Origin of the sequence: Pantoea sp. UYEF8, from assembly GCF_040546285.1 — a bacterium.
Taxonomy (GTDB): Bacteria; Pseudomonadota; Gammaproteobacteria; order Enterobacterales; family Enterobacteriaceae; genus Pantoea; species Pantoea brenneri.
Genome location: NZ_JBEPNM010000016.1, coordinates 1 through 56,097, shown reverse-complemented (window position 1 = coordinate 56,097; position 56,097 = coordinate 1). Strand labels below are relative to the sequence as shown.

Genomic DNA, 56,097 nt, shown 5'->3' with positions numbered 1-56,097 from the left:
CCCGCCCAACTCAGCCAGGTATTAGGCAATGAGGCATTTAGAAATATTGGTGACAGGCTTGCCCGCCGGATTGAAAGTTCACTAAAGCTTCCTACGGGATGGCTGGATAGCATTCATCCTGACAACATCCCAGAAGATGAGATTGAGATTGCAGGCGCACCTGCCAGCGGCTTTGTACGAGTGGTGGGAGAAGCTTTACTGGGCACAGATGGCTCGGTGGATATGATGGAGCTTCATGCCGGATGGTTATGTATATGTAGCAAGGACCAGGAAGCTTTTGGGCTGAAAGTGAAAGGCGATAGCATGTGGCCAAGGATTCAATCAGGTGAGTTCGTCGTAATAGAACCCAATACGCCTGTTCAGGTCGGAGATGAAGTTTTCGTAAGGACCAAGGACGGGCGTAACATGATAAAAATTTTTAATAAAACTCGAGACGGATCTTATCTTTTTACAAGTGTAAATAGCCAGCATCATCCAATCACCTTGGCTCCAGACGAGGTTGAAAAAATCCAATATGTTGCAGCAATACTAAAGCATACGCGTTTCCTGGAACACCTTAGTAAAGCCAGTTAACCGCCTTCGCTCCCCCCCTTCACAAACATCCTTTTCTCGAAACCTTCTCAATGCAGGTTTCGAGATAAATCAAAACCCTATAAATCAAATAGATATATCAAAGATCAGGTTATTTATCATTTTGATATTGACTTAAATTTATCATGTAGATAAAGTCAGTTTTGAGCAGGGAAATCCTATCAACCTGCATGACATCAAGCTCTTTAACAACGAGCGGGAAGCTCTACGAAGGGTGCCGAGAACGCACCGAACCTCAGGTTACTGAGTGCATTGTTGCGACAGTGCAGCCAGTAACTTAACGGAGGGATGTATGGCGAAAATCAGCTATGGCAGATCTGTTAAACCTGTGGTGAAAGACAACGCCCGGGCACGCCGGCATATGCGTCGCATGCTTAATGCAATTGAGTGCCGCAAAATTGAAGAGAAACAGGCTGATCGGTTTGGATATGAGCAGCCTGAGAAGTCCACCAAGTTGAAACAAGTCAGAACAGATTCTCGCTTATCACGAGTAGAAAAGGCCCTTTCCATAAGGTCATCCAAGACCTATGACAGTTTAGATAATTGCTGTTTGCCAAGGGTCGCGATATTCTCAGTTAAGAGAATAAAGAGAAATACCTAAAAAGTTAGAGTAAAAAGACCTGATCAGCGCAGCTAAAAGTAACACTTCATATCTACTTTCTTCCTAACTTACTGAAAAATATTATTAATTTCACAAGGACTCAATTGACCATGCACATCCGCGAATTCATATCAGGCTATAAAAACCATCCAGTGCTATTCATAGGTACTGGTTTTAGCCTAAGATATTTGAAAACATCTTTTGGATGGGAATCCTTATTATCGCACATCAGCTATCAACTGACAGATAATGAAGAGTTTTTTCTTGACCTGAAAGCCGACTGCAATTTCGGTGGTGATTACCGATATGATATACTAGCATCAAAACTCGAAGATCAATTCAATGACAGACTATCTAAAGACAGAAGCGGAAAATTCAAAGAAACAAACAATGTTTTTTATGAAAAGATGAAGGAAGGTATTAAACTCAGTCGATTTAAAATTTATATTACATCGCTTTTGAAAACACTAGATACCAAAGATGAAAAAAAAGAAGAGCTCAGCGCTCTCATTAAAGCAAGAAAAAATATAGGTTCCATAATAACCACTAATTACGATCAATTGATAGAGAATATTTTTCAGTTTAATCCACTAGTCGGGAACAACATTTTACTGAGCAACCCCTACGGTTCTGTATATAAAATACATGGTTGTGTAAGCAACCCTGCCAATATAATAATGACCGAACAAGACTATCAGGATTTCGATAATAAATATGAGTTAATTCGTGCTCAGTTGCTTTCTTTATTCATCCACAACCCAATAATATTCATTGGATATAGCATTAGCGACACGAACATCAAGAGCATTTTAAGAACTGTTTTTTCATATGTTGATCCTAAAAGTGATTTAGCTAAAAAGATTAGAGATAATTTTCTTTTAATAGAACATGAGCAAGCCAGTAACTCAGTTGAGATTGTAGAGCATGACATTGATCTTGAAGGAATGGCAACCATACGTATCAATAAAATAAAAACAGATAATTATATGGAGCTTTATGATTCTTTAGCTGATCTAAAACTCCCCGTATCCGCTATGGATATCAGAAAAGTTCAAGATGTTTGGACAACTATTAAAAGTGGTGGAGAGATTAAGGTAAAAATCACAGAGAATTTATCAGAATTATCAAATGATCAGCTAGTAATTGCAGTTGGTTCGGAAAAGACGGTTAGATATGAATACCAAACTAAAGCTGAATTCATTAGCAACTACTTCCAAATAATTGAAGAAGCAAACAGTCAATTAATTGAAACACTGAATAAACAAACGATTTCCACAACTGAGCACTTCCCAGTTTATGCTTTTAGCTCGTTGTGTGGGAATATTGACGGCATTGAAAAGTACAAGCAGCGTCAACTAGATAAAATCTTATCTCAAATGTTAAGGGTAAAGGCTGTATCTAAATGCGGTTATGATAACATTAACGACATTTTAACTTTTGAAACATCAATTGATAAGATAACGAACATAATAATATATCTTTGCTGGGATGACATCATCCCGCTTTCTGATTTGAAAGAATATCTTGTCCAAGTAAGCGAAAAAAACACAACAAATTATCGCAGACTATTATGCCTTTATGATTATCTTTCTTACTAAACTTAAAATCAGACTAAAATCCGACTTGATTAAAAAACCGCCTCAGTGGGCGGTTTTTTTCCGCCCTAATCCGGAGGAATTCATGCACAAAAACAAACCTTCGCGTGTGCTGAGCCAGAAAGAAATGCGCAGCCTCGCTCTTGTTCACGTGCAGGCGTATGTCAATGCCTGTCACTGCCAGTCCCGCCGTGATGTGCTGCTTGCGCTGGCTCACTGGCAGGATGTGGGCGTGAACATGAGTGATTTCATCAGAAATACGCGCCTCATCGTCATTGATGAAAATGGCAAACACGAGCTTTAAGGAGCCGTTCCGCCAGCCCTTAACCGACAGCATATTCACCTGACCCGGAGGTCACCATGCAACATCGTGAGACTGCAGAAAAAGCCACAGAAGCGCTGCTGAATGTGGCTTATCAGCTGTGTTCATTAATAAATATGTTCGAAGCGAGTGAGAAGGAGGGAAAAATCAGTAAAGAAGAAGGAGAAACATACCGGCGCGCCGTAATGGGCTCAATGGATGAATTACTGACTTCCATCCTCACGCCCATTGTCGACATTCACCCTGATTTACGGCCTTCAGGCTGCTGTTGCTGTGCAGATCCAGAGGCCGAAGAAGATAACCAATCATAACGGTGTCTCTCATAACGTAACCATAACCGCCCGCTGTGGCGGTTTTTTTATACCTCAACGGAGACGAGACATGAATATCCCTGCCCGTAATAGCATGTTCATCGGCATACCCGGTTCGCTGAACCGAATGGTGCCTATTGTTCAGAAACTCGCGGCAGCCTGTGCTGCTGAGATGAGGTTGCGCTCATGCCGAAACCTCGTGCTCCGGTAAGGATCAAACAGCGCGCCGAACGGATTATCCATTCATGGCGTGCCGGACAAATCCGGGCGAGGCGAACCTGTCGTGACAGATACCTCACGCTTCGTGTCACCCCGCAATGGCGACTCCTCTCCAGAGATAACGGACAGCATTGGGAGTTGCTCAGTCACGCAGATTATGACAAACAGATTTAAGGCCAGCGCTTCGCTTAAGCGTCCCGCTGGCTTAGGCAGTCAATCATCCATATTTAATCACTGGCCTTCTGCTGAGGACGGGCCAGCGCGATTAAGGAGTAGCCGTGAAAATTGATTACATCACCAATGGTGTGCGTTCGATACTCACCATCAAGAGCTTCATTTTATGCCTTTCTGAGCATATCCGTGTTGTTGAAGCTGCACTGGAAGCCGCCCCTGAAGCTGATGTCACAACTACCGGCATTATTATTCTCCGGACACTGATATCAGGTGATCCGGTGAGTATCTTTGCCGCGCTGAACGCCGCAAGACAAGAGGAGGAGTATTGAACTACCTCCCTTTAACGGGTTGTGGTCTTGTCCGGTAGATTTCCATTTTACCTTCTGGCCACACCTCTTTCTGACAGCCAGCCCGGCTTTTCACTAAGCGTATTCGTTTAACCCAACTGTTCAAAGGACCATTTCCCATGATGCAACCAGCCATCAGGGGCGATGCCGCTTTTGCTCGCCCTTTTCACGCCATCCGCGATATCGAGTTTGCACCGGATAACATTCTGACCGGAGCCAGTTTCGCGTCCTCGCCTCCGCCAGCCCTGCCGCCTCAGCCACCGCTGCTGCAGAAAGGGCTGGACCGCGTAGTTGAAATTCTTCTGCAGGAGGGTAAGCCATGATGCCGTATATCCAGCTGGAGCGCCGCCGGGATGAGCTCAGCGCGGAAGAGCTGGCCATCATAAAACAAGAGCAGTGGATTGATGACGAAACCGCACGGCTGATTCAGCGCTTTCCGCCACAGCTTGCCGGCTTTCGTCACTGGCGGCAGGATCGGGAAGTGAAAGCATGCTGTGAACAGGCCGGTGCCGATGATGTTTATCAGGATTTCATCTGGAAACTGGCTTTCCTGCAGGCGCAGCGCAATTACACACGGTGCCACGCTGATGAACCCGTCCACCAGCCAGAGCGTCTGGCCGGGCGTAACGCCGTATCCTCCTGTCAGGGCACGGTCTGTATGAATCGGGGGATGCCGCAATGAAAAAAGCCGTTTCCCTGCAGAAGCCCATGCCCTATATGCGGCTGGCCAGGATTGCTGCTGAGGCTGAAAATGCCGGTGCTTACGGATTTGCCGCAGCAGCATGGAAAGCAGCGGCCGGGCTGGCCCTGCGTGAGAGCAACAGGCAATGGGCGGAAGAACGCTGCGCGCTCTGTGATAACGCACTCAGGCGCGAATGGGGCGTGATCAAACCTGAGAAGGAGAAATGACATGAATGCCTCTGAGATACCTTATGCACAACTTTGCAGTACAGACTGCAGTCTGTTAGCCATCACGCTGCTGGTATTGCTGACTGTACTCGGGATCCTGATCCAGCTGGCTGTGGTCTTTTCCATCATTCATCTGGTACTGCACGACAGCACCGGCTCTCCTTCACCCGGCCGGGAAAAACATCCGCGTGCCGCAGGTTATTCATGAGGAAAACATCTTATGCAGGTCTGCTCAAATCCGTTCGCCGGTTCGGCTGCATCTTCATGGTTTCCGTAACGATCGGGGCCGGGCTGATGACGGGGCTGCTCTGCGTCGCGGCATCCTTATCTCATGCTGCTCGCGCTTTCCAGCCACTGATGCCGATGCCCGGTCTGTGCCGGGTATCGTTTTGGTAAATCACCACTGCCACGGCAGTTTCACTCTGAGAGGTAAATATGCTGAATCTACAGTGCGTTCCTATTTCTCTTTACTGCAGGGAAACCGGAGAAACCCCGGACGCTATCACCAAACGCGTGCAGCGGGGTTTCTGGCGGGAGGGTATTCAGGTACTGAAAGTCAGCGGCGCTAAGGAACGCTGGATCGATTTGAATGAGGTCAGTAAATGGGCACGACAGACGTCAGACTACCGCGGGGAGTAACCATCCGCCGGCACCGGAATGAAACGACAATAAACATTACCTTTACCTATAAAGGTGTGAAGTGCAGGGAGCCGCTGTCACACCTGACGGTAAATGCCAGGAACATCAGATATGCGGAGAGGTTGCTGGGAGAGATCTACAACCACATCGGAAGAGGAACGTTCAGTTATGCCGATTACTTTCCAAAATCGTCCAAGCTCAGGCTGTTTAGTAAAACCGGTAACGCCTGCCAGGTTAAACACTACCTGAGTGAGTATCTGGCCATCTGTCAGACCCGCAACCTGTCCCCCTCGACAATCCGTGGCTATAAAAAATGCATGGATGCGCTGCGGGATCTGCATGAGGTGCGCGCGGCTGAGCTGACGCCGGCGTTACTGAAAAACTGGATCAAGGCGCAGACCACCGTGCTAAAGACCATCAGGAATCAGCTGTCATTCCTGCGCTCAGCCCTGGATGAAGCGGTAATCGATGGTGTCATTCCGGTAAATCCGGTCACGCTGGTCAAGGCGTCCCGCTACCGGAGCCAGCGTCCGGAGGAGAGCCGGTATGTCGTCGATCCCCTGTCACCCGACGAAGTCAGCGCCCTGCTTCATGCTGCCGGTAATCAGCAATGGGAAAATCTTTTCCGGTTTGCTATCAACACGGGGCTGCGGAGTTCAGAGCTGTGTGCGCTGTCGTGGAAAGATATCGATGCAGAGAAGCGCCAGGCCAGCGTCCGGAACGCCAGCGTGGTTGGCATAATCAAGACCACCAAGACCCGGGCCGGCAGGCGAAAAGTGGATCTGAACGGTGATGCTCTCGCGGCACTCGCCAGTCAGAAAATGTTCACCTTTGAAAAGGGAGAGTTTGTTTTTGAAGATCCGAAAACCGGGCAGCCCTGGGCGAGTGCGGATGCCATACGCAAAAAGGCCTGGGTCCCTACGATTAAGAAGGCAGGCATCCGGTACCGCAATCCCTACCAGACCCGGCACACGTTCGCCACCCGACATATCAGTCAGGGCGCAAACCTTTTCTGGCTGGCTTCGCAGATGGGACATAAAGGACCGGAAATGCTGTTCCGCCACTATGGAGCCTACCTGGAAGAGTATGACGGTCACACGGTTAAAAGAGTGCTGCGCCTCGCAGATAACCCCTCAAAAGGAGCCGCATGAACAGTCGCGTACCCTTTTCAAAAAATACTGCTTTTATTTCATTTAATTACGGAGGGTTCAGCCGTGTTCAACTCCCGCCAGCCCACCAAAATTCTTTCGCGGCGATAACAGAATTGTCCGCTGAAGTCCTGAAAGCCCGCACGGTGCAAGCCTTGCGGGCTTTTTTGTGCCCTCAATTTGTCCCGCGAAGTCCGAAGAGAACTAATTAAATCCGAACCTTTTAGGCCCATTGATAGGCCCAACGAAAAGCTCTATTGTTTTCGTTGGGCCTAAACGCATGGAGACTCCCCATGGCAAGAAAAACCAAGCCGTTAACCGATACGGAAATCAAAGCCGCCAAACCTAAAGATGTCGATTACCAGCTATATGATGGTGACGGGTGTAGTGGTCAACAAAAACTTGCCACGGCTTTAGAGTTTTTCCAGAACAATCTTTCTGATTCATTCGGCGTCAAACCACCATTATATTGATGGGGTCTGAGCTGGCTGTAATATCCTGTGATGTCATTCGTTATTGCCGTGCTGGCCTGGCTAAAATTCGCGTAGCCATTATCCGGTACCCACTCTGTTTTCAGGCTTCTGAAGAACCGTTCCATTGGGCTGTTATCCCAGCAATTTCCCCGGCGACTCAGGCTTTGCTTTATCTGATATCTCCACAGTAATTGTCTGAAATTCCTGCTGGTATAGTGGCTGCCTTGATCCGGGTGATACAGTAAATTAGCCGGCTTTCCTCGCGCTTCCCAGGCCATGGACAGCGCTTTAGCTGTCAGTGCAGAATCCGGGAAAAATGACATAGCCCAGCCAACCGGTTTACGGGAAAAAAGATCAAGCACTACGGCCAGATAAGCCCAGCGTTTACCCGTCCAGATATAAGTCACATCACCGCACCAGACCTGATTAGGCTCGGTTACAGCAAACTGGCGTTCCGGATAATTGGGGATCTCAATGTGTTCCTTAGACGCCTTCTTATACCTTTGGCCAGGCTGCTGACAACTGATGAGACGAAGTGAAGTGGCTTACTCCGATGCCCAGGAGAGCCAAAGGCTGAGTTTAAACGGTCAAATCCACACAAACGGTCATAAACAGTCACGTCACAGCAACGATGCCTATATAGTCTGTTAACCCTGTTTGTAATCGCCACCAGCCTGGAGAAGCAAAATACGTGAGGAACATCACTTTTACATGCAATTTATTGCACTACTTTGCATAAAATATTTCGACTATATCACTTAATAAAAGCCAGCCCTATTTACCCACGTGGACTCCTGCCCAGTCCACATTTTCCCGTGTTCGCTTCCAGTAATTTATAGTCATCGGAGGATAAGTATGTTGCCGATTGAAAGACAGCAAAGAATTATTAATGAACTTAATACAAATGGTCGTGTAATTGCTTCAGAGCTGGTCACATTATGTCAGGTTTCGCAGGAAACTATTCGCCGTGATTTAAACCATCTGGAAAAACGCGGATTATTGCAACGCAGCCACGGCGGCGCCGTTCTGATAAAAAAACAGAGCGCCAGCATTCAGGGAAATAGCAGAACGGCTAATGAAGACCATAACGAATTATCTTTTCGTCAGCGTATTAATGAGCATGTTGATGCCAAGATGATGATTGCCAAACGCGCGCTCGACTTTATCAGTCCCGGTGACTGTATTTTGCTGGATAGCAGTACTTCCTGCTGGTATCTGGCGCGACAGCTGCCCGACATTGAATTAACGGTATTAACCAATTCTCTGCGCATCGTGCAGACGCTGGCGGCACGCGGCAGTATTCGCACTATCTGTCTGGGCGGTGAATATTCCGATCGGGATGAAGATTTTCACGGCGTGGTGGCTGAGCAGCCGCTGCGCGAATTTCAGATTAATAAAATATTTTTTTCCTGTAGCAGTCTGGGTAACGACGGATATTTGCGCGAAGGTAATGAAAATAATGCACACCTGAAACAGCAGATGCTGCTGGCCGCTGAAAGAAAACATCTTTTAATGGATGGCAGTAAATTTCTGCGGCCCTCTTTTGCCCGTATATGCCACTACCGCGACGTCGATTTTCTTATTACTGACCAATTAAAAGATAAAGAACTGGAACAGGAACTGGCGTGGAACGGCGTTAACGTTATCGTCTGTTCTCAGCGTTTTCAGTCCATGCAGCTAATTAAAAACTAATCAGGAGTCTGTATGAAAAAGCATCTTATCGCCTGCTCTCTGCTTGCCCTCTTTGCCGCCACCGGTGCGCAAGCCGCTGACAAATTGCGTATGGGTATTGTGGTCAAAATTGGCGGTATTCCCTGGTTTAATGCCATGGAAGCAGGAATTAAAAGTGAAGCAGCGAAGCGCGGAATTGATGCGTGGATGGTAGGGCCCACCGCGGCTGATCCGGCACTACAGGTACGCGCCATCGAAGATTTGATTGCGCAGAAAGTCGATATCATCGGCGTCGTACCGAACGATCCAAAAGTGCTGGAGCCGGTATTGAAACGGGCGCGCAATGCCGGTATCGAAGTCATCACCCATGAGTCACCCGGCCAGCAGGGCGCCAACTGGGATTTCGAACTGGTCGATGCGGCTACGCATGGCATTAACCATATGAAAGCGCTGGCGAAGTGCATGAACGAAGAAGGCAAATACGCCATGTATGTTGGCAGCCTGACGGTGCCACTGCATCAACAGTGGACCGACGCTGCACTCAATTATCAGAAAGAGCACTACCCCAAAATGCAGCTGGTCATTGACAAATTTGGCGTCGGCGAATCGCTGGATGATTCCATTCGCACCACCAATGAGCTGATGTCCAAATATCCCGATCTGAAAGGGATCATGGCGTTTGGTTCACAGGGACCGATTGGCGCCGGGCGTGCGGTCATGAACCGTAAAAAAATCGACCAGGTGTGCGTGATTGGCTCATTCAGTCCGGGACAAGGTGCCTCCCTGGTGCAGCGTAACGCCATTAAAGGCGGCTACATCTGGAATCCGCAGACTGCGGGCGAAGTCTTTGTGCGTATCGCAGACATGATGCATAAGAAAGAGCCCATTACTGACGGCATAACGATTGAAGGGCTGGGCAAAGTAAAAGTGGATGAAGCCACGCACACCATTCTCGGTAACAACACAGAGAGCCTGGATAAAGAAAATCTGCCAAAACTGGTAAAAATGGGGCTCTGATATGCAAGAGGTCACTCCACAGACACTGATTGTGCTCGAGAATCTGTCGAAAACATTTGGTGGCAACCGCGCACTGAGCGATATCTCACTGACCTTACTGGCAGGCGAAGTGCACTGTCTCGCTGGTACCAACGGCTGCGGCAAGAGCACGCTGATCAAGGTTATCTCAGGGGTACACGCCCCGGACAGTGGCAGTTGCATCACACTGGGCGACGGCCTGCCGCAGCCACGCCTCACTACCCGACAGGCGCGTGGCTTCGGTATCCAGGTGATTTATCAGGACCTGTCGCTGTTTCCCAATCTCAGTGTGGCAGAGAATATCGCCTTCGAGCATAACCTCAATGGCCTGCTGCGATGGCACCACAGCGCACGCCTGCGTGAAAGCGCGCACAGCATTGTTACCGAACTGAAGTTTGATCTCGATCTGGATGAGAAGGTCGCGGCGCTCTCTATTGCTCAGCGTCAGCAGGTGGCGATCTGCCGTGCGCTGGTCGCCGATGCACGACTGGTGATCATGGATGAGCCGACCGCCTCCCTGACCCGCACCGAGGTGAATCAACTGCTGCGAACCGTGCGCTACCTTAAAGATAAAAATATCTGCGTGGTATTTGTCAGCCACCGGTTGGATGAGGTGCTGGAGATCTCTGACCGCGTTACGGTGATTCGCGACGGACACAAAATGGGCTGCTGGCCCGCGCGCGAGATGACACCGCACCACCTGACAGAGCTGATGACCGGCCTGAAACTCGACTACCAGCTGAAAGCGCCGACGCGCAACGGCAATCGCGCCATTCTGGAGATAGAAAATTTAACCCGCGCCGGCCAGTATCACGACGTCAATTTTAAACTGTATGAAGGCGAGGTGCTCGGGCTGTGCGGCCTGCTCGGTTCCGGACGCACTGAACTGGCGCTGTCGCTGTTTGGCATGACACGTCCCGACAGCGGTAAAATCTGGCTCGACAGTAAGCCGGTGCGCTTTCGTGGTCATGAAGATGCGATCAAAGCGGGTATCGGCTACGTGTCGGAAGATCGTCTGACGCTGGGCCTGGTGCAGCAGCAGTCGGTGGCAGACAACATGGTGCTGCCCATCCTCGACAAGCTGCAAAACCGGTTTCACCTGATTGATGAATACCGTAAAAACAAGCTGATCCTGCAGTGGATTCAGCAGCTTGGCGTCCGCGTCGCCGATCCAAACCTCGCTATCTCCACGCTTTCCGGCGGTAATCAGCAGAAAATTGTGCTGGCGAAATGGGTGCTGACGCAGCCGCGCATTCTGATCCTCGACTCACCCACCGTCGGCGTAGATGTAGGTGCAAAAGCCAGTATTTACCAGTTGATCCACGAGCTGGCGAAAGAGGGGCTATCGATCATTCTGATTTCCGATGAGGTGCCAGAGGTCTGGTACAACTGCGACCGCATTCTGCATTTCCGTAATGGCACGATCCATGCCGAGTATCAACCCGATAGCGTCGAGCAGCAGCAGCTGGCGGAGGTGATCAATGCCTGACTTTTCCCGTTTTCGTCCGCACTCCAGTCAGGGTTGGCTCGCCTGGGTGCTGCTGGCGTTCATTCTGTTTTTCTCGGTTGCCAGCGAGCAGTTTCTTACCATGCAGAATCTGCTGGATCTGGCGGAGAGCTACGCGGTCACCGGCATCTTTGCGCTAGGTCTGTTTGTCGTGCTGGTTACCGGCGGTATCGATATCTCCTTCGCGGCAGTCGCCTCAGTGGTGCAGTACCTGCTCGCATCACTGTTTGTACAGTACCAGTTCGATAATGCACTGCTCAGCATTTTGCTGGCAGTGGTGTGCGGCACGCTGTTCGGGGTGATAAACGCGTTACTGATCACCACGCTGCGGGTGGTCTCCATCATCATCACCATTAGCATGCAGTCGCTGCTGTTCGGGCTACTGATGTGGATCACCGGTGGTCGTAGCCTCTACTCACTGCCGGAGTGGTGGATCACGCTGCGCAATGTACTGCCGTTCAGCTGGCAGGGGGAGAGCTTTCAGGTCGGCCTGCCGCTGGCCACTATGCTGCTGATTGCCGCCATTACTGCCTTACTGCTGAACAAAACCAACCTCGGACGCCAGCTCTATGCCGTGGGGGGGGATGCGGAGTCTGCACGCCGTATTGGTATCCGCGTCGGCCTGATCCACGTTTTCGCCTACGGCTGGCTGGGCGCAATGGCGGCGATTGGCGGGCTGGTGCAAGTCTATCGTATGGGAGAAGTCGTTCCCAATGCGCTGGTTGGCGGCGAACTTGATGTGCTGGCGGCTACGGTGCTGGGCGGAGCCAGTCTGATGGGTGGCAAAGGCACAGTCAGCGGCACGCTGATGGGCGTTTTCCTGATCGCCATTCTGAAAAACGGCCTCAACCTGGTGGGAATATCGAACTACTTCATGAATATCGTGGTAGGCGGCACCATCATGATTGCGATCGCCGTGACGCACTACAAAAAACGCAAAGAAACTGATGTCAGTTTCGTGTGACAGAGGGCACTGATGATGAAATCACTGACTGCACTGCGCCCAGACGGTACCAACATCGGCCTGATGCTGCTTATCGCGCTGGCGCTTGCCACCTTTACGCTGATGTTGCCGGGTCGCTTCCTGACCGACTCAACCTTTATGAGTATGGCGTTTCAGCTGCCGGAACTGGGTTTACTCACGCTGGCGATGTTTATCGCCATTCTCAGCGGCGGCCTGAACCTTGCCATTATCGCTACCGCTAACCTCACGGCACTGTTTGTCGCCTGGACGCTGATGAGCGCGCTGCCCGCCAATGCCGGCATGGCGTTGCAGCTGCTCTGGCTGTTTATCGCCATCATTGGCGCCATGCTGATCGCCGCCGCGATCGGTGTGGTGACGGGTCTGATGGTGACGCGAATCGGCGCACACCCGATTCTGGTAACGCTGGCAACGATGATGACGCTAAACGGCGTCGGAATCTGGCTGACCAAAGGTGCCGCCATTAGCGGTATGCCGCCGGTGGTGCAGGCTCTGGGTGCGGACACGTTGCTCGGTATGCCGCTGCCGCTCTGGGTGTTCCTGATTGCCGCCGCGCTGCTGGCGCTGTTTCTCGGTAAAACCCGCGCCGGTAAATGTATCTACATGGGCGGCAGCAACATCAACGCTACCTGGTTTAGCGGCATCAATACCCATCGCATGGTGATGCTGGTTTACGTGATCTCCAGCCTGCTTTGCGTCCTGGCGGGCCTGATTATGATGGCGCGCTTTAACTCCGCGCGCATGGGCTACGGCGACGCCTATCTGCTGCTGACGGTGCTGGCGATTATTCTTGGCGGCACGGATCCCAACGGCGGCTTCGGACGCGTCACGGGCGTGGTGCTGGCACTGATTGCGCTACAGGTGCTTTCCACCGGTTTCAATCTAATGAACATCAGCCAGCACGTCAGTCTGGCGATGTGGGGGGCAGTGCTGATTGTGGTACTCGCTTTTAAACAATTCAAAACCCGATTCAACGAACACCGTGCAGTAAAGCTCAGCAAGCTGGCCGCGGTGCTTAATCCTCTGACTGAAAAGAAGGAAGTATGATGCGTACTCAAATCTCCCCGTCACTGATGTGTATGAACCTGATGGAGATCAAGCACCAGCTGCAGGTTCTCGACTCGCGCGCTGACTTTCTTCACGTGGATATCATGGATGGTCACTACGTAAAAAACATTACGCTCTCCCCCTTCTTTATTGAGCAGATCCGTCCTTATACCCGTGTGGCGATCGATGTGCATTTGATGGTGGAAGAGCCGACTGATTTTATCGAGGCGGTCGCAAAAGCAGGGGCTGACTTTATCTGTCCGCACGCTGAGACCATTAACCGCGATGCATTTCGCGTCATTAACCTGATCCGTAGCTTCGGGAAAAAAGTGGGCGTGGTGCTGAATCCTGCCACGCCGGTTTCCTACATTCAGCATTATATTCATCTGCTCGATAAGATCACCGTGATGACGGTGGATCCTGGCTACGCCGGCCAGCCCTTTATTCCGGAGATGGTTGAAAAGGTGCGCGAGCTGAAAGCGCTGAAGCAACAGCACAGCTATCACTATCTGATTGAGATTGACGGCTCCTGCAATACCCGCACCTATAACCCGCTGATCGGCGCAGGCGCCGAAGTGCTGATTGTCGGCACCTCCGGCCTGTTTAACATCCATGACGATTTAGCCACCGCGTGGGAGATGATGCGCGACAGCATTGATGAGGCCCAGGGGCTGGCGCAGGTGTCCGCATGAGATCACGCTGGCTTGGTATCGATATTGGCGGCACCGGTACCCGACTGCAGCTGATGGAAGAGGGAGGCGTCTGGAGCAGCTTTCGCAAGGTGCCTACCGCCAGCTGGGCGCAGCAGCCCGACGCGCTGCTGGCGCTTGGCCAGCTCATTGATGAGACGCTGGAGCAGCAGCCGGTCAGCGGCATTATGCTGGGTCTGCCGGGTATCCTCAGCCGCGACAGAAAGCAGGTGATCTCGCTGCCCTTTATTCAGGCGCTGGATCATCAGCCAGTAGCGGCACGCCTGGCAGCTCAACTCAGTATGCCAGTGGCGATGGACAAAGATGTTAACCATCTTATGTTGTGGGATCTGCTGCAGCTGGAGCAGCTGCCGGATAACGCAGTGGGCCTCTACCCCGGCACCGGGATGGGCAACAGTCTGTGGCTGAATGGCCGCTTTTATCACGGCGAGCACGGCGGCGCGGGCGAACTGGGGCATGTGCCGGTTGCGGGAAACGATCTCCCCTGCCCGTGCGGCAACCACGGCTGTGCGGAAACGCTGACGTCGGGTCACTGGCTGAGCCACTGGGCGGCACTGAACGCCGCCGACACGCCCATCTCAGCGCTGTTTACCCGCCACGGCGAACAGCCGGATCTGCAGGCGTTTGTGCGGCGGCTGGCTCAGCTGATCGCCACCGAGATGAATATTCTCGATCCGGAGTATCTGATCCTCGGCGGCGGCGTGCTGGCGATGGCTGATTTTCCGCTGGCGCTGCTGCGCAACCAGATTCAACAGCATTTGCGGCCACCGGTCACGCGCGAAAACCTGAAGATTATATTCAGCCACTCAACCGACTATACGGGCTGTCGCGGTGCCTGTCTCGCCGCTGAACGCCGGTTCAGGAGCCTATGATGAAAGGAAAAGTGTGTGTTTTCGGTTCCTTTAATCTCGATATTGTTGCAGTCATGCGTCGCTTTCCGCTGCCGGGAGAGTCGCTGACGGCGCACCACAGTATGATGGGTGCGGGAGGTAAAGGTGCAAATCAGGCCACGGCGGCACTGCGTGCCGGTGCGCGGGTGCACTACATCGGTAAAGTGGGCAATGACGATTTTGGCCTCTTTGCGCGACGTCATCTGGAGAAAACCGGCTTTGACGCGATTACGCTGTTTACCTGTAAAGAGAAGCCCACCGGTAACGCGCTGATTTACGTAGCAGGCGACGACGCCGAAAATATGATTTCAGTCTATCCGGGTGCCAATACCACCGTGACCGCCGCTGAGGTTACGCGCTGCCAGCCCACGGTAGCCGCAGCAGATATTCTGCTGGTACAACTGGAGAATAACCTCAACGCTATTCAGCGCATGATTGATAGCGCCCGCGCCAGCGGCACGTTTGTGATCCTCAATCCGGCACCGTGGCAGAAAATCAACGATGCGCTGCTGGCAAAAATTGATCTGCTGACGCCGAACAGCACCGAAGCGACTCAACTCAGTGGCGTAACGGTAACGGATTTTGCCAGCGCGCGCCGTGCCGCCGAGGTGTTGCATCGTAAGGGTGCGCGACAGGTAATCATTACGCTAGGCATTGCCGGCGCCCTGCTATCAACGCCCTCGCAACAGCAGCGCATTCCGCTATTTCCGGCACAGCCGCGCGACACCACCGGCGCCGGCGACGCGTTCAATGGCGCGCTCGCCGCCAGGCTCGCTTCCGGCGACGATCTGCCGCAGGCGGCGCGGTTCGCTGCGGCATTTGCCTCACTCTGCGTTGAACGCGCTGGTGCCGCCGATTCGATGCCCTCTTATGCCGAGGCTTTAGCGCGACTGCAGGCTCATCCGGAGTGTATAGTGGAACAGATTGAGAACGTATCCGCATAATTCATCGCGCTATTCTGCTCTACAGAATTTCAATTCTGGAACCAGACTAATTCGCGCATGACTTTAAGTAAGGTCGCTTACCGGGCTTTTGTTACTGATGAATTCAACAATGCCCGCTATAGCTATCCCTTTACAGCCCCAACCCAAACACGAAATAATAACCCGGCTATCTGCACCACCGAGCGCAGGCAGCACCTGAACGGAACCTCAACTTAGCGGACTCTTTATGACTAACGATATTCCCCTCAAGTACTATGACGTCGCAGATGAGTATGCGACCGAATCCGCTAAGCCGGTGAGCGACGCAGAACGCACACCGCTGGCGCACTATTTCCAGTTACTGATCACCCGTCTGATGAACAATGAAGAGATCAGTGAAGAATCGCAGCAGCAGATGGCCACTGAAGCGGGCATCGATGCAGAGCGTATCGATGAGATTGCGACCTTCCTGAACCAATGGGGTAACGAGTAACCTTACCCGAACGCGCCGGGCAGGCGGCAGGTTACGATGGTGACCTCACCTGCCCGAATCATGCGACCGGCATCATCATCTGCAGCGCTTATCCGCGTACTGTCCAGACCAGGCCAACGTCCCTTCTCTTTGCAACTGCGTGGTGAACGTTTTCACAACGCCTGACCCGCGATTATCCCGGCACCGTTTAGCGCTTCACCGGCTTGCTCTCTTACAGACCAAAATTTATCATCCACACTGATATAGTCTGCGCAGGCATTGTGCTTTACACTGCGCGCTGTAAAAAACTGAGTAGATAAACGATTAAACAGGCGGTAATGGCGATGAACGGAACAATCACAACCTGGTTCAAAGATAAGGGTTTTGGTTTTATCAAAGATGAAAACGGTGAGAACCGCTATTTTCATGTGATTAAGGTCGCCAACCCTGATCTGATCAAGAAAGACGCTGCCGTCACCTTTGAACCCACCACCAACAACAAAGGTCTGTCGGCCTATGCGGTGAAAGTGGTGCCGGAAAGCAAATACATCTTTATCGCCGGCGAGCGCATCAAGATCACCGCGATCAAATCTTACCTGGTCTACAGCGAAGAAGTGCCGGTCGACACCCGCATCGATAAAGAGAATCCGGTGCTGTCGGTAGGCGTGCTGTTAAGCAATATCCGACCGAAATCAGACGTGAAGCCCGGTGAAATGCGATCGCTGAAGAAGCTGGCTATCACTACCTTCCAGGGTTCGACCTTAATCTTCACCGAAGATGAGATCGACATCGAAAGCACGGTGAAACTGCTCAAAGGTCTGAAGTAACCCGGTGACGCTGGTCGAAATCCTGCCATTCAGCCGCAGGATTTCGCCATAGCCTTTTCTTCAGGGCACTCTTCAGGGCACTTTGTTGCTCGTTCACTAAGCCTGATTCTGATTAAAAAGCGATAGCGTCAGGATTGCCCGCCGACGGTAAAGCGATTTACCGATTGTCATCAATCAGCCCGTCAAATTGCCTGACTCCGCTTAAACTCGCCTGATGCTGGCCGGTCAATAAAGGATCACCTTCCTAAAACCTTTTTCCAGGGTAGAATTAGTCACTTCCTTCAGACGTTGCCAATTTTTTTCTATTATCGCCGTTGGTGTTATTGATACGAAAAGGGGCTGAAATAAGGTATAAAGCCGCATGAAAATCCCAAACAGAATCCAACCTCTGGTCGATGATGGCCTGATTGATGACGTGCTTCAGCGACTGAAAAGTGGCAAGGAAGCTGACGTCTACACTGTGTTATGCGGTGACAAGATCCAGTGCGCCAAAGTCTATAAAGAGGCGACGCAGCGTAGCTTTAAGCAGGCAGTGCAGTATCAGGAAGGACGTAAAACCCGTAACACCCGTAACGCGCGTGCGATGCAGAAAGGTACTAAATTCGGCCGCAAGCAGCAGGAAGAGTCGTGGCAGACGGCAGAAGTTGATGCGCTGTTCCGCCTCGCCAACGCCGGTGTCCGCGTGCCGCAGCCTTATCTGTGCATTGACGGTGTATTACTGATGGAGCTGGTGACCGATGCGGACGGTGCAGTTGCGCCACGGCTGAGTGATGTCACCCTGTCAGAAGCGGACGCCATCGCTGATTTCCACACCATGATCCGCAATATCGTGCGCATGCTCTGTGCCGGTATCGTGCACGGCGATTTGTCAGAATTTAACGTGCTGCTTGATGCCGAAGGTCCGGTGATTATCGACCTGCCACAGGCGGTCGATGCCGCGGCGAACAACCACGCCGAATCGATGTTCGGGCGTGACGTTAACAATATCACCGCTTATTACGGCCAGTTCGCCCCGCAGCTGTTACAGACGCGCTATGCCAAAGAGATCTGGCTGCTGTATGAAGACGGGAAATTAACCCCTGAAACGCCGCTCACCGGTCTGTTCGTTGAAGAAGAGCACAACGTAGATATGGATTCGCTGCTGGATGAGATCATTACCGCAGAAGATGAATACTACGAACGCCAGCGCGCCAGTCGGGAACGCGATGAGCAGTAAGCGCTGAAAGCGGCGTGAACCAACAGTAAAGGCGGCCTTCTGAGCCGCCTTTTTTATTGCCGCAGGCCGCGAGCCTTCCCGCGGCCGCTGTTTAGCGCAGAATTACCGTCAACATGATCAGCACAACACCGATGAGCATCACGCCGATGAACACCTTGTCGATCCGGCCATTTTTCATCATCGTCTCCTCAGAACCACTGGCCGAAACGGCGGATATACCAACGTTTCATTCCCTGCGCCACCAGGCAGTAGCTGAATAGCGTCAGCACCAGCCACGGGAAGTACTGCCATGGCAGCGGCACCAGCCCGACCATCGCCCCCAGCGGCGAGAACGGAATCAGAATGCCCAGCACCATTACTGTCAGGGTGGTCAGCATCACCGGTAAGGTGGCGCGACTCTGGATGAACGGAATCTTCTGGGTCCGCAGCATGTGCACCACCAGCGTCTGAGACAGCAGACCTTCAATAAACCAGCCTGACTGGAACAGCGATTGCACCTCAGCGTGGTTGGCACTGAAGATAAACCACATCAGCGCAAAGGTGGTGACGTCAAAAATCGACGAAGTAGGCCCCATCCACAACATAAAGCGTTTAATGTTGCCGGCATCCCATTTGCGTGGCTTACGCAGAAAATCACGGTCTACTTTGTCCCACGGCAGTGCCAGCTGGGAAACGTCATACATCAGGTTCTGAATCAGCAGATGAATCGACAGCATCGGCAGAAACGGAATAAAGGCGCTGGCGATCAGCAGCGAGAACACGTTGCCAAAGTTTGAGCTGGCGGTCATGTTGAGATACTTGATGATATTGCCAAAGGTCTCCCGTCCTTTCAGCACACCCTCACCCAGCACCTGCAGATCTTTCTCCAGCAGGATAATATCGGACGAGGCTTTTGCCACATCCGCCGCGCTATCGACAGAAATACCGGTGTCGGCCGCGCGCAGCGCTGGCGCATCGTTGATACCATCGCCAAGGAAACCCACGGTATGGCCGTTGTGTTGCAGCAGGCGCACCACGCGTGATTTCTGCTGCGGCGTCAGCTGAGCAAACAGGCTACAACGCTCCGCTTCCTGCGCCAGCTGCGCATCATCCATCGCCTCAATCTGATCACCGGTCAGCATCGCCGGATCGCTCAGCCCGACATCCTGACAGACGCGCAGGGTCACCAGCGGGTTATCGCCGGTCAGCACTTTAACCGCCACGCCGCTGTCGCGCAGTGCCCGAATCGCCTTGCCGGCACTGGCTTTTGGTGGATCGCGGAAGGTCAGCAGCCCTTCCAGCGTCAGCTCACGCTCGTCACTGTTACTGAGCGGCGCGTGCAAATCACCTTCGCGCGTCGCCACCAGCAATACCCGATAGCCCTGCTGATGGTAGCGTTGGGTCAGCGCCAGCAGTTCTGCCCGCTGCCGTTCATCCAGCGGAACCACCGTCTCGCCCTGACGAATCGCACTGCTCACCGCCAGCATCTCCTCTACCGCGCCTTTGCAAATCAGCAGCGAGCGATGATGCGCCAGATCTTCAACCAGCACCGACACCCGGCGGCGGGTGAAGTCGAACGGCAACTCATCAATCAGATGAAACTGGCTGCGCCGGGTCTGAGAGATCACTTTGTCGCCAGCCATCAGCACCGCCCGATCCATCAGGTTTTTCGCGCCACTCTGGCTGCCGCTGTTTAACCAGCCCAGCAGCAGAACCTGCCCATCTTCCTGTCCCATCGGGTTGAGGTGGTGCGCCAGCAGGATGGTATCCTGAGTCAGGGTGCCGGTTTTATCGGTGCACAGCACGTCCATCGCGCCGAGGTTCTGAATGGCGTTCAGCCGTTTAACGATCACTTTGCGTCGCGACATCGCAATCGCGCCTTTGGCCAGATTGGCACTGACAATCATCGGCAGCATTTCCGGGGTTAAGCCGACCGCCACCGCCAGCGCAAACAGGGTGGCATCCATCCAGTCGCCTTTACTGAAGCCGTTAATCAGCAGCACCACCGGCACCATCACCAGCATAAAGCGAATCAGCAGCCGGCTGACGCTATTAACCCCGCGATCAAAGGCGGTCTGCGGCCGGCTTCCCACCAGCGAGGCGGCCAGCGATCCAAACCAGGTATCGCCGCCCGTCGCTACTACCACTGCGCTCGCCGTGCCGCTGGCGACGCTGGTACCCATCAGGCAGATGTTATTGAGCGCCAGCAGCTCCTGGGCAGATTTGCCGTGCGGATCGACGGTGATATTGCCACTCTGTTTCTCCACCGGCAGGGATTCCCCGGTCAGCACCGCTTCGCTGATAAACAGATTGCGTGAACTCAGCAGCCGGACATCGGCAGGCACCTGATCGCCGGTGCTCAGCAGAATGACATCGCCCGGCACCAGTTCGCGCATATCAACGTCGTGACGCTGTGCAGTTTCACTGGCGCTATCACGCCGCAGTACTGTGACCTGGCTGCGCACCAGTGACTTCAGCGCCTGCGCCGCACGATTGGTGCGGAACTCCTGCCAGAAGCGCAGCAGTCCGCTCAGCAGCACCATAGTGGAAATGATGATCACACCCGATAGATCGGTTTCCTCACCGGCGCGCAGCGGCAGCAGATAGTCGGTAAACAGGCTGACCAGCGCCAGCACCAGTAATACGTAGATAAACGGATTGTTGAAGGCCATCAGCAGCTGAATCAGCGCCGGAGGGGCTTTTTCATGCGCCACCTCATTCGGGCCATACTGTTTCAGACGGGCTGCAGCCTCGGCGTGGGTCAGTCCTTCGCGGTCGCTGCGCAGGTTGGCCAGCGTGACGTCGACTGGCTGGACCGCTTCACGGGCGATAGCAAAAAGTTTTTTGGTTTTCTTCATGGTGCGGTGGTCGTCAGATTTGATGACAACCTGTTCCAGTTTCATGTCGCTCATTTCGACATCTCCCTGATTTAAAGCAATAGTTATCCTGCACACCCAAATAAGGTATGCGGAGAAGACCTGGCGTTGCCGGGTTATTTAATTAAGTGTCCTTCGGGGATCGTCCATATATCCCTCCTGTATTCAGAAATAAGGGCGTGCAGAATTTCGCGCGACGCGAAATTAGCGCTGCGTAACAGGTGTCAGAAAGCAGAGATCGGGCGCAGCCTGGGCTACGCCAGTCGGGGTGGAGGGAAAAGGGCTAAGATAAACAGCAGCATAACGCGCACTCATTCAGATAACAGGATGATAAATAAGGAGCGCAATCGTCACTAACAGAGAGGATTGCTGCCCGCCGGTTGGCAAGCAGCGAAAAGAATTCAGCTTGCCGGAATAAAGATAAATCGAGGGTGACTGTCCAACTGAATTCTCCTGAAATAATTTGCCGATATTATAAACAGCGTAAGGTCGTGGTAAAGGGTTAATAATAGCAATTATCGTTTCGTTGATGTTCCGTTTCTGCACTGCCGGAAATAACACAACAAATACTTTACCTTCTTATAACCACAACCTGTCGCTTATACCTTTTTGGCATATGATTAGCCCATATTCGACTATTCTTCGCATCAGCCCTTTCGTAAACTCGCGTAACTTTTTTAAGGCAAGGAAATTTCATGAAAACTATAATTCCATCACTGCTGGCGCTGACGCTGGCTGCCGCCTTCTCTGCTCAGGCTGCGACGCCCAAAGATACACTGGTGATTGCGCAGTCTACCGACGATGCCGATAGCTTCGATCCGGCCAAAGGGTTTGAACTCACCAGCGTGCAGGCCTTTACCAATATTTATCAACGCCTGGTTCAGTCTGACCCGCAGAATCCGGTCGATCTGAAACCGACGCTGGCAACTTCGTGGCAGCCCGGCAGCGACAACCGCAGCCTGACCTTTGAACTGCGTAAAGACGCGAAATTCTCCACCGGCAATCCGCTGCGTCCGGAAGATGTGATCTTCTCGCTGGGCCGGGTGGTGAAACTGAACCTCGATCCCTCTTTCATCCTGACGCAGCTCGGCTGGAACAAAGATAACGTTGATGGCTTTCTGAAGAAGGTCGATGACAATCACGTGCAGATCAGCTGGACCGCTGACGTCAGCCCGACCTACGTACTGAGCCTGCTTTCAGCCCCGGTTTCGTCGATCATCGACGAGAAAACCGCGATGGCGAATCAGAAAAATGGCGATTTCGGTAACGGCTGGCTGGCAACTCATTCAGCCGGCAGCGGCCCGTATCAGATCCGTAAAGTGGTGATGCATCAGGTGGTGCTGCTGAGCGCCAACCCAACCTCGCCGGCCGGTGCGCCAAAAATGAAGAACATCCTGATCAAGAACGTGCCGGAACCGGCCGCGCGTCGTCTGCTGCTGGAACAGGGTGATGCCGATATCGCCCGTAACCTCGGTGCCGATCAGATCGCCGCGCTGAACGGCAAACCCGGAGTGAAGACCGAAGCGATTCCGATGGCCTCGCTCTACTACATCCAGTTCAACATCGGTGCCAACGAGACGATGAAGAACCCGGCATTCTGGGAAGCGGCGCGCTACCTGTGGGATTACAAAGGTATCGCCAATGAGCTGCTGAAAGGCCAGTTCGATGTGCACCAGACCTTCCTGCCGAAAGGCTTCCTCGGCGCAATCAACGATACGCCTTACAGCTACGATCCTGAGAAAGCCAAAGCGATTCTGAAAAAAGCCGGCCTGACCAACGTCAGCTTTAAGCTTTCCACCAGCAACCAGCCGCCTTATCTCGACATCGCGCAGGCGCTGCAGGGCAGCTTCGCCAAAGGTGGCGTGAAGGTCGAGGTGGTTCCGGGCCTGAGTTCTGAAGTCTCAACCAACGTCAAAGCGCATAAGTATGAGGCCACGCTGAACGCCTGGGGCTCGGACTATTTTGATCCCAACACCAACGCTGCCTCGTTTGCCTATAACCCGGAAGATGGCAGCAAAACCATCGCCTTCCGTTCCGACTGGCACATTCCGGAGCTGAACAAGCAGGTGGTAGCGGCGACGGCGGAAAGCGATGCGAAAAAACGCGTCGCCCTGTATGAAGCGATGCAGCGTGAGGTCATGAAAAACTCCCCTTACGTGATTGGTATGCAGGCGAAGAACCTGATCGCCCTGCGCGACAACCTGAAAGGCTATGTCCAGGGCATCAACCCTGACATGGTGTACTACTCGCAGGTCACCAAGTAATGGCACAGTCTGTTGCTACAGCCGGGTCCGCCCGGCTTTTTTGGCAGCGAGGCGGGCGGCTGATCGGCAGCATCCTGTCGCTACTGGTCACCCTGCTTGGCCTGCTCGCCTTCACCTTTATGCTGTCGCATCTGTCGCCGATCGATCCGGTGCAGCAGATCGCCGGCGATCACGCCAGTGAAGCGACTTATGCCCAGGTGCGCCACGATCTCGGGCTGGATCAGCCGGTGCTGGTGCAGTTCTGGCGCTACATTGCGCATCTGGCACAGGGCGATCTCGGCGTGTCGCGGCTGACCAATCAGTCAGTCAGCAGCGATCTGATGACCACCTTCCCCGCCACGATTGAGCTGGCAACCTGCGCAATGATTTTCGCCGTGGTATTTGGCGTCACGCTGGCGCTGCTGGCGGCGTGGAAACCGGGCAGCTGGATCGATAATCTGGCCCGCTTCATCTCCCTGCTCGGCTATTCGGTGCCGGTGTTCTGGCTCGGCCTGCTGGGTCTGCTGCTGTTTTATGCGGTGCTGCACTGGTCTGCCGGGCCGGGACGACTGGACGATATCTGGGTCTACACCCTTGAGCCGAAAACCGGCTTTGTGCTGATCGACAGCTGGCTGTCGGGTGAGCCGGAGATGTTCCGCAACGCCATCGCACACCTCTGGCTGCCGGTAGTGATCCTCGGGCTGCTGGCAATGGCCGGGATTACCCGTCTGCTGCGCGCCGCGCTGCTGGAAGAGAGCAGCAAAGAGTATGTGGTACTGGCACGGGCCAAAGGCGCCGGTCGGGTCCGCATCCTGCTGCGCCACATTTTCCCGAACGTGCTGGGCACGCTGGTGACGGTGATCGCCCTCTCCTACGCCACGCTGCTGGAAGGCTCGGTGCTGACAGAAACCGTCTTCGCCTGGCCAGGTGTCGGCCGCTACATGACCAATGCCCTGTTCTCCGGCGATGTGCCGGCGATTCTCGGCTCCACCCTGTTGATCGGCAGCTGCTTTATCCTGATCAACACCCTGGCGGATGTTTTAACCTGGTTAACCGATCCGAGAACCCGATGACGCAACAACTTTCTGAACTCGAAACGCTGCGGCCACGCCGTCGCCGTCAACGCGTTACCTCGTTAACCGTTGGGCTGACGCTGGTCGCCATCCTGATCCTGATGGCGCTGCTGGCACCGCTGGTTGCGCCATCCGATCCTAATCTGCAAACGATGTCGAGCCGGCTGCTGGCGCCGTCGGCGCAGCACTGGTTCGGCACCGACGGCTTTGGCCGCGATCTGCTGTCGCGGGTGATTTACGGCGCGCGTCCGACCCTGCTGCTGGTGTCGCTGATTCTGGTGCTGACCATTCCGGCCGGCCTGCTGATCGGCATCACCGCCGGTTACGTCGGCGGCTGGACTGAACGCCTGCTGATGCGGATTACCGATATCTTCCTGTCGCTGCCCAATCTGGTGATTGCGCTGGCGCTGGTGGCGATTCTCGGTCCTGGCCTGATGAACGGTGCACTGGCGCTGGCGCTGACCAGCTGGCCGCCGTTTGCCCGTCAGGCGCGCGCCGAAACGCTGGCGCTGCGCCGTAGCGACTACCTTGCCGCCGCGCGGATGCAGGGCATCACCGGCTTTCGTCTGATGTTCGGCCATATCCTGCCGCTCTGTCTGCCGACCGCAGTAGTGCGTGCGGCACTGAGCCTCGGCGGCATCATTCTGGCGGCTGCCGGTCTCGGTTTTCTCGGCATGGGCGTACAGCCGCCAACCGCCGAATGGGGATCGATGGTGGCCGAAGGCAGTAAAGTCATTTTCGATCAATGGTGGGTCGCCGCTGCACCGGGCGCTGCCATTCTGTTTGCCAGCCTGGCCTTTAACCTGACAGGCGACGGCCTGCGCGACCGACTGGATACCCGTCATGCCAAATAATCTGCTGCACGCCGAAGGGCTGACCATCCGTAGCGATGATGCGCTGCTGGTCGACAACATTGGTTTTTCTATTGGCCGCGAGCGCGTGGCGCTGGTCGGTGAATCCGGCTCAGGGAAATCGCTGACCGCCCGCAGCCTGATGGGACTGCTGTCACCGGCCCTGCATCTGCAGGCTACGCAGCTACAGGTGGCAGGCGAGGATGCGCTGACGCTGACGGAGCGCCGCTGGAGCCAGCTGCGCGGTAACCGGGTGGCGATGGTGATGCAGGACCCGAAATATGCGCTTAACCCGACGCGTACCATTGGCTGGCAGGTTGAAGAACCGCTGATTCTGCACCGTCACCTGAGCCGCGCCGAGCGCAAAGAGAAGGTCTGCGAGATGCTGGATGCGGTCGGCCTGCCCGATCCACGTCGCCTGATGCAGCACTATCCGCATCAGCTCTCTGGCGGCATGGGCCAGCGTGTGATGCTGGCGATCGCCCTGATTACCGATCCTGATTTCCTGATCGCCGATGAACCAACCTCAGCACTCGATCATGCGATGCGCGATCAGGTGCTGGCGCTGATTCGCGGTCTGGTCGAAGCGCGTAATATGGGGCTGCTGCTGATCAGTCACGATTTGCAGCAGGTGTCGGAACACTGTGAGCGGGTGATGGTGATGTACAAAGGCCGCCTGCTCGATACCCTGCCTGCCGCCGAACTGCCGCGGGCGACCCATCCTTATACCCGCACGCTGTGGGCCTGCCGTCCGGGTAAAGCGACCCACGGCCAGCTGCTGCCGGTGCTGGATCGTGCGGCGCTGGAGGCACATCATGATTAAGTTGCAGGATCTCAGCGTCGCCCATAAGCAGGGTTACGAGCTGCGCACCGTGGTGCATGAGGTCAACCTTGAGGTTAATGCCGGGGAATGTTTTGGTCTGGTGGGTCCCTCTGGCTGCGGGAAGTCGTCGCTGCTGTGGGTGCTGGCCGGTCTGAATCCCCACTGGCAGGGCCGGATGCAATTAGCCGGTCATCAGGTGGAGCCGGGCAAAGCCTTTACCGGCGCGCTACGTCAGGAAGTGCAGATGGTGTTTCAGGATCCCTACGCCTCACTGCATCCCCGTCACCGGCTGCGCCGGACGCTGGCCGAGCCGCTGAAGCTGATTAAACGTGACAACATCAACGATCGCATCGACCAGGGCTTTCGCCACGTCGGGCTCGATCCGGCGCTGGCCGATCGCTATCCGCACCAGCTTTCCGGCGGTCAGCGCCAGCGCGTGGCGATTGTGCGTGCCCTGCTGTTGCAGCCGAAGATCCTGCTGCTGGATGAGCCTACCTCGGCGCTGGATATGTCGGTACAGGCGGAGATCCTCAATCTGCTGAACGATCTGAAGCGTCAGGATGGCTTAACCATGGTGCTGGTCAGCCACGATCCTGACGTTATCGACCACATGTGCGATCGGGCGGTACGGATGGCGCACGGTCGGATCATCGAACAGATTGGTGCCTGAAAACTGCCGGACGGCCCCTGCCTGCCGTCCGGCGCTTAGTGCTCCAGCGCCTGCAGCGTTTCACTGCGGATCGACTCGGTAATCTCCGCCTTGAGCGCCATAAAGGCCGGCGAGGTTTTCAGGGTGTAGTCACGCTCAATGCCGAAGTTAACCGCCACCTCCTGTTTAATTCGTCCCGGCCGCGCACTGAAGATCGCCACTTTGTTGGCCATGAAAATCGCCTCATCAATATCGTGGGTCACGAACAGCACCGTTTTGCGTGACTGCTGCCAGACCGACAGTAACAGCTCCTGCATCATCACCCGCGTCTGGTTATCCAGCGCGCCAAACGGCTCATCCATCAGCAGCACTTTCGGATCGTTGGCTAACGCCCGGGCGATGGCGGTGCGCTGCTGCATACCGCCGGAGAGCTGGCGTGGATAGTGACGGGCGAAGCCGCGCAGCCCTACCTGATGCAGATAGTATTCGCAGCGCTGCTGCTGCTGTGCGGCGCTGATGCCGCGTTCACGCAGGCCAAAGCAGACGTTCTCTTCTACCGTCAGCCACGGAAACAGGGTGTAGCTCTGGAAGACCATGCCGCGATCTGCGCCGGGCCCGTCGACCGGCGCACCATCCAGCCAGATTTCGCCGCGCGTCGGGCTGTCCAGTCCGGCGATAATCCGCAGCAGGGTCGATTTGCCGCAGCCGGACGGGCCGAGAATGGTGACGAAGTCGTTCTCCTCCACCCGCCAGGAGATCGGTTGCAGCGCCTGGGTTTGCTCACCCTGCGGCCCGTTGAACCAGCGTTCGACGCCGCGTACGTTCAGTTTGCTCTGTTTCATGCCGGGTAACTCCATGCAAACAGCCGCCGATTGACCCGCTTAAACAGGTAATCGGACAGCAGCCCAATCAGGCCGATGACGATAATGCCGAAGATGATCTGTCCGGTATTCAGCAGCGCCTGACTGTCGACGATCATATGACCGATGCCGCTTTCCGATCCGATCAACTCCGCAACGATCACATAGGTCCAGGCCCAGCCCAGTACCAGACGCAACAGTTCCGCAATGCCGGGTGCCGCGCCGGGGATCAACACCCGTCGCACTATCGATCGGTTGCTACAGCCCAGCGTATAGGCAGCTTCCACCAGATCGCGCCGGGCACTGCTGACCGTTACCGCCACCATCAGGACGATCTGGAAAAATGATCCGATAAAGATCACCAGGATTTTCTGCATCTCGCCAATGCCTGCCCAGAGGATCAGCAGCGGCACAAAGGCTGACGCCGGCAGATAACGACAAAACGAAACGAAAGGCTCAAGAAACGCTTCCCAGGTTTTGAACGCACCCATCATGATGCCAAGCGGCACCGCGATTACCGCCGCCAGCACAAATCCCGAAAGCACCCGCATCACCGTCATGCCGATATCCAGCGCAAAATTGTACTCGGTGAACAGCGTTACGCCCTGTTGCAGCATAGTGATCGGATCGGCGAGAAAGGTGGGCGACACCATGCCGCCCAGCGTGACCAGCGCCCAGACCGCGACAAACAGCACGAAAAAACCGATGCCGAGGCCGATACGCAGCCGCGCAGCAACCGGTTTTAGCGGCACCATTAAGGGATTGTGCCAGCGCTTCGGTGCGTCCGGCAGCGTGTCCGGCGGCGTGGCTGGCTGAGGTTTACTGATCTCCATCGGCGATCTCCCGTTACTGGACAAAGCTGGCATCGTAGAGGCTGTTGATATCCGGCACGGTTTTGATCACGCCAGCGCGCAGCAGCAGTTTACCCGCTTCGTCGCTGAAGCTCTGAATGCCACCGTTGAAGAATGCCCGGTTCTCTTCGCGTCCCTGCCAGCGCAGATAACTCGCTGATTCGGCGAACTCTTTGCCGCTCGATTTCACCGCCGCGCCCATAATTTGGTACGATTTCTCCGGTTGCTGTTTGATCATCTCCAGCGCATCGAAGTAGCTCTCAACCAGCGCTTTTGCCGCCTGCGGATGGGCTTTCAGGAAGGTCGGTGTGCAGCCTAAAGTATCCATCACCATCGGATAGTCGAGAGTGGTGGCGATAATTTTGCCGGCCGCCGGCTGTTTGCGGATTGCAGAGAGATAAGGTTCATAACTCATGGCGGCGTCGTTTCGCCCGGCGGTAAACGCCTGTGCGGCGGCCTGCGGCGACAGGGTGGCCAGACGGACATCTTTCATCGTCATGCCATTTTTATCGAGTATCCACGCCAGCGCGAAATAAGGTGAGGTGCCGGGTGCGTCGACGCCCACCACTTTGCCCCGGAGATCGCTGATACTGTTGATTCCGCCGCGCACCGCCAGACCATCAGCACCGTAGGATTTGTCGAGCTGGACAATCTGCTTGATCGGCACGCCGGCCGCGTTCCACGAGATGTAGGTTTCCACCGTGGTGGCGGCACACTGAATGGTGCCGGATGCCACGGCCAGATGACGGCTGCTCTGCGGGATCATTTTGACCTCCGCCGCCAGACCATGCTTTTTAAAGATGCCCGCTTTGTCCGCCAGCGTCAGCGGTGCAAACCCGGTCCAGCCCGAAATGCCGATGGCGACCGGGGTTTCTTCCGCCTGCGCCACCATCGTGCTGCCGATCGCTACCGATAACGCCACTGCACTGACCGCCCGCCTGATTTGCTGATTCATCTTCCACTCCCGTCACAAGGTGAACATCTCAAGGTTGTATAGTCTTATCTATACAAGCCAAGCAATGGCTGTGCCAGAACGCCAAACGCGCCTGAAAAATGGTTTCAGAAGCGCCAGCAGAGGCCGTCGCGCACCATTAAGGTGCAACTGAGCGCAGCGCGGCCGCAGGCTGGTGCGTTATACTCGCGGCAATCGCCTAACGAAAGGAAAAGAGCATGACGGTAAAACTGCGTCCACTGGAAAGGGAAGATCTGCATTTTGTTCATCAACTGGATAACAACGCCAGCGTGATGCGTTACTGGTTCGAGGAGCCGTATGAGGCGTTTGTAGAACTCTCCGATCTTTACAACAAGCACATTCACGATCAAACGGAACGGCGCTTTGTGGTGGAGCATGACGGGCAGAAAGCGGGGCTGGTCGAGCTGGTGGAGATTAATCATGTGCATCGCCGCGCCGAGTTTCAGATCATTATCGATCCGGCGCATCAGGGCAAAGGTCTGGCGACCCAGGCGGCAAAGCTGGCAATGGATTATGGCTTCTCGGTGCTGAACCTGTATAAGCTCTACCTGATTGTCGATCAGGAGAATGAGAAAGCGATCCACATCTATACCAAGCTCGGCTTCGAGATTGAAGGCGTGCTAAAGCATGAGTTTTTTATCAACGGAGAATACCGTAACACCATCCGCATGTGCATTTTCCAGCATCAGTATCTGGAGCGCCACAAAACGCCAGGCGGAATGGTGAAACCGACCGCGCAGTAATCAGCCGCGCGCGCCGACCGGGTTCATAAATGGACGCGGGTGCTCAGGCTTCAGGTCGTACATGCCGCCATAGAACGGATCGACCAGCAGCCAGCCGGGGAAGCCGCCCAGCGGAATATTGCCCAGCAGGTACCACAGGTTGGCGCGCGCTTCGATCGGCATGGTCACCGGCACATAGCCCGGGCTTTCCAGCATCAGCAGATAGTGTTTTTTGCCGAAGTAGCGACCGGTGGATTTCTCCAGCTCAACGGTCTGCGGCGTGAAACCCTGTGCGACCGCGAAACCGCGCTCATCCTGCACGGTAAAACGCGCGCCCTGCGGCAGGGAGTCGATGCGTACCGATTGGGTTTCATTGCCGACAATGGTGGCGCAGCCGCTAAGCAGCAGCGCGGCGGCCAGAGCCAGAATTCGCTGTTTCATGAAGGGTTCCGCAAAAAGGTCAGGAAGCACAGTGTAAACCGCCCTTCCCGCCTTTTCACGCGCCTCAATCGGGCTATCATCGCCCGATTCAACCGCCTTATTGCGGTTGACAAGCGTGCGCAATAGCCGCGATGTCTTTGGGTGAGGTACGGCAGCAGCCGCCAATCAGCTTCGCGCCTGCCCGCTGCCACTCATCCAGCTTGTGTTCCAGGGTGCAGCCCGACGGCGCCGAATGCCAGGTTTTGCTGCTGGCGTCATACTGTTCGCCGGAGTTGGGATAGACCACCAGCGGCTTGTCAGTCAGCTGCTGCAGCTGCTGCAGCGCCGGCGTCACGCTCTCCAGCGCCACGCAGTTGACGCCCAGCGCTACCACCTGCGGCTGGGTGTTAAGCCAGCCGACCACTTCGGATAACGGCGTACCGTCGCTGATGTGGCCCGCGTCGCGCAGCGTAAATGAGAACCAGGCAGTGCTGTCCGGGAATTCAGTCAGCAGTGTTGCCAGCGCCTGCGCTTCGGCAAACGATGGCAGGGTTTCGCAGGCCAGCAGATCGGCCCCCGCCGCCAGCAGCGCTGCGATGCGCGGGCGATGAAACGCCATCATCTCCGCTTCCGGCAGCGCGTAGTCGCCACGATACTCCGAACCATCCGCCAGAAACGCACCGTAAGGCCCGACCGATCCCGCCACCAGCAAGGTTTTCGCCTCAGATTGTGTCGCCAGATAATCTTCGCGCGCGCGTCGCGCCAGTTCGACGCTCTGCGCAATCAACGCCAGCGACTGTGCCTGATCCAGCCCGCGTGTGGCAAAGCCCTGCGGCGTCGCCTGATAGCTGGCGGTAATCGCGCAGCGGGCGCCTGCGGCAAAATAGTCGTAGTGAACCTGATAAATCAGCTCGGGGTTTTCCATCAGTACTTTCGCTGACCACAGCGCATCGGCCAGCTGGCAGCCGCGCGCTTCCAGTTCGGTGGCCAGCGCGCCATCGAGGATCAGCAACGGCGATTCAGACAGCGCCTGCGCGACATGATTATGCAACATCATTGGCCTCCTCAGGCTTCGGCGATGATTTATGGGTCAGATGGTAAGCGGCGTAGCAGAACAGTACAAACGGAATGCCACACCACAGGGCGATGCGCTGGGTCGGATCGAACGCCAGTCCGATGCAGGCCAGCAGACAGAGCAGAAACCCGAGCACCGGCGTCAGCGGATAGAGCGGCGCGCGATAGCCCAGCTGCGCCAGAGATTTTCCCTGCTGCAGGTGGCGGCGACGGAAGACAAAATGTGAGGCGCAGATGCTGAGCCAGACGGCGACCACCGCAAAGCCGGATATCGCCGACAGCGCCACAAATACCGTATCGGGCGCAACCACGCTGGAGATCAGCGCCAGCAATCCGCCAATCATGCTGACGGTGATCGCCAGCAGCGGCACGCCTCGTTTATTCACCCGGGCAAAAGCGCGCGGCAGCGTATTTTCATTCGCCAGTGACCAGAGCATGCGGCCCGATGCATACAGACCGGAGTTGGCGGCTGACAGAATGGCGGTCAGGATGACAAAGTTGATGATATCCGCAGCCCAGGGCACACCGATCTTTTCAAACACCAGCACAAAAGGACTCTTGACGATCCCGGCCTGATCCATCGGGATCAGCGCTGCCAGCACCAACACCGTGCCGATAAAAAAGATGATCAACCGCGCCACGGTGGTGCGGATCGCCAGCGGCAGCACTTTCTCTGGCTGCTGGGTTTCACCCGCCGCAATACCAATCAGTTCGGTGCCGGAAAAAGCGAAGTTAACCGCCACCATGGTCATCAGAATCGGCAACACGCCGTTCGGCAGCCAGCCGTGAGCGGTGAGGTTGCTTAAGCCGGGCGCGGGGGTCCCATCTTTCATCGGGATGAAACCGAACATCGCGGCGCCGCCGAGCAGGATGAAGGCAATAATAGTGATCACTTTAATCAGCGAGAACCAGAACTCCCCTTCCGCGAAGAAGCGGGTTGAGATCACATTCAGCAGATAGATGGCACAGCAGAACACCAGACACCAGATCCAGACCGGCACCTGGGGAAACCAGTACTGCATACAGAAGCCGGCTGCCGTCAGGCTGGAGCCCAGCGCCACGGTCCACGTCAGCCAGTAGAGCCAGGCCACGGTGTAGCCGGTGGCGGGACTCAGATAGCGCGCCGCATAGACGTGAAACGCGCCGGTCTCCGGCATCGCCACGGAGAGTTCGCCAAGGCAGACCATTACCAGCCACACCACTAAGGCACCAATCAGATAGGCCAGCAGCGTACCGGCCGCGCCGGTGGTGGAGATGATGTAGCCGGTGTTAAAAAATAGCCCGGTGCCGATGACGCCGCCCAGCGATAACATCACCAGATGGCGCACTTTCATGGTGCGTTTGAATTGATCCTGCGCGGGGGGGTGTTGTTCACTCATCACTTTTATCCGTATGGACGTCTAAACATCTATAGTGAAGAGTTTTATACGCGTCACAGCGGTGAATTGCAATGAATTGCCGGGGGTGGGATTGGGGAGATGGGTTCAGTGCCCCGTCGCGGCGGGGCCTGATGCGTTAGCCGAAAACGCTTTGTAGATAGCGTTCCAGCGCCATGCGGGAACTGAATCCGTGCGGGATGCCGTAATGTTCCTGAGAATCACCCGCCAGGTAGAGAGGGAATTGGGTGTAGTGATCGCAGGTCTTCATTTCAGAAGCCGGTTCAGCGAACGGCTGGCTCTTCTCTTTCAGTGTCGGATGAATCACCAGTGCCGTGCGCCCCATACGCGCTTCGCGATTCACATAAACATAGTTGTCACCACGGCGATAACCATAAGCCCGTGGGGTGATCTCATCCACTTCGAAACCCGCTTTTTCCAGTACGCGCGCTACCTCATCTGGTCGTAAATACATGCTCGATCCTCTCCTCTTTCAAAAGCTTCGCAACCTTACCTCAGCATGACAGAGTGGGCATTCGGAATTTTCCCTAAAGGCCATTCTCGCGTCTCGTTTATCGCAAGGTCGTCTACACTAAGTATTACGTTTTAAATCAAAGGGAGCCAAAAAATGTTTAATCGAACCGTAAAAAACGATGACATTGATATCAATCAGGATGTTAACGAACTCGCTGATTCACTTGAAGCACTGCTGAAATCTTACGGCAGCGATGCGAAAGATGAAGTAGATTCCGCACGCAGCCAGGCAGAAGCGTTGTTGAAGCAGACGCGCGCACGACTGAACGGCGGCAGCAACCGTGTGGCTCAGGTTGCCCGTGACGCTGGCGCGCAGGTTGATACCTATGTGCATGACAAACCATGGCACGGTGTCGGCGTCGGTGCCGCCATTGGTCTGGTATTCGGCGTGCTGCTGGCTTCACGCCGCTAAGCGCACCGCCTCATATCATCCGAGCCTCGCCCCGTGCGGGGCTTTTTTATGTCCATTTTTTGAGCCTTAAAATTTACAAATCAATTTCCTGCCCCTGAAGGCGCATCGCCACTGGCTTTGCCCCGCTGATGCAAATGCAAATCGCAAAACCCTATATCTGGTGGGCTTGACCCTGCAAAACACTACATCTAGTATTTAGCTCATCAGCACGACGCCCGATGTCTCATTGAACGAAGCCCGCCACCTGCGGTGCCTGCTTCGTTTCCCGGCATCCGCTCCGCATACAGAGGGAAATACGAATCATGCGCATTATTATTTACACTAAAGATAATTGTGTCCAGTGCAACGCTACCAAAAACGCGCTGGATCGGCAGGGTATTGCCTATCAGCTGATCAACCTGGACAGCCAGCCAGAGGCGATCGACAACCTGAAATCACTGGGGTACCGCCAGGTGCCGGTGGTGATGGCGGATGACGATCACTGGAGCGGCTTCCGTCCGGACAAAATCGCCTCGCTGCGCCAGCTCGCCGCTGTCGGAGGGTAAAGCGATGTTCCCACTGGTCTATTTTTCCAGCCAGTCGGAAAACACCCACCGGTTCATCCTGCGCCTGGGCTTACCGGCCCGGCGCATCCCGCTCGATGCTAAACAGTCACTGCACACCGACCAGCCTTACATTCTGGTGGTGCCGAGCTATGGCGGGGGCAGCAGTCGTGGCGCAGTGCCACGTCAGGTGATTCAGTTTCTTAATGATGAAGCTAACCGCCGCGGCATCCGTGGGGTGATCGCAGCCGGTAACCGTAACTTCGGTGCCGGTTACTGCCTGGCCGGCAGCATCATTGCAAAAAAATGTCAGGTTCCCTGTCTCTACCGCTTTGAGCTGATGGGAACGCCTGACGATATCGCGAAAGTTAAAGCGGGAGTAACCCAATTTTGGCAACAACAGATACCCTCAACACCGTGACGCTGGACTACCACGCGCTCAACGCCATGCTCAACCTGTACGACGCCGATGGCCGGATTCAGTTTGATAAGGATCGGGAAGCGACGCGTCAGTTCTTCCTGCAGCACGTGCAGCCCAATACCGTGCCTTTCGCCAGTAACGCCGAGCGGTTGCGCTATCTGGTGGCGGAGGGCTATTACGAAGCCGGGGTGCTGAATCAGTACCATTTTGACTTCCTGCTTGAACTGCATGCTGTGGCGGAAAATTGGGGCTTTGAATTCAAAACCTTTCTCGGTGCCTGGAAGTACTACACCAGCTACACGCTGAAAACCTTTGACGGCAAACGTTACCTCGAAAGCTTTGAGCAGCGGGCCTGTATGGTCGCGCTGACGCTGGCGCAGGGTGATGAAAGCCTGGCACGTTCACTGCTGGAAGAGATGCTCAGCGGCCGGTTCCAGCCTGCCACGCCGACCTTCCTTAACTGCGGTAAGCAGCAGCGCGGCGAACTGGTCTCCTGCTTCCTGCTGCGTATTGAAGACAATATGGAGTCGATTGGCCGCGCGGTGAACTCGGCGCTACAGCTGTCGAAGCGCGGCGGCGGCGTCGCTTTCCTGCTGTCTAACCTGCGCGAATCAGGCGCACCGATCAAACGCATCGAAAATCAGTCATCGGGAGTAATACCGGTGATGAAAATGCTGGAAGATGCCTTCTCCTACGCCAATCAGCTCGGTGCGCGTCAGGGCGCGGGCGCGGTGTGGCTCAACGCTCACCATCCCGATATTTTCCGTTTTCTCGACACCAAACGTGAAAATGCCGATGAGAAGATCCGCATTAAAACCCTGTCGCTTGGCGTGGTGATCCCCGATATCACCTTCCAGCTGGCGAAAGAGAACAAGCCGATGGCGCTGTTCTCACCCTATGACGTGGAGCGTATCTACGGTCAGGCGTTTGGCGACATTAGCATCAGCGAAAAATATGACGAGATGCTGGCGGATGAGCGCATCCGTAAAACCTATATTCAGCCGCGCGACTTCTTCCAGACGCTGGCCGAAATCCAGTTCGAGTCGGGCTACCCTTACATCATGTTTGAAGACAGCGTGAACCGCAGTAACCCGATCGCCGGCCGCATCAATATGAGTAACCTGTGCTCCGAAATCCTGCAGGTAAACAGCGCCAGTGAGTATTTTGACGACCTCAGCTATCGCCGGATCGGCAAAGATATCTCCTGTAACCTCGGTTCGCTGAATATTGCCCACGCCATGGATTCGCGTGACCTGGCCCGCACTGTCGATGTGGCGGTCCGCGCCCTGACCGCCGTCTCCATGATGAGCGAGATCGGCTCGGTGCCGTCAGTGGCTGAAGGTAACCGCCGCTCACATGCGATTGGCCTCGGCCAGATGAACCTGCACGGCTATCTGGCGCGCGAAGGCATGGCCTACGGTTCACCGGAAGCGCTGGACTTCACCAATCTCTACTTCTATTGCATCACCTACTATGCGTTGCGCACCTCTAACCAGCTGGCGCGGGAACGGCAGCAGCGCTTTGACGGTTTTGCTGATTCGCAGTACGCCAGCGGCCGCTACTTCGATAAATACGTTCAGCAGGCATGGCGTCCGCGCACCGAACGGGTAGCGCAACTGTTTGCTGATGCCGGTATTACGCTGCCGACCCAGGCGGACTGGCAGGCGCTGCGTGAGGCGGTAATGCAGCACGGTCTGTTTAATCAGAACCTGCAGGCGATTCCGCCGACCGGTTCGATCTCGTACATCAACCATGCCACCTCGAGCATTCATCCGATCGTGTCACGCATTGAGATCCGTAAAGAGGGTAAAACCGGTCGCGTCTATTATCCCGCGCCGTTTATGACCAATGACAATCTCGATCTCTATCAGGATGCGTATCAGATTGGGCCGGAAGCGATTATTGATACCTACGCCGAAGCCACGCAGCACGTCGATCAGGGCCTGTCGCTGACGCTGTTCTTCCGCGATGACGTCACCACCCGTGATATCAACAAAGCGCAGATTTACGCGTGGAAAAAAGGCATCAAAACACTCTATTACATCCGACTGCGCCAGATGGCGCTACAAGGCACAGAGGTTCAGGGCTGCGTCTCCTGCGCGCTGTGATAAAAACTATGCAACTAAAACAAATTCAAGCGATTAACTGGAACCGGATTCAGGATGACAAAGATCTTGAGGTCTGGAACCGCCTGACCAGCAACTTCTGGCTACCGGAAAAGGTGCCGCTCTCCAACGATCTGCCCGCCTGGCAGACGCTGGATGCTCAGCAACAGCAACTGACTATCCGGGTTTTCACCGGCCTGACGTTGCTCGATACCATTCAGAATGTGATTGGTGCGCCGGGCCTGATGGATGATGCGCTGACGCCACACGAAGAGGCGGTGCTGTCGAACATCAGCTTTATGGAGGCGGTCCATGCCCGCTCCTACAGTTCGATCTTCTCGACGCTGTGTAACACGCAGGATGTCGATGCGGCCTATCAGTGGAGCGAAGAGAATGCGCCGCTGCAAAATAAAGCGCGCATCATTCTTGAGCATTACCGGGCCGACGACCCGCTGAAGAAGAAGATCGCCAGCGTGTTCCTGGAGTCGTTCCTGTTCTACTCCGGCTTCTGGCTGCCGATGTACTGGTCAAGCCACGGTAAGCTGACCAACACTGCCGATCTGATCCGTCTGATTATTCGTGATGAGGCGGTACACGGTTATTACATCGGTTATAAGTTCCAGAAAGCGCTGGAAACGGCGGATGATCTGCGCCGCGAAGAGCTGCAACAGTTCGCTTACGATCTGCTGCTGGCGCTGTATGAGAACGAAGTCGCCTACACCGAAGCGCTGTACGCCGATGTCGGCTGGGTTGAAGAGGTGAAAACCTTCTTACACTACAACGCCAACAAAGCCCTGATGAATCTGGGTTATGAGGCGCTGTTCCCGGCCGAGCTGACGGCGGTGAATCCGGCCATTCTGTCGGCGCTCTCGCCGAACGCTGACGAAAACCACGATTTCTTCTCCGGTTCCGGCTCCTCCTATGTGATGGGAAAAGCGGTCGAAACCGAAGACGAAGACTGGAACTTCTGATCCCTGCCGGGCGCTGCCACGCTGCGCCCGGTACTGCCGGTTTCATCTCCCTGCCCAGCCCGCCCGCCGCGGCTTCACCCCCACGAATTCAGCCCCTGCCGCCTCACCGGAATTGGCCTTTTTCGTCAGCACCGGTATTGTCATAATATCTCTCTTCCAGCGGCGATTATTCTGCTAAAAAATGTCGATGACTGAGACGATTATTTTCCGCTATCGGTCGTCTTTATTCTGGCAATATTTGCCGTTTGCGAATGTCATTTTCCCGCCTTTAGCGCGGCAATCCGGCCAGAATGCCAATAATTTCGTTTTCAATTCATAAAAAATTAATCTGCGCTGATCCCTTGTGAGCACTGGCGATAATCGGCATTGACCGGCCTGACAGCGCGCCAATATCGGCCTGCAGGGTTGTCAGATGATCTCAGTGTGCTACGGTATGGCCTGCTCAAATTTCAGTGGGACAGACAGATTAATATTAAATATTACAACCAGGATTTAATTACTGCATGGCAATTAAACTCGAAGTAAAAAATCTCTATAAGATATTTGGCGATAATCCGGACCGCGCATTTAAATATATTGAAAAGGGGGCAACCAAAGATGTGATCCTTGAGAAGACCGGTCTCTCTCTCGGGGTTAAGAACGCCAGTCTGGCCATTGAAGAAGGCGAGATATTCGTCATCATGGGGTTATCCGGTTCAGGAAAATCGACCATGGTTCGCCTTCTCAATCGTCTGATAGAGCCGACACGCGGCCAGGTGATCATTGACGGTGTCGATATTGCAAAAATATCCGACAGCGAACTGCGCGAGGTGCGCAGAAATAAAATCAGTATGGTATTCCAGTCATTTGCTTTGATGCCGCACATGAATGTACTAAATAATAGTGCATTCGGCATGGAATTAGCCGACGTACCGCTGGCGGAACGGCAGGAAAAAGCATTAGACGCGTTACGTCAGGTCGGGCTGGAGAATTATGCCCACGCCTACCCGGATGAACTTTCCGGCGGCATGCGTCAGCGCGTCGGATTAGCCCGCGCGCTGGCGATTAATCCCGATATATTATTAATGGATGAAGCCTTCTCTGCGCTGGATCCGTTGATTCGTACCGAGATGCAGGATGAGCTGGTCAATTTACAGGCCCGGCATCAGCGTACCATCGTCTTTATTTCCCACGATCTGGATGAAGCGATGCGTATTGGCGATCGAATTGCCATTATGCAGGGCGGCGAAGTGGTCCAGGTCGGTACTCCGGATGAAATCCTGAATAATCCGGCCAATGACTATGTGCGCACCTTCTTCCGCGGAGTGGATATCAGTCACGTCTTCAGCGCCAAAGATATTGCCCGTCGCAGCGCCGGCGCGCTAATCCGTAAGGCTGCCGGTTTCGGTCCACGCTCCGCCATCAAACTGCTGCAGGATGAAGATCGCGATTACGGCTACGTGCTGGAAAAGCAGAAATTCATCGGCGTCGTCTCCACCGATTCGCTGAAAGCCGCGCTGGCAGCCGGCGAAGGGATAGACAGCGCGCTGCTCGACGCACCGGCTGCGGTCCCCGCCGATACCTCACTGAACGATTTGCTCTCTCACGTTGCCCAGGCCCCCTGCGCGGTGCCGGTGGTGGGTGAGGATAATCAGTACGTCGGTATCATTTCCAAAAGCACGCTGTTGCGCGCATTAGATCGTGAAGGAGCCCAGCCATGAGTCAGGACACCAGCAATCCGTGGGAAAGCGGCAGCGCCACCACCACCAGCAGCCAGGCCGCGCCAGCCAGCAGCAGCGGCACCGATGCCTGGGGCACGCCGGATGGCAGCGCAACACCGGATGCTGCCAGCAGTGACTGGCTGCACAGCGCACCGGCGGCCCAGCCTGAACACTTCAATATTCTGGACCCGTTTCACAAAACCTGGATTCCGCTCGATCACTGGGTCACTGACGGTATCGACTGGGTGGTAAATCATTTCCGTCCGCTGTTCCAGGGTATTCGGGTGCCGGTCGATTACATTCTCAGTGCCTTTCAGCAACTGCTGCTGGGCATGCCCGCGCCGGTTGCCATTCTGGTCTTCGCGCTGATCGCCTGGCAGATCGCCAGCCCGGCGATGGGAATTGCCACGCTGATTTCGCTGGTGCTGATTGGCGCGATTGGTGCCTGGTCGCAGGCGATGGTGACGCTGGCGCTGGTCCTTACCGCGCTGCTGTTCTGTATTCTGATCGGTCTGCCGCTGGGGATCTGGCTGGCCCGCAGTCAGCGCGCCGCGCGTATTATCCGGCCGCTGCTGGATGCGATGCAGACCACGCCCGCCTTCGTCTATCTGGTGCCGATCGTGATGCTGTTTGGTATCGGCAACGTGCCTGGCGTAGTGGTGACGATTATCTTCGCCCTGCCGCCGATTGTTCGTCTGACCATTCTTGGGATTAAGCAGGTGCCCGCTGACCTGATCGAAGCGAGCGAATCGTTCGGTGCCAGTCCGCGCCAGCTGCTGTTTAAAGTGCAGTTGCCGCTGGCGATGCCGACCATTATGGCTGGCGTTAACCAGACGCTGATGCTGGCGCTGTCGATGGTGGTCATTGCCTCGATGATTGCCGTCGGCGGACTCGGCCAGATGGTACTGCGCGGCATTGGCCGTCTCGATATGGGACTGGCAACGGTCGGCGGCGTCGGCATCGTGATCCTCGCCATCATTCTCGACCGTCTGACCCAATCCTTTGGTCGCGATAACCGCAGCCGTGGCAACCGTCACTGGTACCACAGCGGCCCGATTGGTCTGATCCTCTCCCCGTTTCGTAAGAAATGAGTTTTCGGGCGGCACCCGCGTGTCGCCCGCTCCGCTACAATCGAAAAAATAAGGAATTACTATGCGCAAGACAGCTCCTCTGCTGGCCGCCGTGTTAGCCACCTTTGCCGTTTCACAGGTTTCTGCAGCCGATCTGCCCGGCAAAGGGATTACGGTGAAACCGATTCAGAGCACCATTTCTGAAGAGACTTTTCAGACCCTGATTGTCAGCCGGGCGCTGGAAAAGCTCGGTTATCAGGTCGAAAAACCGAGTGAAGTGGATTACAACGTTGGCTACACCACGATAGCGGCTGGCGATGCGACCTTTATTGCCACTAACTGGCAGCCGCTGCACGATGATATGTATAAAGCCGCCGGCGGTGATGCGAAGTTCTACCGTCAGGGCACATTCGTCACCGGTGCCGCCCAGGGCTACCTGATCGACAAAAAAACCGCCGATCAGTATCACATCACCAATATTGAGCAGTTAAAGGATCCTAAAATCGCCGCGCTGTTTGATACCAACGGTGACGGCAAAGCGGACCTGACCGGTTGTACCCCAGGCTGGGGCTGTGAAGCGGTGATTAATCATCAGATCGAGGCGTTTGGCCTGAGCAAAACCGTTGAACACAATCAGGGCAACTATTCCGCCATGATTGCTGACACCATTACCCGCTTTAAGCAGGCTAAACCTATCCTCTATTACACCTGGACGCCTTACTGGGTCAGCGATGTGATGAAGCCGGGCCGCGATGTCACCTGGCTGCAGGTGCCGTTCTCCTCAATGCCGGGCGAGCAGAAAAATGTCGATACCAAACTGCCTAACGGCGCGAACTACGGCTTCCCGGTGAATACCATGCACATTGTGGCCAACAAAGCCTGGGCTGAGAAAAACCCGGCGGCGGCCAGACTGTTCGCTGAAATGAAACTGCCGCTGGCAGATATCAATGCTGAAAACGCCGCGATGCATGCCGGCCAGTCGTCAGAAGAGGCGATCAATGGTCACGTCGACGGCTGGATTAAAGCTCACCAGGCCGAATTTGATAAATGGGTCAGTGACGCCCAGGCTGCTGCGCAGTAAGTTCTGTCGTTTCCTGCCGGGCGGATCTTTTCCGCCCTTTTTTGTATCTGTTAAACACACTGGTATGGCCTGTTAATAAAGATGCGTGTGAAATAGTTTTTTGAGTTATTATTAACCTCTTATGATTATTAGCTGCCGTTGTTGTTTATGAATGCATCCCGTCAGGGTCTGACGCCTGCTTTAGTATTGTTGATGTCGGTAGCCACCGGGCTGTCCGTTGCCAGCAATTACTACGTTCAGCCCTTGCTCAGTACCATTGCTCACCAGTTCGATCTCTCAGTCAGCCTCGCCGGTTTTATCGTTACCACCGCGCAACTGGGCTATGCCTGTGGATTACTGCTGCTGGTGCCGCTCGGTGACCGATTCGAACGACGCAGCCTGATCGTGACCATGATCCTGCTGGCTGCGGCGGGTATGGTCATTATCGCCCTCTCCCGCTCTTTCCTGTTTTTGCTGCTCGGTACGCTGATGACCGGTCTGTTCTCGGTGGCGGCGCAAATACTGGTGCCGCTGGCAGCAACGCTGGCTGAGCCGGAGCGGCGCGGCAAAATTGTCGGCACGGTAATGAGCGGGCTGCTGCTGGGTATTTTGCTGGCGCGCACCGTCTCTGGCGGGCTGGCGCAACTTGGCGGCTGGCGTACGGTCTACTGGACCGCCAGCCTGTTAATGGCCGTGATGGCGCTGGCGTTGTGGCGCTTCCTGCCGCGCGTCAGCGTGTCGGTAACGATGAGTTACCGTCAGCTGCTGGCGTCGATTTTCAGGCTCTACGCCGGCAATCGGGTGATCCGTACCCGCGCCTGGACCGGCTGCCTCTCGTTTGCCAACTTCAGCCTGCTCTGGACCTCGATGGCCTTTTTGCTTTCAGCCGCGCCTTATCACTTTTCAGAGGGCGAAATTGGTCTGCTGGGACTGGTGGGTGCCGCCGGCGCGCTGGCAGCACGTCAGGCGGGTTCGCTGGCAGATAAAGGTAAAGCGAAGCTCACTACCCGCGTCGGTTTGCTGATTATGCTGCTGTCGTGGATCGCGATTGCCCTCGGTGCCCACTCTCTTGCGGCCCTGATCGTCGGCATTCTGCTGCTGGATCTGGCGGTGCAGGCGGTACATATCACCAATCAAAGTGTGATTTATGCCCAGATGCCGGACGCGCGTAACCGCCTTAATGCCGGTTACATGACCAGCTATTTTATTGGCGGCGCAGCGGGTTCGCTGCTTTCCGCCACCGCCTACCATCTGTCCGGCTGGTACGGCGTATGTAGCGCAGGCGCTGTCCTGACGCTGATTAACTTGTTGATTTGGTTTAACGGACAGCAGTATGAGCAAGCGAAAATGAGCTGAAGCGCAGGCCGGACAGCTGATTGAGTCTGGTCACATATGGTTAGGTTTGTTATGGTTAGTGATAAACCTATTCACTTCAGTTATTTTTCCTCGCGAAATTATTAAATTCGACACCTTTTCTTGATCACGTCCCGGCGCATTCGCTGTCGCCGGGCGTACGGGTTTTTTAACCCAGGGCCACGGATTGGCCTGGAATCGCCAGATGGTGGCAGCGTGACCGTAGCCCTACTCACCTGCCGAAAATGTGACTACGCTTAATCTGTCACCATAGTTATTATACAAGTTGCAATTAGTGAGGTTTTTTTTAATGGAAAGTTCGTTTACTCCCATTGAGCAGATGCTAAACATCCGTGCCAATCGCCATAAGGATTTTCCGTTACAGGAAATTATCCTGACGCGTCTCTGTATGCACATGCAGGGTAAACTGCTGGACAACCGCAACAAGATGCTGAAGGCACAGGGAATCAACGAAACCCTGTTCATGGCATTGATTACGCTGGATGCACAGGAGAACCAGAGTATTCAGCCGTCAGAGCTGAGCTCCGCCCTGGGGTCATCACGTACCAACGCGACACGCATTGCTGATGAGCTGGAAAAACGCGGCTGGATCGAGCGTCGTGAAAGCGATCATGACCGCCGCTGTCTGCACCTGCACCTGACCGAAAAAGGCAATGAGTTCTTACGTCAGCTGCTGCCGCCTCAGCACCAGAGCCTGCAATATCTCTGGTCGTCACTGTCGGTCGATGAGAAGTCCCAGCTGGAAGGTATCACCCGTAAGTTACTTAACCGCCTCGATAAAATGGACGAAGATCAGTTGATCGCCTCGCTGTCCCGCTAATAGCAAGAAGTGCGACACAATCACCTGTCGAAACCGTTATTTTAATTTCCTTTTTTATCCGGCCAGCGCTCAGTCGCTGGCTTTTTCGACTCGGGCACTTGCGGGAATGGATTGCTGCATCCCGACTAAATGGAAAACGTGGAGAAAGACATGAGTGCAACGGCAGAAGCACAAAGCCCGCAACCGTCAGCTAACAAAAAGAAGAAGCGCAAAGGTGTGCTCATCGTGCTGGCGCTGATCTTCGTGCTGATTGGGATTGCCTGGGGCGTCTACTGGTTCCTGGTGCTGCGCCATTTTCAGGAGACCGATGACGCTTACGTTGCAGGTAACCAGGTTCAGGTGATGGCACAGGTTTCCGGTAGCGTGAACAAAGTCTGGTTTGAAGATACCGACTTCGTTAAAAAAGGCGATGTGCTGGTTTCGCTGGATAAAACCGATGCGGAACAGGCGTTTGAAAAAGCACAGACCGCACTGGCCACCAGCGTACGTCAGACGCATCAGCTGATGATTAACGCGAAGCAGTATCAGGCCACTATCACCTTACGTCAGACGGCGCTGGCTCAGGCAGAAGCGGATCTGAAGCGCCGTGAGCCGCTGGGTGCCTCGAATCTGATTGGCCGTGAAGAGTTACAGCACGCCCGTGATGCCGTGGCTTCTGCCAAAGCTGAGCTGGACGTGGCGGTACAGCAATACAACGCCAATCAGGCGATGATCCTCAATACCTCGCTGGAGAACCAGCCAGCGGTTAAACAGAGCGCCGCTGAACTGCGTGACGCCTGGCTGGCGCTGCAGCGTACTGAGATCCGCAGCCCGATGGACGGTTTTGTCTCACGTCGTAGCGTGCAGGTAGGTTCGCAAATCTCCACCAGCACACCGCTGCTGGCGGTGGTGCCGGCGACCAATCTGTGGATCGACGCCAACTTTAAAGAGACCCAGCTGGCGGGCGTGCGCATCGGCCAACCGGCCACGGTGGTGGCTGATATCTACGGCGACGACGTGGTTTATCATGGCAAAGTGGTCGGGTTAGATATGGGCACCGGCAGCGCGTTCTCGCTGCTGCCAGCCCAGAACGCCACCGGTAACTGGATCAAAGTGGTTCAGCGTCTGCCGGTTCGTATCGAGCTTAACCCGCAGGATATCGAGAAGCATCCGCTGCGTATTGGTCTGTCGACGCTGGTGAAAATCGATACCACCAGCACAGAGGGCAGCACCCTGGCGACCAGCGTGCGTCAGCAGGCGGCTTACAGCAGCAATGCGCTGGCGATTGACCTTGCGCCGGTCAATCAGCTGATCACCGATATCGTCCGCGCCAACGCCGGATGATGACGCGGAGGCTGTAATGGCACAAAAACCGCTTGAAGGGATGCCGCTGGTCTTAATGACCATTGCGCTGTCGCTGGCGACGTTCATGCAGGTCCTGGACTCGACCATCGCCAACGTGGCCATCCCCACTATCGCCGGTAACCTCGGTGCCTCGAACTCGCAGGGCACCTGGGTAATCACCTCGTTTGGCGTCGCCAACGCCATTTCGATTCCGATTACCGGCTGGCTGGCAAAACGCATCGGTGAAGTGAAGTTGTTCACCTGGGCTACCATTCTGTTTGCCATCGCCTCGTGGGCGTGCGGCATGTCAGACAGCCTTGAGATGCTGATTTTCTTCCGCGTGCTGCAGGGGATCGTTGCCGGTCCGCTGATCCCGCTGTCGCAAAGTCTGCTGCTGAGCAACTATCCTCCGGCCAAACGCAGTATCGCTCTGTCGCTATGGGCGATGACGGTGATTGTGGCCCCGATCTGCGGCCCGATACTCGGCGGCTGGATCAGTGATAACTATCACTGGGGCTGGATCTTCTTCATCAACGTGCCGATTGGCGCGGTGGTGGTGATGCTGACGCTGCAAACCCTGCGTGGCCGGGAAACCAAAACTGAAATCCGTCCGATCGATATGGTCGGACTGGTGTTGCTGGTGGTCGGGATTGGCTGCCTGCAGGTGATGCTGGACCGCGGTAAGGAGCTGGACTGGTTCAGTTCCACCGAGATCATCGTTCTGGCGGTGGTGGCAGTGATTGCACTGGCGGTGCTGCTGGTGTGGGAGCTGACCGACGACCACCCGATTGTCGATCTGTCGCTGTTTAAGTCGCGAAACTTCACCATCGGCTGCTTATCGATCAGTCTGGCTTACATGCTCTACTTCGGCTCGATCGTGCTGTTGCCGCAGCTGCTGCAGGAGGTCTACGGCTACACCGCGACCTGGGCCGGACTGGCCTCGGCACCGGTGGGGATTTTGCCGGTGATCCTGTCGCCAATTATTGGTCGTTTCGCCCATAAACTCGATATGCGGCGGCTGGTCACCTTCAGCTTCATTATGTATGCCGTCTGCTTCTACTGGCGCGCTTACACCTTTGAACCGGGGATGGATTTTGGTGCATCGGCCTGGCCGCAGTTTATTCAGGGCTTTGCGGTGGCCTGCTTCTTTATGCCACTGACCACCATTACGCTGTCAGGCTTAGCACCGGAGCGACTGGCGGCGGCGTCCAGCCTGTCTAACTTTGTCCGTACGCTGGCCGGCTCGATTGGTACCTCGATCACCACGACCATGTGGACCGATCGCGAGTCGATGCATCATAGTTATCTGGCCGAGTCGATTACGCCGTACAACGTTAATTCACAACAGATGTACAGCCAGCTGGAAAGTATGGGAATGACGCAGCAGCAGGCGTCAGCATATATCGCCCAGCAGATAACCAATCAGGGACTGATTATCTCGGCAAATGAGATTTTCTGGGCGTCGGCGGGGGTGTTCCTGATCCTGCTGATACTGATTTGGTTTGCCCGTCCGCCGTTTGGTGCTGGCGGTGGTGGCGGTGGCGCGCACTAATCTCAGACAGCAAAACGGGCCTTTCGGCCCGTTTTTTTTTATGCGTTCTGACGCCACCATTCGGCGAGCAGCACGCCGGTCGCTACCGAAACGTTGAGGCTTTCAACATTGCCGGTACCGCCAATCGACACGCTGATGTCACCCTGCTGGAAGGCGCTGTCAGACAGACCTTCACGTTCCTGGCCCAGCACCAGCACCATTTTGGCCGGCAGTTCCGCTTTCGCCAGCGGCGTACCCTGATGGCTGGAGGTCGTCACGATGGTGTAACCGGCTTTACGGAACGCTTCCAGACCTTCACTGAAGGTCGCGCCGCTGATGGCCTGCACGTGTTCCGCACCGCCTTCAGCAGTACGCACCGCTGCACCTGACTCCAGCAGTGAGGCATCGTTGACCAGCAGACCTTTCACGCCGAAATGCGCGCAGCTACGCATGATCGCGCCGAGGTTGTGCGGGTTGCTGACATCTTCCAGCGCCAGCACGCAATCTTTGGCGCTCGCCTGGCTCAGCCATTCTGACACGGCCATACCCATGCGCTTTTTGATCAGGAAGCAGACGCCGCCATGATGCTCAGTGCCGGAGGCTTTGGTGATCTCCGCATCTTCGACCACGTGGTAAGCTTTGCGGTTCGCCGCCAGCCAGCGCAGCGCTTCGCGGAAACGCGGTGTCACTTCCTGAATAAACCAGGCGCGCACAATCGCTTCCGGACGGCTCTGGAACAGTGCCTGACAGGCGTTCTCGCCATAGACGCGCGTCTCTTCCATACGCTGACGACGGATCTGCTCGGGATCGACAAAGCTCTTACCGCTGATGCCACCGTGTTCGGGCTTATCACTTTCGGTCGCAGCAGGACGCTCTGACGGGGCACGAGAAACGGTACGCCACGGCGAGTCGCTGTTGCTGAAAGCGCCGCGATTATCCTCTGCGCGCTCGTTGCGGCGGCCTGCACCTTCACCGCTACGGCGTGGCGCACCACGGCCGCCCTCATCGCGACGGGCAGAACCGCTGCGGGCACCGTTATCACTACGACGGCCAGCAGAGCGTCCGCTCTCTTCATTACGTTCAGTGCGGGGGCCAGAAGAACGACGATTATCATCCTGACGGGCAGCGGGACGGCCACCTTTGCCGGTACGAGGATTTGGCGCACCCGCGCTCTTATCATCTTCGCCACGCACGTACATCACTTTGACCTTGCCGCTTTTGCCTTTAAATTCGTCGTTCATATGTTCCTCCTGCATTGAGAGCGCGCAGATTACCTGATGTGCTGGCGCTTAGCTATCAACTATTGAACCTATAGAGCGATCCAGATTGAGAGGGCATTCGCCCCCTTTCATAATGGACAATATTACCAGACTGACACATTCCAATATCAGAGGTTTCTATGAATACGGTATGCGCTTCCTGCCAGGCAACCAATCGCGTTCCGGAAGAACGGCTTGCCGAAGGCGCAAAATGTGGTCGCTGTGGAAATGGATTATTTGATGGCGAAGTGGTGAGCGCGACCGCGACCACCTTAGACAAGTTTCTGCAGGATGATTTGCCGGTGGTCGTCGACTTCTGGGCGCCGTGGTGTGGTCCCTGCGTCAACTTTGCGCCGGTATTTAAAGAGGTTGCCAGCGAACGCAGCGGTAAGGTGCGCTTTATTAAAGTGAATACCGAGGCCGAACCGGCACTCAGCAGCCGTTTTCGCATTCGCAGCATCCCGACCATTATGCTGTTTAAGAACGGTGAGATGGTTGACATGCTGAATGGCGCGATGCCCAAAGCGCCGTTCAACGAGTGGCTGGACGAGTCACTGTAATCCGCTAAGGCCAGCTCTGCTGGCCTTTTCCTTTTCGGCGGCGCTTCGATTACACTGTGGTTTTTCCTGCCCTGAATACTCATGTCTGATAATGCTGTTTTGCGCTTGCGCACCCAACGCCTTGCCCGTGCCACCCGCCCTTTCCTTGCGCGCGGCAATCGCGTGTTACGCTGCCAGGGCTGTCTGCTGCCTGAGAAGAACTGTCTGTGCAGTGATATCGTGCCGCAAACGGCGCGCAGCCGCTTTTGCCTGGTAATGTTTGATACCGAGCCGATGAAGCCGAGTAATACCGGCCGCCTGATTGCCGATATCCTGCCCGATACCCAGGCGTTTGGCTGGTCGCGCACCGAGCCGGATCCGCAGCTGCTCGACGCGGTACGCAATCCTGATTACCAGCCGCTGGTGGTGTTCCCGGCCGCCTATGCCGACGCCGATCGCGAAGTGCTGACCGCGCCGCCTTTGAGCGGTAAACCGCCGCTGTTTATCATGCTGGACGGCACCTGGACCGAAGCGCGCAAAATGTTCCGCAAAAGTCCGTGGCTCGACGCCTTACCGGTGATGTCGCTGACGGTCACCGCCCCGTCGCGCTATACGCTGCGCGAGGCGCACGGCGTTGGCCAGCACTGTACCGCTGAAGTGGCGGCAGCACTGCTGGAGCAGGCGGGCGATAGTCAGGCAGCTCAGGCTTTATCGCGCCATTTTGAACAGTTCCGCGCCGCCTATCTGGCGGGCAAGCCGCATCACGCACCCTCCACGTAAGCGATGCAGTCAGTCAGCGGGCCGATCGGTTAATCGATCCCTCATAGTGATCCTGATGCTCAGCCTGCGATCTGCCCGGAAGCACTGATGGGGAAAAGCGTTTACAATCACGCAAATCCCGATCTCTGGAGGGCGAGATGAGCCAACGCGGACTGGAAGCGCTGTTAAGACCCAAATCAATTGCGGTAATCGGCGCCTCGGTAACGCCGGGACGTGCCGGTTACTTTATGATGCGCAATCTGCTGGCCGGTGGTTTTAGCGGCCCGGTATTGCCGGTGACGCCGAAATACAAAGCCGTCAGCGGCGTGCTGGCCTGGCCTGATATCGACAGTTTGCCGTTCGCGCCGGACCTGGCCATTATCTGCACCCATTCAAAACGTAATCTGACACTGCTGCAACAACTGGGTGAAAAAGGCTGCAAAGCCTGCATTATTCTCTCCGCTCCCGCCAGCCAGCGGGAAGAACTGCAGGCCTGCGCCAGCCAGTGGCAGATCCGTCTGCTGGGGCCGAACAGCCTTGGGCTGCTGGCACCGTGGCAGGGATTAAACGCCAGCTTCTCGCCGGTACCGATTGCCAAAGGCCGTATTGCCTTCATTTCACAATCCGCCGCCGTCTCCAATACCATTCTTGACTGGGCGCAACAGCGTAACCTGGGCTTTTCCTGGTTTATCGCGCTGGGAGACAGTCTCGACACTGATGTCGATGACCTGCTCGACTTTCTGGCGCGTGACGGTAAAACCAGCGCGATCCTGCTCTATCTTGAACATCTCAGCGATGCCCGGCGCTTTGTTTCCGCCTCGCGTAGCGCGTCACGCAATAAACCGATCCTGGTGATCAAGAGCGGCCGCAGCCGTCAGGCGCAGGCGCTGCTCGGTAGCCACAGCGGGCTGGATGCGGCCTGGGACGCCGCCATTCAGCGTGCTGGCCTGCTGCGGGTGCAGGATACGCATGAACTGTTCTCCGCCGTCGAGTCGTTGAGCCACATGCGGCCGCTGCGTGGTGAGCGATTGATGATCATTAGTAACGGCGCTGCACCCGCTGCGCTGGCGCTGGATGAACTGTATGCGCGTAACGGTAAACTGGCCCAGCTCAGCGATGAGATGCGTCAACAGCTGGAAACCCTGCTGCCAGCCGGTGCTGGTCACGGCAACCCACTGGATTTGAAGGATGACGCCACGCCGGACCGTTACGTGGCCTGCGTGGAGTGCCTGCTCGACAGTCATGAGCTTGATGCACTGATGATTATTCATGCGCCGAGCGCGGTGGCACCTGCCACTGAAACCGCCGAGCGTCTGATTGCCGCCATTGCTGCTCATCCGCGCGGTAAGCAAATCACCCTGCTGACTAACTGGAGCGGCGAATTTTCCTCCCAGGCCGCGCGTCGTGCATTTACCCAGGCTGGGATCCCGACCTGGCGCACGCCCGAAGGCACGGTGACGGCATTTATGCATCAGGTCGAATATCGACGCAATCAGAAGCAACTGCGTGAAACGCCTGCCCTGCCGGCCAGCCTGACCCAGGACAGTGCCCATGCCCACCAGCTGTTATCGCAGGCGCTCGACCGCGGCATTACGGCGCTGGATACCCACGAGGTCCAGCCGGTACTGCAGGCCTACGGGCTGGCAACGCTGCCAACCTGGATCGCCAGCGACAGTGCCGCAGCGGTAGCCATCGCCGATCAGATTGGCTATCCGGTGGCGCTGAAGCTGCGCTCGCCGGATATCGCCCATAAATCGGATGTGCAGGGTGTGATGCTTTACCTGCGCAATGCCAGTGAGGTAGCACATGCGGCCGAAGCCATTTTTGATCGGGTCAGGCAGACGCTACCGCAGGCGCGGATTGAAGGCCTGCTGGTGCAAAGCATGGCGAACCGGGCTGGCGCTCAGGAACTGCGGGTGGTGGTGGAACAGGATGCGCTGTTTGGCCCGATCATTATGCTGGGCGAAGGCGGCGTCGAGTGGCAGGCCGATAAACAAGCCGCCGTTGCGCTGCCGCCGCTGAATATGACTCTGGCGCGCTATCTGGTGATTCAGGCAATCAAGAGCGGCAAAATACGCAGCCGCAGCGCCCTGAATCCGCTGGATATTGCCGGCCTCAGCCAGCTGCTGGTGCAGGTTTCCAACCTGGTGGTTGATTGCCCGGAGATTCAGCGGCTGGATATTCATCCGCTGCTGGCGGCGGGCAACGACTTTACGCTGCTGGATGTCACCCTGACGCTGGCACCGTTTCATGGCGATAACGAAGCGCGCCTGGCGATACGTCCCTACCCGCAACATCTGGAGGAGCAGGTTCAGCTCAAGGATGGGCAAACCTGCCTGTTCCGCCCTATCCTGCCCGAAGATGAACCGCTGCTACGTGACTTTATCAGCCAGGTAACCAAAGAAGATCTCTATTACCGTTACTTCAGTGAAATCAGCGAGTTTACGCATGAGGATCTCGCCAATATGACGCAAATCGATTACGACCGTGAGATGGCGATCGTGGCGGTACGTCAGCAGCAGGGACGGTCGGAAATCATTGGCGTGACGCGTGCCATCTCTGATGCTGACAATATTGACGCCGAGTTTTCCGTGCTGGTGCGCTCCGATCTCAAAGGCCTCGGCATGGGCCGACGCTTGCTGGAAAAGATGATCCGCTACACCCGGCATCACGGCTTGCAACAATTGAACGGTATCACTATGCCGCATAATCGCGGCATGATTACCCTGGCGCGCAAACTTAACTTTCATGTTGATATTCAACTGGATGACGGTATTGTCAGCCTCAAACTGTCGCTGCAGGATGCGCTAAGCTAACCTTGTAGAGAAAGGTAAAAAACGCCCGGATCGCGACAGTTGATGTTATTATTTGTCGTTATGACCCTGATTTGATGGCAAAAGGCCATGCAATGAACAGAGAAGAAGTGCACTGTGATGTTGTCTAAATTTAAACGTAATAAACACCAACAACACCTCGCACAGTTGCCGAAACTGTCACAATCCGTTGCGGATGTGTCGACGCTTTACTCGCCTGCTGAATTTCGTCAGACGCTGCTGGAGAAAATCGCGGCAGCGCAGTCCCGTATTTGCATCGCTGCACTTTACCTGGAAAACGACGATGCAGGTCGGGCGGTGATGAACGCCCTGTATGCGGCAAAACAGGCGCGGCCAGCGCTGGATATCTCTATCCTGGTCGACTGGCACCGGGCGCAGCGTGGGCGAATTGGCGCGGCACGCGGCCTGACCAATGCCGACTGGTATTGTGATCTGGCAACCCAACACGCTGATATTGCCATCCCGGTGTATGGCATTCCGGTCAATACCCGGGAAGCGCTGGGCGTGCTGCACCTGAAAGGTTTCATCATTGATGACGAACTGATCTACAGCGGCGCCAGCATCAATGATGTTTATCTTCATCAGCATGATAAATATCGTTATGACCGCTACCAGATTATCCGCAACCCGCAGCTGGCTGACACCATGTACGCGTGGATTAACCTCAACCTGAAGCAGGCTGAGGCCGTCAACCGGCTCGATTTTGCCGAGCGCCCTTCCAGTCCGGAAATCAAAAATGAAACGCGTCAGTTTCGTCAGGATTTGCGCGGCTTCAATTATCAGTTTGAGGGCAATGCCAGTAATGAAGAGCTGGCGGTGACGCCGCTGGTCGGCCTGGGCAAGCATAGCCTGCTCAATAAGACTATCTTCCACCTGATGCCCTGCGCCGAACAGAAACTGACTATCTGTACGCCTTACTTCAACCTGCCGGCCTTACTGGTGCGTAACATTATTCATCTGCTGCGGCAGGGTAAGCAGGTCGAGATCATCGTCGGCGACAAGACCGCCAACGACTTCTATATCGCGCCGGATCAGCCGTTTAAAATTATTGGCGCGCTGCCCTATCTGTATGAGATTAACCTGCGTCGCTTCCTGAGCCGGCTACAGTATTACGTCACCAACGATCAGCTGGTGGTGCGGTTATGGAAAGATGGTGATAACAGCTATCACCTGAAAGGTATGTGGGTGGATGACGAATGGCAGCTGATTACCGGCAATAATCTCAATCCGCGCGCCTGGCGGCTCGATCTGGAAAATGCGGTGTTGATCCACGATCCGCTGCAACAGCTGGCCGATCAACGCGAAAAAGAGCTGATGCTGATTCGCCAGCACACCACAGTGGTGAAGCATTTCCGCGAGCTGGAGAGCATTGCCGATTACCCGGCTAAAGTCCGTAAATTGATACGTCGTCTGCGCCGGATTCGAATCGACCGGTTAATCAGCCGTATTCTTTAATCGTCGCCGCCGACGAGGCATCCGCTATGCGAATTTTGCTGTTTGCAGTGCTGTTGTGTAGTGGATGTGCTCATATGGCAGAGGATCGGTGGACCGGGCGGGATAAAGCACAGCACTTCGTTGCCTCTGCTGCCCTGGCCGCAGCAGGAACAGAATACGGTCAGCGTCAGCATCTCTCTACCCGTCAGAGTCATACGCTGGGGATCATATTTTCGCTCAGTCTCGGGGCGGGAAAAGAGTGGTATGACAGCCGCCCGTCAGGGAGCGGCTGGAGCTGGAAAGATTTTGCCTGGGATGCCGCCGGTACCGCCAGCGGCATCGCCTTATGGAACCTTAACCAGTAAGCCGGTTCAGCCAGTAGCGGTTACAGCCCAATCCCTTTTCCCCGCTTGTGCAGCAATAGCGACACCAAAAAGGCTACCGCGCCCATGGCTGAGACATACCAGAAGAAGGTGGTCTCAATCCCCTGCTGCTTCATCAGTAACGCCACATACTCCGCCGATCCGCCAAAGATGGCATTCGCCACCGCATAAGAGAGTCCTACACCTAATGCCCGCACCTGAGGAGGAAACATTTCTGCCTTCAAAATACCGCTGATGGCGGTGTAGAAACTGGTGATCAGCAGCGCCAGCATAATTAACAGGAACGCAACGCCTGGGCTCTGGACATTTTGCAGCAAGGTCAGAATGGGCACGGTACAGATAGCGGCACCGGCACCAAAAATCATCATTGAAGTGCGACGGCCAATTTTGTCAGACAGCGCACCAATAGCCGGCTGCAGCAACATGAAGACCAGCAGCGCACCGGTCATCAGGCCGCTGGCGGTCTTAGGATCCATTCCCGAGGTGTTGACCAGATACTTTTGCATATAGGTGGTAAAGGTATAGAAGCTCAGCGATCCGCCGGCGGTGAAGCCCAGCACCATCAGGAACGGACGGGTATGATTGCGTAACAGGCCTATCACGCTGCCCGCATCACGGTGCTGACGGCTGCTTTTGTCTGAGGTTTCTTCCAGTGAGCGACGTAACCACAGCGCCACTACGGCCAGCAATGCGCCGAGGAAGAATGGAATGCGCCAGCCCCAGCTGCGCAGCTCTGCATCGCTCAGCACAAACTGCAGCACCACTACCGTCAGCACCGCGGCCAGCTGACCGCCGATTAAGGTGACGTACTGGAATGAGGCGTAAAAACCTTTGCGTCCTTCCAGCGCCACTTCGCTCATGTAGGTTGCGCTGGTGCCATATTCACCGCCAACGGATAATCCCTGAAACATCCGCGCCAGCAGCAGAATGATCGGTGCCGCGATGCCAATGGCGTCATAGCCGGGTAAACAGGCGATCACCAGCGATCCAAAACACATCATGCACACTGAGATCAGCATGGAGCTTTTACGTCCGTGCTTATCACCGATGTAACCGAACAGCCAGCCGCCGATAGGACGCATCAGGAATCCGGCAGCAAAGACGCCGGCCGTCTGTAATAGCTGCGTGGTGGTATCGCCTTGTGGGAAGAAGATGTGGGCAAAATAGAGAGAAAAGAATGAGTAGACGTAGAAATCGAACCACTCGACCAGGTTACCCGATGACGCGCCAACGATAGCCCAGATGCGCTTTTTCGTATCGTCTGTCTGATCTTTATTATTTATGGGTGTCATGCCTTGCCTCTGTTCCTTGCTGATCAACAGCATTTAAAGAAGTGAGTAAAGCATTTAAGTCCACCGGAGGTAAAGGCGGTGAATTCTGAGATTATAAATGTGAGCCACATCGCTAATTGCTGCAAAATCAGCGGGTTGTTCAGAGCAGGATGTCCCGATTGTGCCTGAATAAGGGGAAGTAAGAATGGCAGACGGGAATGAAAATCAGCGTTCTGCAGACGTAAAAAATCCCCGCACTTTCGTGCGGGGCTTCTTCACTCGTTTGATGCCTGGCAGTTCCCTACTCTCGCATGGGGAGACCCCACACTACCATCGGCGCTACGGCGTTTCACTTCTGAGTTCGGCATGGGGTCAG

General features: G+C 55.3%; 58 protein-coding genes, 1 rRNA gene and 2 pseudogenes (1 of these 61 only partly in view). 48 read left to right on the top strand and 13 right to left on the bottom strand.

Annotated features, from left to right (window positions below):
• The 14 genes and pseudogenes from ABIB18_RS21615 to ABIB18_RS21555 all read left to right on the top strand — a co-directional run.
• Positions 1-573, top strand: the 3' portion of a protein-coding gene (locus ABIB18_RS21615; RefSeq protein WP_354475668.1) for a S24 family peptidase. It extends 108 nt beyond the left edge of the window; the window shows 573 of its 681 coding nt (coding positions 109-681); its start codon lies off the left edge, out of view; the stop codon is at positions 571-573.
• A 310-nt stretch (positions 574-883) separates the two neighbouring features.
• Complete coding sequence (locus ABIB18_RS21610; RefSeq protein WP_354475653.1) at positions 884-1,192, top strand: transcriptional antitermination N peptide; 309 nt, start codon at positions 884-886, stop codon at positions 1,190-1,192.
• A 110-nt stretch (positions 1,193-1,302) separates the two neighbouring features.
• A complete protein-coding gene (locus ABIB18_RS21605) occupies positions 1,303-2,790 on the top strand; it encodes an SIR2 family protein (protein WP_354475651.1) in 1,488 nt (495 codons plus the stop codon).
• An 82-nt stretch (positions 2,791-2,872) separates the two neighbouring features.
• A complete protein-coding gene (locus tag ABIB18_RS21600; RefSeq protein WP_069729677.1) occupies positions 2,873-3,091 on the top strand; it encodes a hypothetical protein in 219 nt (72 codons plus the stop codon).
• Between the two features lie 56 nt (positions 3,092-3,147).
• Positions 3,148-3,420, top strand: coding sequence for a hypothetical protein (locus ABIB18_RS21595; protein WP_354475649.1), 273 nt, complete (start codon positions 3,148-3,150; stop codon positions 3,418-3,420).
• A gap of 186 nt (positions 3,421-3,606) precedes the next feature.
• A complete protein-coding gene (locus tag ABIB18_RS23820; RefSeq protein ID WP_122983653.1) occupies positions 3,607-3,813 on the top strand; it encodes a ParE family toxin-like protein in 207 nt (68 codons plus the stop codon).
• Positions 3,814-3,917: 104 nt separating this feature from the next.
• Positions 3,918-4,142: a hypothetical protein gene (locus tag ABIB18_RS21590; RefSeq protein WP_069729679.1), complete on the top strand. Its 225-nt coding sequence runs from the start codon at positions 3,918-3,920 to the stop codon at positions 4,140-4,142.
• Between the two features lie 137 nt (positions 4,143-4,279).
• Positions 4,280-4,483, top strand: a complete 204-nt coding sequence (locus ABIB18_RS21585; RefSeq protein ID WP_069729680.1) for a hypothetical protein — start codon at positions 4,280-4,282, stop codon at positions 4,481-4,483.
• Entirely contained in the window at positions 4,480-4,842 is a 363-nt protein-coding gene (gene gamL, locus ABIB18_RS21580; RefSeq protein WP_354475647.1) for a host nuclease inhibitor GamL, read from the top strand. Before ABIB18_RS21585 ends, gamL begins: the two co-directional genes overlap by 4 nt.
• Positions 4,839-5,069: an ANR family transcriptional regulator gene (locus ABIB18_RS21575; protein ID WP_279810552.1), complete on the top strand. Its 231-nt coding sequence runs from the start codon at positions 4,839-4,841 to the stop codon at positions 5,067-5,069. The genes gamL and ABIB18_RS21575 overlap by 4 nt, the downstream gene beginning before the upstream one ends.
• Before the next feature lies 1 nt (position 5,070).
• Positions 5,071-5,277 carry a hypothetical protein gene (locus tag ABIB18_RS21570; RefSeq protein WP_354475645.1) on the top strand — a complete coding sequence of 69 codons (207 nt, stop codon included), beginning with the start codon at positions 5,071-5,073 and terminating at the stop codon, positions 5,275-5,277.
• 227 nt (positions 5,278-5,504) lie between these two features.
• Positions 5,505-5,708 (top strand): excisionase, encoded by a 204-nt coding sequence (locus ABIB18_RS21565; RefSeq protein WP_069729684.1) that lies wholly within the window; start codon positions 5,505-5,507, stop codon positions 5,706-5,708.
• Positions 5,672-6,859 (top strand): Arm DNA-binding domain-containing protein, encoded by a 1,188-nt coding sequence (locus ABIB18_RS21560; protein WP_354475643.1) that lies wholly within the window; start codon positions 5,672-5,674, stop codon positions 6,857-6,859. Before ABIB18_RS21565 ends, ABIB18_RS21560 begins: the two co-directional genes overlap by 37 nt.
• Before the next feature lie 290 nt (positions 6,860-7,149).
• Positions 7,150-7,239, top strand: a pseudogene (locus tag ABIB18_RS21555) (integrase arm-type DNA-binding domain-containing protein); the annotation flags it as partial.
• A gap of 8 nt (positions 7,240-7,247) precedes the next feature.
• Here the strand turns inward: ABIB18_RS21555 and ABIB18_RS21550 are convergent.
• Positions 7,248-7,865: pseudogene (locus ABIB18_RS21550) on the bottom strand (IS3 family transposase); the annotation flags it as partial.
• A 319-nt stretch (positions 7,866-8,184) separates the two neighbouring features.
• Between ABIB18_RS21550 and ABIB18_RS21545 the strand changes: the two are divergent.
• The 11 genes from ABIB18_RS21545 (at position 8,185) to ABIB18_RS21495 (ending at position 18,609) form a co-directional block, all read left to right on the top strand.
• Entirely contained in the window at positions 8,185-9,021 is an 837-nt protein-coding gene (locus tag ABIB18_RS21545; protein WP_354475666.1) for a DeoR/GlpR family DNA-binding transcription regulator, read from the top strand.
• A 12-nt stretch (positions 9,022-9,033) separates the two neighbouring features.
• On the top strand, positions 9,034-10,017 hold the full coding sequence (locus ABIB18_RS21540; RefSeq protein WP_031376610.1) for a substrate-binding domain-containing protein: 984 nt from the start codon (positions 9,034-9,036) through the stop codon (positions 10,015-10,017).
• A 1-nt stretch (position 10,018) separates the two neighbouring features.
• Entirely contained in the window at positions 10,019-11,524 is a 1,506-nt protein-coding gene (locus ABIB18_RS21535; protein ID WP_354475641.1) for a sugar ABC transporter ATP-binding protein, read from the top strand.
• Positions 11,517-12,506, top strand: coding sequence for an ABC transporter permease (locus tag ABIB18_RS21530; protein WP_354475639.1), 990 nt, complete (start codon positions 11,517-11,519; stop codon positions 12,504-12,506). The genes ABIB18_RS21535 and ABIB18_RS21530 overlap by 8 nt, the downstream gene beginning before the upstream one ends.
• Positions 12,507-12,521: 15 nt before the next feature.
• Positions 12,522-13,571 carry an ABC transporter permease gene (locus ABIB18_RS21525; RefSeq protein ID WP_031376607.1) on the top strand — a complete coding sequence of 350 codons (1,050 nt, stop codon included), beginning with the start codon at positions 12,522-12,524 and terminating at the stop codon, positions 13,569-13,571.
• Positions 13,571-14,263 carry a D-allulose 6-phosphate 3-epimerase gene (alsE, locus tag ABIB18_RS21520; RefSeq protein ID WP_031376606.1) on the top strand — a complete coding sequence of 231 codons (693 nt, stop codon included), beginning with the start codon at positions 13,571-13,573 and terminating at the stop codon, positions 14,261-14,263. The genes ABIB18_RS21525 and alsE overlap by 1 nt, the downstream gene beginning before the upstream one ends.
• Positions 14,260-15,153: an allose kinase gene (gene alsK / locus ABIB18_RS21515; RefSeq protein WP_031376605.1), complete on the top strand. Its 894-nt coding sequence runs from the start codon at positions 14,260-14,262 to the stop codon at positions 15,151-15,153. The genes alsE and alsK overlap by 4 nt, the downstream gene beginning before the upstream one ends.
• Positions 15,153-16,115 (top strand): ribokinase, encoded by a 963-nt coding sequence (locus tag ABIB18_RS21510; RefSeq protein ID WP_312055205.1) that lies wholly within the window; start codon positions 15,153-15,155, stop codon positions 16,113-16,115. Before alsK ends, ABIB18_RS21510 begins: the two co-directional genes overlap by 1 nt.
• Before the next feature lie 226 nt (positions 16,116-16,341).
• Positions 16,342-16,587: a YmjA family protein gene (locus ABIB18_RS21505; protein WP_031378051.1), complete on the top strand. Its 246-nt coding sequence runs from the start codon at positions 16,342-16,344 to the stop codon at positions 16,585-16,587.
• Positions 16,588-16,904: 317 nt separating this feature from the next.
• Positions 16,905-17,393 (top strand): cold-shock protein, encoded by a 489-nt coding sequence (locus ABIB18_RS21500; RefSeq protein WP_031378050.1) that lies wholly within the window; start codon positions 16,905-16,907, stop codon positions 17,391-17,393.
• Between the two features lie 361 nt (positions 17,394-17,754).
• Positions 17,755-18,609 carry a PA4780 family RIO1-like protein kinase gene (locus ABIB18_RS21495; RefSeq protein ID WP_069729687.1) on the top strand — a complete coding sequence of 285 codons (855 nt, stop codon included), beginning with the start codon at positions 17,755-17,757 and terminating at the stop codon, positions 18,607-18,609.
• A 91-nt stretch (positions 18,610-18,700) separates the two neighbouring features.
• On the opposite strand, the gene mgtU is transcribed toward ABIB18_RS21495, so the two are convergent.
• Together mgtU and mgtA are read right to left on the bottom strand one after the other, a co-directional pair.
• Positions 18,701-18,790 carry a magnesium transporter protection protein MgtU gene (gene mgtU / locus ABIB18_RS21490; RefSeq protein WP_252867572.1) on the bottom strand — a complete coding sequence of 30 codons (90 nt, stop codon included), beginning with the start codon at positions 18,788-18,790 and terminating at the stop codon, positions 18,701-18,703.
• Between the two features lie 7 nt (positions 18,791-18,797).
• A complete protein-coding gene (mgtA, locus tag ABIB18_RS21485; RefSeq protein ID WP_354475636.1) occupies positions 18,798-21,500 on the bottom strand; it encodes a magnesium-translocating P-type ATPase in 2,703 nt (900 codons plus the stop codon).
• A 659-nt stretch (positions 21,501-22,159) separates the two neighbouring features.
• On the opposite strand from mgtA, the gene ABIB18_RS21480 reads away from it, so the two are divergent.
• The 5 genes from ABIB18_RS21480 to ABIB18_RS21460 are packed head-to-tail and all read left to right on the top strand — an operon-like array spanning position 22,160 to position 27,124.
• Positions 22,160-23,728 (top strand): ABC transporter substrate-binding protein, encoded by a 1,569-nt coding sequence (locus tag ABIB18_RS21480; RefSeq protein ID WP_031378047.1) that lies wholly within the window; start codon positions 22,160-22,162, stop codon positions 23,726-23,728.
• Entirely contained in the window at positions 23,728-24,780 is a 1,053-nt protein-coding gene (locus tag ABIB18_RS21475) for an ABC transporter permease (protein ID WP_159223296.1), read from the top strand. The genes ABIB18_RS21480 and ABIB18_RS21475 overlap by 1 nt, the downstream gene beginning before the upstream one ends.
• Positions 24,777-25,634 (top strand): ABC transporter permease, encoded by an 858-nt coding sequence (locus ABIB18_RS21470; RefSeq protein ID WP_354475633.1) that lies wholly within the window; start codon positions 24,777-24,779, stop codon positions 25,632-25,634. Before ABIB18_RS21475 ends, ABIB18_RS21470 begins: the two co-directional genes overlap by 4 nt.
• Positions 25,624-26,454: an ABC transporter ATP-binding protein gene (locus ABIB18_RS21465; RefSeq protein WP_031376468.1), complete on the top strand. Its 831-nt coding sequence runs from the start codon at positions 25,624-25,626 to the stop codon at positions 26,452-26,454. Before ABIB18_RS21470 ends, ABIB18_RS21465 begins: the two co-directional genes overlap by 11 nt.
• Complete coding sequence (locus ABIB18_RS21460) at positions 26,447-27,124, top strand: ABC transporter ATP-binding protein (RefSeq protein WP_354475631.1); 678 nt, start codon at positions 26,447-26,449, stop codon at positions 27,122-27,124. Before ABIB18_RS21465 ends, ABIB18_RS21460 begins: the two co-directional genes overlap by 8 nt.
• A gap of 35 nt (positions 27,125-27,159) precedes the next feature.
• Here ABIB18_RS21460 and ABIB18_RS21455 read toward each other — a convergent pair whose 3' ends face one another.
• From ABIB18_RS21455 to ABIB18_RS21445, 3 genes are read right to left on the bottom strand one after another with little or no spacing between them, the layout of a single operon-like run.
• Positions 27,160-27,945: an ABC transporter ATP-binding protein gene (locus tag ABIB18_RS21455; RefSeq protein WP_069729692.1), complete on the bottom strand. Its 786-nt coding sequence runs from the start codon at positions 27,943-27,945 to the stop codon at positions 27,160-27,162.
• Positions 27,942-28,796: an ABC transporter permease gene (locus tag ABIB18_RS21450; RefSeq protein WP_069729693.1), complete on the bottom strand. Its 855-nt coding sequence runs from the start codon at positions 28,794-28,796 to the stop codon at positions 27,942-27,944. The genes ABIB18_RS21455 and ABIB18_RS21450 overlap by 4 nt, the downstream gene beginning before the upstream one ends.
• A 13-nt stretch (positions 28,797-28,809) precedes the next feature.
• Positions 28,810-29,706 (bottom strand): ABC transporter substrate-binding protein, encoded by an 897-nt coding sequence (locus tag ABIB18_RS21445; protein WP_371601280.1) that lies wholly within the window; start codon positions 29,704-29,706, stop codon positions 28,810-28,812.
• 278 nt (positions 29,707-29,984) lie between these two features.
• Between ABIB18_RS21445 and speG the strand changes: the two genes are divergently transcribed.
• On the top strand, positions 29,985-30,530 hold the full coding sequence (speG, locus tag ABIB18_RS21440; protein ID WP_009088567.1) for a spermidine N1-acetyltransferase: 546 nt from the start codon (positions 29,985-29,987) through the stop codon (positions 30,528-30,530).
• Here speG and ABIB18_RS21435 read toward each other — a convergent pair whose 3' ends face one another.
• From ABIB18_RS21435 to ABIB18_RS21420, 4 genes are all read right to left on the bottom strand, one after another.
• Entirely contained in the window at positions 30,531-30,950 is a 420-nt protein-coding gene (locus tag ABIB18_RS21435; RefSeq protein WP_031376463.1) for a hypothetical protein, read from the bottom strand.
• A 97-nt stretch (positions 30,951-31,047) separates the two neighbouring features.
• A complete protein-coding gene (gene mmuM, locus ABIB18_RS21430; protein WP_354475663.1) occupies positions 31,048-31,983 on the bottom strand; it encodes a homocysteine S-methyltransferase in 936 nt (311 codons plus the stop codon).
• Positions 31,973-33,382: an S-methylmethionine permease gene (gene mmuP / locus ABIB18_RS21425; protein ID WP_069729695.1), complete on the bottom strand. Its 1,410-nt coding sequence runs from the start codon at positions 33,380-33,382 to the stop codon at positions 31,973-31,975. The genes mmuM and mmuP overlap by 11 nt, the downstream gene beginning before the upstream one ends.
• Before the next feature lie 136 nt (positions 33,383-33,518).
• Entirely contained in the window at positions 33,519-33,854 is a 336-nt protein-coding gene (locus tag ABIB18_RS21420) for a DUF2002 family protein (RefSeq protein WP_031376461.1), read from the bottom strand.
• Between the two features lie 153 nt (positions 33,855-34,007).
• Here ABIB18_RS21420 and ABIB18_RS21415 point away from each other — a divergent pair, with 153 nt between their 5' ends.
• From ABIB18_RS21415 to emrB, 12 genes are all read left to right on the top strand, one after another.
• Positions 34,008-34,325, top strand: coding sequence for a DUF883 family protein (locus ABIB18_RS21415; RefSeq protein WP_031376460.1), 318 nt, complete (start codon positions 34,008-34,010; stop codon positions 34,323-34,325).
• A 302-nt stretch (positions 34,326-34,627) separates the two neighbouring features.
• On the top strand, positions 34,628-34,870 hold the full coding sequence (locus tag ABIB18_RS21410; protein ID WP_069729696.1) for a redoxin NrdH: 243 nt from the start codon (positions 34,628-34,630) through the stop codon (positions 34,868-34,870).
• A 4-nt stretch (positions 34,871-34,874) separates the two neighbouring features.
• Positions 34,875-35,288: a class Ib ribonucleoside-diphosphate reductase assembly flavoprotein NrdI gene (nrdI, locus tag ABIB18_RS21405; RefSeq protein WP_031376458.1), complete on the top strand. Its 414-nt coding sequence runs from the start codon at positions 34,875-34,877 to the stop codon at positions 35,286-35,288.
• A complete protein-coding gene (nrdE, locus tag ABIB18_RS21400) occupies positions 35,258-37,396 on the top strand; it encodes a class 1b ribonucleoside-diphosphate reductase subunit alpha (RefSeq protein ID WP_084227935.1) in 2,139 nt (712 codons plus the stop codon). Before nrdI ends, nrdE begins: the two co-directional genes overlap by 31 nt.
• Before the next feature lie 8 nt (positions 37,397-37,404).
• Positions 37,405-38,364 carry a class 1b ribonucleoside-diphosphate reductase subunit beta gene (gene nrdF, locus ABIB18_RS21395; protein WP_354475627.1) on the top strand — a complete coding sequence of 320 codons (960 nt, stop codon included), beginning with the start codon at positions 37,405-37,407 and terminating at the stop codon, positions 38,362-38,364.
• A 503-nt stretch (positions 38,365-38,867) separates the two neighbouring features.
• Positions 38,868-40,064, top strand: a complete 1,197-nt coding sequence (gene proV / locus ABIB18_RS21390; protein ID WP_354475625.1) for a glycine betaine/L-proline ABC transporter ATP-binding protein ProV — start codon at positions 38,868-38,870, stop codon at positions 40,062-40,064.
• On the top strand, positions 40,061-41,155 hold the full coding sequence (gene proW, locus ABIB18_RS21385; protein WP_031376456.1) for a glycine betaine/L-proline ABC transporter permease ProW: 1,095 nt from the start codon (positions 40,061-40,063) through the stop codon (positions 41,153-41,155). Before proV ends, proW begins: the two co-directional genes overlap by 4 nt.
• Before the next feature lie 61 nt (positions 41,156-41,216).
• Entirely contained in the window at positions 41,217-42,215 is a 999-nt protein-coding gene (proX, locus tag ABIB18_RS21380; protein ID WP_031376455.1) for a glycine betaine/L-proline ABC transporter substrate-binding protein ProX, read from the top strand.
• A 147-nt stretch (positions 42,216-42,362) separates the two neighbouring features.
• Positions 42,363-43,550, top strand: coding sequence for an MFS transporter (locus ABIB18_RS21375; RefSeq protein WP_089562476.1), 1,188 nt, complete (start codon positions 42,363-42,365; stop codon positions 43,548-43,550).
• A 307-nt stretch (positions 43,551-43,857) separates the two neighbouring features.
• Entirely contained in the window at positions 43,858-44,388 is a 531-nt protein-coding gene (mprA, locus tag ABIB18_RS21370; RefSeq protein WP_031376453.1) for a transcriptional repressor MprA, read from the top strand.
• A gap of 150 nt (positions 44,389-44,538) precedes the next feature.
• A complete protein-coding gene (gene emrA / locus ABIB18_RS21365; RefSeq protein ID WP_031376452.1) occupies positions 44,539-45,711 on the top strand; it encodes a multidrug efflux MFS transporter periplasmic adaptor subunit EmrA in 1,173 nt (390 codons plus the stop codon).
• Between the two features lie 16 nt (positions 45,712-45,727).
• Positions 45,728-47,263, top strand: a complete 1,536-nt coding sequence (gene emrB, locus ABIB18_RS21360) for a multidrug efflux MFS transporter permease subunit EmrB (protein WP_031376451.1) — start codon at positions 45,728-45,730, stop codon at positions 47,261-47,263.
• 38 nt (positions 47,264-47,301) lie between these two features.
• On the opposite strand, the gene ABIB18_RS21355 is transcribed toward emrB, so the two are convergent.
• Positions 47,302-48,483 carry a tRNA/rRNA methyltransferase gene (locus ABIB18_RS21355; RefSeq protein WP_354475621.1) on the bottom strand — a complete coding sequence of 394 codons (1,182 nt, stop codon included), beginning with the start codon at positions 48,481-48,483 and terminating at the stop codon, positions 47,302-47,304.
• 158 nt (positions 48,484-48,641) lie between these two features.
• Between ABIB18_RS21355 and trxC the strand changes: the two genes are divergently transcribed.
• The 5 genes from trxC (at position 48,642) to ABIB18_RS21330 (ending at position 54,432) form a co-directional block, all read left to right on the top strand.
• Positions 48,642-49,061, top strand: a complete 420-nt coding sequence (trxC, locus tag ABIB18_RS21350) for a thioredoxin TrxC (protein ID WP_031376449.1) — start codon at positions 48,642-48,644, stop codon at positions 49,059-49,061.
• A gap of 81 nt (positions 49,062-49,142) precedes the next feature.
• Positions 49,143-49,820: a tRNA-uridine aminocarboxypropyltransferase gene (locus ABIB18_RS21345; protein ID WP_354475619.1), complete on the top strand. Its 678-nt coding sequence runs from the start codon at positions 49,143-49,145 to the stop codon at positions 49,818-49,820.
• A gap of 137 nt (positions 49,821-49,957) precedes the next feature.
• Complete coding sequence (locus tag ABIB18_RS21340; protein WP_031376448.1) at positions 49,958-52,615, top strand: bifunctional acetate--CoA ligase family protein/GNAT family N-acetyltransferase; 2,658 nt, start codon at positions 49,958-49,960, stop codon at positions 52,613-52,615.
• Between the two features lie 117 nt (positions 52,616-52,732).
• On the top strand, positions 52,733-54,088 hold the full coding sequence (gene pssA / locus ABIB18_RS21335; RefSeq protein ID WP_354475617.1) for a CDP-diacylglycerol--serine O-phosphatidyltransferase: 1,356 nt from the start codon (positions 52,733-52,735) through the stop codon (positions 54,086-54,088).
• 26 nt (positions 54,089-54,114) lie between these two features.
• Positions 54,115-54,432 carry a YfiM family lipoprotein gene (locus ABIB18_RS21330; protein WP_354475615.1) on the top strand — a complete coding sequence of 106 codons (318 nt, stop codon included), beginning with the start codon at positions 54,115-54,117 and terminating at the stop codon, positions 54,430-54,432.
• Positions 54,433-54,452: 20 nt separating this feature from the next.
• Here ABIB18_RS21330 and ABIB18_RS21325 read toward each other — a convergent pair whose 3' ends face one another.
• Together ABIB18_RS21325 and rrf are read right to left on the bottom strand one after the other, a co-directional pair.
• Positions 54,453-55,742 (bottom strand): MFS family transporter, encoded by a 1,290-nt coding sequence (locus ABIB18_RS21325; protein ID WP_031376445.1) that lies wholly within the window; start codon positions 55,740-55,742, stop codon positions 54,453-54,455.
• A gap of 267 nt (positions 55,743-56,009) precedes the next feature.
• Positions 56,010-56,097, bottom strand: a 5S ribosomal RNA gene (gene rrf / locus ABIB18_RS21320); the annotation flags it as partial.

Bases quoted from the DNA above. Each gene is read 5' to 3' on its own strand.
- ABIB18_RS21610 (WP_354475653.1), top strand. From the start codon at position 884: ATGGCGAAAATCAGCTATGGCAGATCTGTTAAACCTGTGGTGAAAGAC.
- ABIB18_RS21605 (WP_354475651.1), top strand. From the start codon at position 1,303: ATGCACATCCGCGAATTCATATCAGGCTATAAAAACCATCCAGTGCTA.
- ABIB18_RS21600 (WP_069729677.1), top strand. From the start codon at position 2,873: ATGCACAAAAACAAACCTTCGCGTGTGCTGAGCCAGAAAGAAATGCGC.
- ABIB18_RS21595 (WP_354475649.1), top strand. From the start codon at position 3,148: ATGCAACATCGTGAGACTGCAGAAAAAGCCACAGAAGCGCTGCTGAAT.
- ABIB18_RS23820 (WP_122983653.1), top strand. From the start codon at position 3,607: ATGCCGAAACCTCGTGCTCCGGTAAGGATCAAACAGCGCGCCGAACGG.
- ABIB18_RS21585 (WP_069729680.1), top strand. From the start codon at position 4,280: ATGATGCAACCAGCCATCAGGGGCGATGCCGCTTTTGCTCGCCCTTTT.
- gamL (WP_354475647.1), top strand. From the start codon at position 4,480: ATGATGCCGTATATCCAGCTGGAGCGCCGCCGGGATGAGCTCAGCGCG.
- ABIB18_RS21575 (WP_279810552.1), top strand. From the start codon at position 4,839: ATGAAAAAAGCCGTTTCCCTGCAGAAGCCCATGCCCTATATGCGGCTG.
- ABIB18_RS21570 (WP_354475645.1), top strand. From the start codon at position 5,071: ATGAATGCCTCTGAGATACCTTATGCACAACTTTGCAGTACAGACTGC.
- ABIB18_RS21565 (WP_069729684.1), top strand. From the start codon at position 5,505: ATGCTGAATCTACAGTGCGTTCCTATTTCTCTTTACTGCAGGGAAACC.
- ABIB18_RS21560 (WP_354475643.1), top strand. From the start codon at position 5,672: ATGGGCACGACAGACGTCAGACTACCGCGGGGAGTAACCATCCGCCGG.
- ABIB18_RS21545 (WP_354475666.1), top strand. From the start codon at position 8,185: ATGTTGCCGATTGAAAGACAGCAAAGAATTATTAATGAACTTAATACA.
- ABIB18_RS21540 (WP_031376610.1), top strand. From the start codon at position 9,034: ATGAAAAAGCATCTTATCGCCTGCTCTCTGCTTGCCCTCTTTGCCGCC.
- ABIB18_RS21535 (WP_354475641.1), top strand. From the start codon at position 10,019: ATGCAAGAGGTCACTCCACAGACACTGATTGTGCTCGAGAATCTGTCG.
- ABIB18_RS21530 (WP_354475639.1), top strand. From the start codon at position 11,517: ATGCCTGACTTTTCCCGTTTTCGTCCGCACTCCAGTCAGGGTTGGCTC.
- ABIB18_RS21525 (WP_031376607.1), top strand. From the start codon at position 12,522: ATGAAATCACTGACTGCACTGCGCCCAGACGGTACCAACATCGGCCTG.
- alsE (WP_031376606.1), top strand. From the start codon at position 13,571: ATGCGTACTCAAATCTCCCCGTCACTGATGTGTATGAACCTGATGGAG.
- alsK (WP_031376605.1), top strand. From the start codon at position 14,260: ATGAGATCACGCTGGCTTGGTATCGATATTGGCGGCACCGGTACCCGA.
- ABIB18_RS21510 (WP_312055205.1), top strand. From the start codon at position 15,153: ATGAAAGGAAAAGTGTGTGTTTTCGGTTCCTTTAATCTCGATATTGTT.
- ABIB18_RS21505 (WP_031378051.1), top strand. From the start codon at position 16,342: ATGACTAACGATATTCCCCTCAAGTACTATGACGTCGCAGATGAGTAT.
- ABIB18_RS21500 (WP_031378050.1), top strand. From the start codon at position 16,905: ATGGCGATGAACGGAACAATCACAACCTGGTTCAAAGATAAGGGTTTT.
- ABIB18_RS21495 (WP_069729687.1), top strand. From the start codon at position 17,755: ATGAAAATCCCAAACAGAATCCAACCTCTGGTCGATGATGGCCTGATT.
- mgtU (WP_252867572.1), bottom strand. From the start codon at position 18,790: ATGATGAAAAATGGCCGGATCGACAAGGTGTTCATCGGCGTGATGCTC.
- mgtA (WP_354475636.1), bottom strand. From the start codon at position 21,500: ATGAGCGACATGAAACTGGAACAGGTTGTCATCAAATCTGACGACCAC.
- ABIB18_RS21480 (WP_031378047.1), top strand. From the start codon at position 22,160: ATGAAAACTATAATTCCATCACTGCTGGCGCTGACGCTGGCTGCCGCC.
- ABIB18_RS21475 (WP_159223296.1), top strand. From the start codon at position 23,728: ATGGCACAGTCTGTTGCTACAGCCGGGTCCGCCCGGCTTTTTTGGCAG.
- ABIB18_RS21470 (WP_354475633.1), top strand. From the start codon at position 24,777: ATGACGCAACAACTTTCTGAACTCGAAACGCTGCGGCCACGCCGTCGC.
- ABIB18_RS21465 (WP_031376468.1), top strand. From the start codon at position 25,624: ATGCCAAATAATCTGCTGCACGCCGAAGGGCTGACCATCCGTAGCGAT.
- ABIB18_RS21460 (WP_354475631.1), top strand. From the start codon at position 26,447: ATGATTAAGTTGCAGGATCTCAGCGTCGCCCATAAGCAGGGTTACGAG.
- ABIB18_RS21455 (WP_069729692.1), bottom strand. From the start codon at position 27,945: ATGAAACAGAGCAAACTGAACGTACGCGGCGTCGAACGCTGGTTCAAC.
- ABIB18_RS21450 (WP_069729693.1), bottom strand. From the start codon at position 28,796: ATGGAGATCAGTAAACCTCAGCCAGCCACGCCGCCGGACACGCTGCCG.
- ABIB18_RS21445 (WP_371601280.1), bottom strand. From the start codon at position 29,706: ATGGTGGCGCAGGCGGAAGAAACCCCGGTCGCCATCGGCATTTCGGGC.
- speG (WP_009088567.1), top strand. From the start codon at position 29,985: ATGACGGTAAAACTGCGTCCACTGGAAAGGGAAGATCTGCATTTTGTT.
- ABIB18_RS21435 (WP_031376463.1), bottom strand. From the start codon at position 30,950: ATGAAACAGCGAATTCTGGCTCTGGCCGCCGCGCTGCTGCTTAGCGGC.
- mmuM (WP_354475663.1), bottom strand. From the start codon at position 31,983: ATGTTGCATAATCATGTCGCGCAGGCGCTGTCTGAATCGCCGTTGCTG.
- mmuP (WP_069729695.1), bottom strand. From the start codon at position 33,382: ATGAGTGAACAACACCCCCCCGCGCAGGATCAATTCAAACGCACCATG.
- ABIB18_RS21420 (WP_031376461.1), bottom strand. From the start codon at position 33,854: ATGTATTTACGACCAGATGAGGTAGCGCGCGTACTGGAAAAAGCGGGT.
- ABIB18_RS21415 (WP_031376460.1), top strand. From the start codon at position 34,008: ATGTTTAATCGAACCGTAAAAAACGATGACATTGATATCAATCAGGAT.
- ABIB18_RS21410 (WP_069729696.1), top strand. From the start codon at position 34,628: ATGCGCATTATTATTTACACTAAAGATAATTGTGTCCAGTGCAACGCT.
- nrdI (WP_031376458.1), top strand. From the start codon at position 34,875: ATGTTCCCACTGGTCTATTTTTCCAGCCAGTCGGAAAACACCCACCGG.
- nrdF (WP_354475627.1), top strand. From the start codon at position 37,405: ATGCAACTAAAACAAATTCAAGCGATTAACTGGAACCGGATTCAGGAT.
- proV (WP_354475625.1), top strand. From the start codon at position 38,868: ATGGCAATTAAACTCGAAGTAAAAAATCTCTATAAGATATTTGGCGAT.
- proW (WP_031376456.1), top strand. From the start codon at position 40,061: ATGAGTCAGGACACCAGCAATCCGTGGGAAAGCGGCAGCGCCACCACC.
- proX (WP_031376455.1), top strand. From the start codon at position 41,217: ATGCGCAAGACAGCTCCTCTGCTGGCCGCCGTGTTAGCCACCTTTGCC.
- ABIB18_RS21375 (WP_089562476.1), top strand. From the start codon at position 42,363: ATGAATGCATCCCGTCAGGGTCTGACGCCTGCTTTAGTATTGTTGATG.
- mprA (WP_031376453.1), top strand. From the start codon at position 43,858: ATGGAAAGTTCGTTTACTCCCATTGAGCAGATGCTAAACATCCGTGCC.
- emrA (WP_031376452.1), top strand. From the start codon at position 44,539: ATGAGTGCAACGGCAGAAGCACAAAGCCCGCAACCGTCAGCTAACAAA.
- emrB (WP_031376451.1), top strand. From the start codon at position 45,728: ATGGCACAAAAACCGCTTGAAGGGATGCCGCTGGTCTTAATGACCATT.
- ABIB18_RS21355 (WP_354475621.1), bottom strand. From the start codon at position 48,483: ATGAACGACGAATTTAAAGGCAAAAGCGGCAAGGTCAAAGTGATGTAC.
- trxC (WP_031376449.1), top strand. From the start codon at position 48,642: ATGAATACGGTATGCGCTTCCTGCCAGGCAACCAATCGCGTTCCGGAA.
- ABIB18_RS21345 (WP_354475619.1), top strand. From the start codon at position 49,143: ATGTCTGATAATGCTGTTTTGCGCTTGCGCACCCAACGCCTTGCCCGT.
- ABIB18_RS21340 (WP_031376448.1), top strand. From the start codon at position 49,958: ATGAGCCAACGCGGACTGGAAGCGCTGTTAAGACCCAAATCAATTGCG.
- pssA (WP_354475617.1), top strand. From the start codon at position 52,733: ATGTTGTCTAAATTTAAACGTAATAAACACCAACAACACCTCGCACAG.
- ABIB18_RS21330 (WP_354475615.1), top strand. From the start codon at position 54,115: ATGCGAATTTTGCTGTTTGCAGTGCTGTTGTGTAGTGGATGTGCTCAT.
- ABIB18_RS21325 (WP_031376445.1), bottom strand. From the start codon at position 55,742: ATGACACCCATAAATAATAAAGATCAGACAGACGATACGAAAAAGCGC.